The sequence below is a fragment of the Pseudovibrio sp. Ad26 genome (genome assembly GCF_001623285.1).
Taxonomy (GTDB): Bacteria; Pseudomonadota; Alphaproteobacteria; order Rhizobiales; family Stappiaceae; genus Pseudovibrio; species Pseudovibrio ascidiaceicola.
Window position 1 is genome coordinate 56,088 of the sequence record NZ_LMCE01000157.1, and the last position, 57,671, is coordinate 113,758.

A 57,671-nucleotide genomic window follows, 5' to 3' on the forward strand; every position below is an offset into this window, starting at 1 on the left:
TATGTCAGACGCACTCACCCCCCGCAATCCGACAGATTCCGAATACCGTACGCTGTTAGGAACAGGAAACTACTCGGGAACACCTGTCAAAACAATAGGGACAAATGAAACAGGTTCACTTCTAAAGAGACTTCTGCGTCAACTGAGGGTCCAGAGCCACACCGCCCTCTCAAACTACGCAAAAACTCGCGCATCTCTTGCCTATTTCATAAGCAAACTGTCTAATGTCTGGCCCATACGCTGATCTCGCTCTATACTAGGAAGAATTGCGGCGATTAAGGAATGTAGGCTCTGTGACAGTTTTGGAAGATCATCAGATTAAGGCAATAGCAAACTACAGCAGTGCGCTAGACGCCGCAGATCAGGTACCCGCATTTGAGGTGCTCTCCCCAGATGAACATTCTGTCCCTTTCATTTTTAACAGCCCCCACTCCGGGCGCGCGTACCTTTCGTCGTTCCTTCAAGCCTCTCGGTTGGACACAACTCAGATCAGACAAAGTGAAGATGCATTTGTTGATCTTCTCATCAAGGATGTCGAGCAACTAGGTGCACCGGTTTTAAAAGCCAACTTTCCGCGTGCTTACCTAGATGTGAATAGAGAGGCCTACGAGCTAGATCCAAAGATGTTCCACGGCAAACTCCCTAAGCACATCAATTCGCGCTCTCTGCGCGTTGCAGGGGGTCTTGGAACCATCGCCCGCATTGTGGGTGAGCGGAGAGAAATTTACCACACACGCATCCCGGCAGAAGAAGCGCTGGATCGCATCGAGCAAGTCTACAAGCCCTACCACAACACACTGCGTGGCCTGTTGAGCAACGTACAGGACAAATTTGGTCTCGCAGTCCTTGTTGACTGCCATTCAATGCCGTCTGCCAACTCAAACAAGAACCACGACCCTAAAGCAGATTTCGTCATTGGGGATAGGTTCGGTACCAGTTGCTCTGCCTGGCTTTCATCCTGTGCAGTCGGGCTATTACAAAACATGGGCTACAACGTAGCTCTCAACCGCCCCTATGCTGGCGGCTACATCACAGAAAACTACGGCAAGCCAGAACGCGGCGTGCACGCGCTTCAAGTTGAAATCAACCGCGCACTCTACATGGACGAGCACACCCACCAGCCACACTCTGGGTTCCATGACCTGCGCAAAGATTTGATGGAGTTCATCACTGCCTTGGTCGAGATGGTTACAGAAAGCTTCACCAGAGAAACTTTGGCTGCAGAATAACCTGCAGCCCTAATTTATACTGCATTAAAAACCAAGCCAGTAGTCGTAAAGTCTCTCAATATCAGAAGAACACATAAGAGGCATGGCACCTTTCAGGACTTCCTCTGTCCAATCCCACCATTTCATCTCCAATAGCATCTGAACCTGCTCTTCAGAAAAGCGGGAACGCACAACTGTAGCTGGATTACCGACCACGACGGCATAGGCCGGTACATTCTCCGTCACGACCGCACGGCTGCCAATCAATGCACCATTACCAATCTGCACACCCGGCATAATCATCGCTTCGGAGCCAATCCAGACGTCATTGCCAACACATGTAGAGCCTGCTGGCTTAAAACCGTCCTGTGCTCCTTCAAAAGCAGGCTCATCAAAATAGTGAAATGGAAACGTTGTGGCACAGTCATCAAAGCTGTGGCCGTGATAATAACCAGAATAGTAGGAATGCTTTCCAACAATGATGTTGGGATTAGTCACCTGCCCCTGAAGCGGGATCCCCTTAAACGGACTCTCAAAGAAATTCGGCACTTTATTCTCCCCCTGCCTGCCCCTCCCTACGGCGGAGAACATTAACAACCAGACAAAAAAAAGGCCGCGCTCATCTGGAGGCGGCCCTTAGTCTAGGGAGGAAACGCCCTTCGCGAAGGGCGGCGCAGACACTGAATGTCGCGCTGCAACAAGACTCGCATCGCATCGCAAACACGTCAAGCATTCAGCACGGTAATAGAGCTGTTCCTATACGAATTGGCCAGTTTGTATCCTTGAGACAACACCCTGATTTTTCAGGGATCATAGCCGTTGGTATGAGTTTCACGCGATAGTTTAGCAGTAAGTCGTAGACACCAACGCGTGGCTTCAACAAGAGCATTCGCAAACTAAAACCGGCCCTCAGAGCCATAGGCATTTGCACTTTTCCAAATCCTGACTATGGTGCGCATGCAATTGACTGCTCCTACCGGATAAATTGATATGACCTCTTCCAGTCCTGATTACGCCTTTCTTCACAAACTTGCTGACGCGGCAGATGCTAAAACCATGCAGCACTTCCGCAGCGGCTACGAAGTAGACAACAAACTGGAAGCAGGCTTTGATCCAGTCACCATTGCAGATCGTTCTGCAGAAGAAGCAATCCGCGCGGTTCTGGAAGCCGAGCGTCCAGATCACGGCATCATCGGCGAGGAATACGGCCAGGTCCGCGAAGATGCGGAGAATGTTTGGGTTCTTGATCCAGTCGACGGCACACGCTCATTCATTTGCGGCACACCGTTGTGGGGCACACTGATTGGCCTCAGAACCAACGGCAAAGCCTCTCAAGGCATTATGAGCCAGCCGTATAACAGCGAGCGCTTTTGGGGTGATTGCAACGAAGCTTTCATGACTGGTCCACTCGGCAAACGCACCCTGAAAACCCGCAGCTGCGCATCCTTGTCAGAGGCAATCATCACTACAACCGAGCCAGCCCTGTTCAATGAAGCCGAGCGTCCTGTATGGGACACGATCTGCGCAGAAGCTCGCCTCACCCGCTACAGCACAGATTGTTACGGCTACGCTATGGTGGCAGCAGCAGGCTTTGATGCAGTCATTGAGACCGGCATGAACACCTACGACATCCTTGCCCTCATCCCAATCATCGAAGGCGCTGGTGGTTTCGTCACCAACTGGACCGGAGGCAATGCAGCAGACGGCGGACAGGTGCTTGCCACAGGCGACAAGCGCCTCCACGATGAGCTACTCACCAAACTGGCAAAAGCAGCTGTTTAGTCCACGCTACCCGGAATAAACGCATCAAATGCAGCCCAGAATTGCTCACGATAAGGATCTCGCTCCATCAGAATCTCATGGCGAGATCCTCGAATTTCCAGAAAGCTCATACCTGGGCAAGAGCGGCAGACTTCCTCAGCATCGTCTGTCGAGACGATCTGATCCCTTCCCGCGCCGATGACTAAAGATGGTACGCCGAATTCAATCTGGAATTCAGGTTCTCTGAAGCGCTCTGTCGCCAATCCCATCGCACGGAACCAGCTCACAGTCGGAGAACCCAGCCCCAATTGAGGCGCTTCTTCGAGAATAGCATTCATGCGCTTGAAGCGATCCGGATCAGACGTGAGCGTATTGCCGTCATAGTCGACAAGGATTTTGTCATTGCCGCCGGGAACAAAAGCGTTCCCCATGCCAACCCAGACAAGCGTCTTGGCAAGCGCACCTGCCATCTTGACCATACGCCCCTTCATCGCAAGGCCGACGAGGGGAGCTGTTAGCACCGCGCGATCAATCTTGGTCTTCAGCCGCCGGTTAGCATGCATAACCACAGCACCACCAGTTGAGTGCGCCAGCAGGAAGTGCGGCCCAGGACAATCAGAAAGCGAGACATTGTCCAAAACAGCGTGCAAATCCAGAGCGAACTCATCGAAGCTCTCAACGTGGCCACGTCGCTCGTTCTTCAACAAACGCTCAGAACCACCCTGCCCACGCAGATCAAAAGCCACCACATAGAACCCACGCGCCCGCAGTTCCTCAACAACCTCAAAGTATTTCTCAATAAACTCGGTACGGCCTTGGACAACAGTCACAGTCCCCTTGAGCGGAGACCCGGTCGGAGCCCAACGAGCCCAACGGATTTTCACATTGTCTTCTGTCTGGGTAAAACCAGACTCCGTTCCCGCAGGAACCCGATTGAAATCCGTATTGACCAGTACCATCAGCGCGTAACCTCTAGTTCTCTCACTCTCAATTTGATAGCCTTTCCAAGCAACAGGCCGCAACCGCAATTTCTGGAAGTTTTTTCCATCTCAGTACGCGGTAACAAGGATATTTACATGCAAGATACAGACCCAACATCTGTTTCCCACGAGATTACCAGCCTCGCTCAGCTCGAAGAACTCTATGGAAGTCCGAAACAAATCTCTATCGATAAAGAAGTCGGCTATATTTCTCCGCACTACAAAACCTTTATCGAAGCCTCCCCTTTCTTCACGCTCACAACTGTATCTGAAGAAGGAACCGACTGCTCTCCACGTGGGGACCCTGCAGGCTTTGTAAAGGTCATTGATGAAAAAACCATCGAGTTTCCAGACCGACGCGGCAACAACCGCATCGATAGTTTGCGTAACATCGTCCAGGATCCACGCGTCTCTTTGCTGTTTATGATCCCCGGTGTCGGCGAAACCATCCGCATCAACGGAAAAGCCAAGATCTCTGTAGATCCGGCTCGGCTAGAAGCTCATAAGATAGAAGGCAAGCTGCCAAAATCCATCATGGTCGTCACGGTCGAAACCATCTACTACCAGTGCCAGAAAGCGATCTATCGCTCAGGCCTTTGGACAGAGGAAGCAAAGGTAGACCGTAAGACAATTCCGACTGCCGGACAAATGGCACAGGCACTGTCAAAAGTTGAGTTTGACGGTGATGCCTATGACAAAGCTTATCCGGGGCGCATCAAAGAAACAGCATATTAGAGCCCAAACGCCGAAAGACCTGCCTTGATCGCAAAGAGGCAGGTCAGACGGATAAACAGATTAAGATCTTGGGAATGCCCTTTAGTACCCCAGGTAACGATATTTGATGATCCAGCCGCTATAGGCATCAACAACCAAACGAGCTCGATGTTGGCCCTGCCAGCTGGCCTTCACAACGTAAACATCGCCCTTGCGCTTCACTTTCTTGAAATTCCGGTAGCCCCAGGCACGCAAACGCCGTTTGATCTGCTTCTTGTTCAGTGCATGGTGTTGTCCGTGTCCCCAATGACGGTTCTTCTTATAGTGAGCCTGCGTGACCTGAACGCTTACGTTTGGTCCATCATAGGTGAATTTAGCGCCTGCATTTGCCGGAGCCGCCGCACCAGAAACTCCAAGAGCAACAACAGCTGCAGCGGCCAGTCCGGTTACTTTTTTCTTCAAAGCATTCATCTGTTCTCTCCTTGTCGGCAATAGGGTTTGCCTGAATACAAGGAGAACGTAACAAGGCGCGGATGTACGAGATCAGAAGCGCCTGTTCAGGTTCTGTTAATCTGAAAATGCGGGCATCATTCCAGCAAAAACACCTATTTTGAAAAAAACTCTTGAAACTTATTCGCCCCGTCCCCATCTCAAAATCACAGGCGCCACAGAGTGGGTCTGACACCGCTTAGAACCTTCGCCACGAATGGGAAGGCACTGTAAGCAAAAGGAAATTTCATCGTCCGCGCGCTTTGCGGCGAATGGTGAACGTTGCTCAGATGACCAGTTGGTCACACAAAAGAGGACACATAAAATGCGTCATTTCGATCTTACCCCCCTCTACCGTTCCACTGTTGGTTTCGACCGTCTTTTCTCCATGCTGGATTCAGGAACGGAACAACAGGGATCAGCTTATCCCCCTTATAACATTGAGCGCACAGGAGAGAGCGCATACCGCATCTCCATGGCAGTCGCCGGTTTTAAGGAAGATGAACTGACGATTGAAGCTAAAGAACATGTCTTGACTGTTTCCGGCGAGAAAAAGCCTGAAAGCGACGAAAAAGAAGTTCTCTACCGGGGTATCGCCTCCCGCGCTTTTGAACGCCGCTTCCAGATCGCCGAGTATGTGAAAGTGATTGGCGCAAGTCTGGAGCACGGATTGCTCCACATTGACCTCATCAGAGAAATTCCTGAGGCAAAAAAACCGCGCAAAATCAACATCACCGCTGGAGACAAAAAAGAACACAAACAAATTGAAGGCGAAACAGTAGCTCACTAAAGCAGCCCCAAGCCCTCGCGAGGACCTTCCTCCCAAACTCCCACCCTCGCGAGTGGCCACCCTTGTAACATTCTAGATTTTCTGATGTCTCTCCAAGATTGATTGGCGCGCCCCTGCCAATCAATCTCACTCAAATCAACAGGTTCCTCCTCCGCAATCCTCCTATGAAGATTTGTCTGGCTGCCTCTCCCCCCAGTAAGGGCCAGACACAATCAACGCCCCGCTTGCCCCAGCGGGGCGTTCTTTTATGCGCGCTTCAGCAAGCACAAAGATACTCTCTCTGCATCTGTTTCTATTTTCTGGAATTTCTGCGTTCCCTACGACCACTCAGCCACTTAAGAATTATCGAGTGGTAAGTTACACGCAAAATAAGAAGGGTAGGCTAGTTCACTTAAGGCCTTGCCTTGAACCCACTGGACTGACACCGCAAGGGTTGGCCTCTAACACCCTTGCTAACCCCTTGCAGGTGCCCCGCTGGTCTGCGGATTTATATCCCTCCGCAGACCAGCATTCTATGCTGCATTTCTCGACACTGCAATCATAAGATGTAATCGCGAATTGAGCAGTCTGACGCAATTACCCGCGCAGATGCTCCAAAAACTCGTCAACCATCTCTGGAGTGGTCGCAAAGCAGGTCACCAAACGTAGGAACACTTCATCTTCTGAGACGAAATCCGCTGGAATATCATAAAACTTCGCACCGGCAGCTTCCAGACGTGCCGCCTGTGCTTTGGTGAACACAGGGAACAGTTCATTGGCCTGTGGTTCGATCGGCAATCGCACGCCTTCAATATCACGCATACCATTGGCAAGACGCATGCACATCGCGTTAGCGTGACGCGCTGAAGCCAGCCAGTCATCGTCCTTCAGGTAACCTTCAAATTGCGCAGAAATAAAGCGCGCCTTTGAGAAGACCTGAGCAGCCCGCTTGCGCAAATATTCAAAGCCCTCAGATTCTTCAGGGTTGAAGAACACAACAGCTTCTGCACACCAACAACCGTTCTTGGTACCGCCAAAGGACAGAACATCCACGCCGGCTTTCCAAGTCATCTCCGCAGGAGAGACATCCAAAGACACCAACGCATTCGCAAAACGGGCGCCATCCATATGCAACGGCACGTTCCGGGAATGGGCCACATCTGCAAGTGCCTGAATTTCATCAAGTTGGTAGATGGTCCCAAACTCTGTCACCTGAGAGATGGATACCGCAGCAGGACGGCCATGCATCGGATTATTATCCGGCACCTTGTCCATCGCGGAACGCAGCGCATCAGGCGTAAGTTTGCCATGCTCGCCACCAATACCAATCAGCTTGTTACCAGCTGTAAAGAACTCTGGAGCGTGACACTCATCAACATTGATGTGTGCATCTTCATGACAAAACACTGCCCCACCCGGCTTCGCATAAGTTGCAAGCGCCAGAGAATTGGCTGCTGTTCCTGTAGAAACCAGAAACACGGCAACTTCTTTTTCAAAGAGATCATTGAACTGTTGCTCAATAGAGCGGCTCAATGGATCAACCCCATAAGCGGTGGCAAAGCCGCTTGTATGGTTCGCAAGTGCAGTCATAACTGCACTCGTCGCACCTGCCCAGTTGTCACTCGCAAAAATCATAGGGTTTGAATAACAACAAACCGAGGGAACTCAAGCCATTTTTGACCCGTAGGGCGGTGCTCTCCGCCATAAGCTCTCTAGGTCAACAACACTTGTACAGAGTCTTTGCGCAGTTGATCCTTCTGAGCATCAGTTTTCAGTGTCAAAACAAGCGGACAATGATCAGAAACCTCAGGCTTTTGAAGCACCTGAAAATCCATAACCTTGTCAATCTGATCGATCAGCATGTAATCGGCAAATTTTCCCGGTTTTTTGTAGTGGGAGTTCCGCGTGGTTTCGACCCCATAATGATTGACCAACTCAACAAGACCATCTTTTTCCAACAAACGAATGGTCTCACTGCCAGGTTCTACATTAAAATCTCCACACACCACTCTTAGATCACCGGGCTCAGAAACCGCCTGCGAAATATTGAGCAACCGCTCCGCTTGTTCAAAGCGTTCTGGCGTGTCTTTCTTACCATTTAAGTCACGCAGGCCATGCATATGGGTGATGCTCACGGCACGATCTGTTGCATAGTCATAAACACGAATTCCATGCGCACTGCGAGAGCGTGGATGGTCTCCATAACCTTCCGCAGCATAACCTTTGTGCACAAATCCTTGCACCTGACCAACAATGGGAAAGGAACGATGCACAAACGTGGCCAGACCCCATTGAGATGAGATAGACTGCTCTTCATCCCAGAGCACACCCTGAGCAGCAGGACAAAAGACGGCAACATGTTCAGGCAGTGCCGCACACACATCACGGAAGAAATTTGCCCGCTGAGGTAAGACGTGATCGCCATCCCTATAAGTCAGCCAGTCCTTATCGCTTTCCGGTGTATGAACTACCTCTTGCAGACAAAGGACATCAGGCACAGCCTGAGATAAATACGGCAGCAAGTCAGAGTAGAGCGTCCCTCCCCAACCATTCAGGCACATGATCTGCAACACGATCTCCCATAGTTCTGAATGCGCATGCTCCAGTCATATACGCAAACGAAAAAGAGCGTATCACTTCAACAGTGATACGCTCTAATATCTATACGCAAACCCGCAGGTTTGTCAGGCTCTCGGTGTAGCCTTATGCGTGGCTCTTTGTGTCTGAAACACCAGTTTCGTGGTGAATGCCAAACCATTTGCCCAGCACCCAGTCCAACGAGAACACGCCAGGACCACGGATCACAAGCACAGTTGCCAGGAAGATCCACAGTGCGCGCTGATCAAAGATCAAAGCAGATGGATGACGATCAAACAGTGCACCAATTGTTGGCATATCAACGCCATGACCAACCACGTCCACAATGGACATAACAATCACGAAGCCAATGAAACCAATGCTTGCAGCACGAGTAAACAAGCCGACAACAATCAGTACCGGAATGATAACTTCACCCCAAGTTCCCAAAAGCACAATCAGGCCATATGGGAAAAACGGGATCTGAGAGATATCGTATCCAGCCGCCTCGGTAATATGCGGCAAGATCTGCGCATATGCACCGGTTGAAGGAAACAAGAACCCGAGCGCACCATCACCAAACTTGGTCAGCGCCGAATTCCAGAAGTACATAAACAGGACGCCTGCGAAAAGAAAGCGCGCAGACAAGCCGAGAAACCAGCCTTCAGTTACGCGCTCCAGCCAGCCAAACACGCCCTGGTATAAATTTACAAGCATTCTCATCGGATTCCTCCTCTGGTGCTTTCCACCACTCGGGGGCCTTACCGCCCGGCCCCTCGCAATCAATATTAAGCTTTGACGTCCACGCTCGCGAACACGCGTGCGCTCAGCAGGCAGCCCAATGCCTGCGACAGATCAAAGAATTTGTAAGAGGATGAAACCGCTTCTGCAGCTTCTCCCAATGTCTTGCCAAAGAACAGTAAATCAGCGAATGCCGCTACGTCCTGAGCCAATCCGGTCAGTGTCACGTCCATATCTGGTCGGCAAATCAAAATCACTTGATCAGCCTCTGGAGTGATGCCTTCCACATCTTCCGAGCGGTTCTGTTTCCAGATCTCGCTAAGCGGAAAACGGGAGTAAATCAGTCTATGTGCAGGGATAGGGGTAAACACCGCATCCCCCAGTTTTGCTGGATCAATCCTGGATAACACATCCGGCGCAACAGGCGTCGCATTTGGCCCGTGGTAAACACGCAGCCATGCCCATTCCAGCGCAGCAACATCTTTCAGATAGGGATAGTCTGCAAGTGGAGGAAACGCGCCAATGAACTCAGAGAACTTGCCCCCAAACTCACTCAGTACCGGCTGCTCTGGCGGATGCTTACGAACGAACTCCGCAGCAAGTGCCCGGAAGTAATCACGCCCGACCAAATCATGTACTGCTGGAAAGTTGGCAGCCATCGCATCAATCAAGCTCGCCATTACGTTATTGCGGTAAACGCCATAACGCTTCTCAGAGGGATGGCCATCACGCCCTACAACCCCATCGGGCACAGGGACAGCTGGATTCATCAGCCCATCCGAAAACATGTCAAAACCTTGCATGTTCGACTGCAAATCCTGCAAAGGAACGCCAAAACCTTTCAACGCAATCTTTTCCTTAGTGCTATCAGGCGCTTGGGACATGATCACCCCGCTTCTCAGCGGCTTGAGCCTGCGTCTCAATGTGAGATTGTATCACCACATCCGCCTGTTCAGCTTCATAAGCGAGAATTTCCCAGGTCGGAATATTCGCATCCCACTCAATAAGAGTTGGTTGAGGACCAGTCCGGTCAATTGTCCGCGCATAAAGCGCCCACACAGGATCAGCAACTTTACGATCATGTGCATCGATTAGAAGAGGATAGCCCAGCTCGTCTGTTTCTGGTGCATGCCCGCCAAGGTGAATTTCCTGAACGTGCTCAACCGGGAATCGGTCCACATAATCTTCAGGAGAGCCACCAGAGTTCGTCGCAGAAACAAAGACATTGTTCACATCCAGCAGCAATCCGCAGCCAGTTCGTTTTACAATCTCGCGAAGAAACTCAGTTTCTTCATAGGTACTCTCCTTGAAGATCACATAAGCACTTGGGTTTTCAAGCAACATCTGACGACCAAGGAAGGTCTGCACTTCATCAATATGGTCAACGACCTGCTGCAATGTCACCTCAGTGTAAGGCAGAGGCAGAAGATCATTGAAATACTCGGTGTCGTGCGTTGACCAGGCCAGGTGCTCACTGAAAAGGCCCGGATCATAACGATCAGCGACATCTTTCACGCGAGAAAGGTGCTCTTTATTCAGCGGATCAGCTCCACCAATAGACAACCCGACACCATGAAGAGAGATAGGATAATCACGACGGATCGCTTCAAGGTAACCGTGTGGAGGACCACCGGCCCCCATATAGTTTTCCGCGTGAATTTCGAAGAAGCCCATATCAGGTTTGTCATTGAGAATACGATGATAATGATCAGCTTTTAAGCCCACGCCACCTCGTGCAGGTAGTTTTGCATTGACTCTTTGCGCGCACATATCAGTACCTCGTTCTATATTATGACTTCTTCTTAAAGAAACACCGGAGGGGAAAAACCCGCCCCGGTGCAACGCAGTATATTGTAAAGTAAAGCGATTAGTGAGGCAGATCGCGGGAAAGTTCAGTCAAAGAACCTTTACGGTCACCTGGGACTTCAATGGATTCACATGTACCGGTTGGTACGAGGGTCCAAGCATTGCCCTGATAGTCAACAGTGGAAGTACCTGCACAAGTGGTGCCAGCGCCCGCTTTACAGTCGTTTTCACCAGCAAGGGAAACGCCGTAACATTTTTCTTTAGAAGCAGCTTCAGCAACAGTAATGTTTGCACCAGCGACAGCAGCAGTAACAGCGGTTGCAAGTACAGCAGCGGACAACGTTTTTTTGGACATTTCAAAACTCCTCAAATTGAAATTCGGCGATGTGTTCAACAGGTTTGGTTCGCCTCTGAAGACAGTTCTGACAAAAAACTCGATCAATGGGAAATCAAACACATGTTATTTTCACGCGATTAAATCAATAAAATGAGATCATCGTCCTCACAGGTTCGTGAATAGTTGAAATATTATTGCATCTAACTTGAGTTTTAGATGCCAATGCGACAATCGGCCTAATAAAATTAAAAGAATAGAAATAAAGACTTTCTGAAACGCTCTTGCTCTACCCTCTGAAATCTGGCATGTTCGCGACGCGGAAAAGGACAGGAGTGCTGTCCTTATTATCCCGCATGCGTTGATGACAATCTGGAAGACAGCTTCCAAGCGATCCACCTAAGAGATCCACACAACGCAAAAGAGAAGGATGTAGGCGCGTTCCCAACGCCGCGGCATTCTCCCCCAAATGTGTGCCATGCGGACATATCGCAATGCACTCGCCAAAGGGGTAAGATAGATCGGAGGAAACTCCGAATGGGCGGCCCTATGTATAAAGAGGCCGTGCTTCATTCGACAGATCCGGGGCAAGCCGTGCCGGGGCTTCGAACGAGCCGCGAGGAAGACCTCCCCGCGACCCGAACGAGGAAGTGACCTTAACCGGTCACATTGAGATGAGCGAAAGTGAGGCCAAAAATGGCAGAAAAAGGAGGAAACACGATGCATATGAGTGGGGGGGAACCTATGAAAACCCGAGCTACCACCACAGGCACCGTTACGGAAAAACTCCGCACTGCTGCCACTGAGGGGCTTTACAATCCAGCCAAAGAGCACGATGCCTGTGGCGTCGGCTTTATAGCTAACCTCAAAGGCGCACAATCTCACCACGTGGTACAAAGCGGCCTTCAGATCGTTGAAAACCTGACACACCGCGGCGCAGTTGGCGCTGACCCATTGATGGGCGACGGTGCAGGTATGTTGACCCAGGTCCCACACGAGTTTTTCAAAGAAGAATGCTCGAAGATCGGATTCGATCTTCCAGAAGCTGGCGAATACGGCGTTGCGTTCTTCTTTCTTCCACAAGATAAAAAGCTCCGCGAGCAATGCGAAAGCATCGTCGCGGAATGTGTTTCTGATGAAGGTCTTGAAGTATTAGGCTGGCGCGATGTTCCGGTCGACAATTCTTCTTTGTCCAAAGCACCGGATATTGCAGCAACTGAACCTTTATCCCGCCAATTGTTTGTAACACTACCAGACAATACTGATGGTGATATTCTGGAGCGCCGCCTCTTTATCCTGCGCAAAGTAATCTCCAACGTCGTACGCGAGAAATCCGAGGGCGTAGAAAAAGGCTTCTACGTCGTTTCCTTCTCCAGCCGCACCATCGTCTACAAAGGCATGTTCCTCGCGTACCAGCTTGGCGCTTACTATGACGATCTGCGTGATGAGCGCTTTATCTCTGCGCTGGCGTTGGTTCACCAGCGCTTCTCAACCAACACTTTCCCGTCATGGGATCTGGCTCACCCATACCGCATGGTTGCGCACAACGGTGAAATCAACACCTTGCGCGGCAACGTAAACTGGATGGCAGCCCGTCAGGCATCTGTGTCCTCTCCTGCATTTGGTGACGACATCAACAAACTATGGCCGATCTCTTACGAAGGTCAGTCTGACACAGCATGCTTCGATAACGCCTTGGAATTCCTCACTACTGGCGGCTATTCCCTTGCGCATGCAGCTATGATGCTGATCCCGGAAGCGTGGGCCGGCAACCCGCTGATGGACGAAAACCGTCGCTCTTTCTACCAATACCATGCCTCTATCATGGAACCATGGGATGGACCTGCAGCGGTAGCCTTCACAGATGGTCGTCAGATTGGCGCAACGCTTGATCGTAATGGTCTGCGCCCTGCCCGTTACATCGTCACTGATGATGACTTCGTGGTTATGTCTTCTGAAGTTGGTGTTCTCGACATTCCAGAAGAGAAGATCATTCAGAAATGGCGTCTCCAGCCGGGTAAAATGCTTCTGATCGATTTGGAAGAAGGTCGTATTGTTTCTGACGAAGAAATCAAGCGCCAACTCTCCACGGCAAACCCTTATAAAGACTGGCTGCATCGCACGCAGATGGTTCTTGAAGACCTTCCATCCGTACGTGAACGCGCGCCGGTTGCAGGTGAAACCCTTCTCGATCGTCAGCAAGCCTTTGGTTACACGCAGGAAGACATCAAGCTTCTCATGCAGCCAATGGCAACCGTTGGTCAGGAAGCACTGGGGTCTATGGGTACTGACACACCTGTGTCCGTCCTCTCAGACAAATCCAAGCTTCTGTACACCTACTTCAAGCAGAACTTTGCACAGGTAACCAACCCACCGATCGATCCGATCCGTGAAGAATTGGTGATGAGCCTCGTGTCCTTCATTGGACCACGTCCGAACCTGTTTGATCTGAAAGGTCTTTCTACCTCCAAGCGTCTGGAAGTACGTCAGCCGATCCTCACCAATGCTGATCTGGAAAAGATCCGCGCTATTGGTGACATCGAAGACAATCAGTTCCAAACAAAAACCCTCGACATCACCTACTCTGCTGAGAAGGGGACCGAGGGCATGGAAGATGCTCTGGAGCGCTTGTGTGCTCGCGCTGAAAAGGCTGTTCATGGTGGTTACAACATCATCATCCTGTCTGACCGCGTAATCTCACGTGCCCGTATTGCAATTCCTGCACTATTGGCGACAGCTGCTGTTCATAACTATCTGATCCGCAAAGGTCTTCGTACCTCAGTGGGTCTTGTAGTTGAAACGGGAGAAGCACGCGAAGTTCATCACTTCTGCGTTCTGGCCGGTTATGGTGCAGAGGCAATCAACCCCTATCTCGCATTCGAAACAATCCGTTCAATGCACTCTGAAGGGTCTTTCCCTGAGGAAGTGGATGAGCATGAAGTTGTCTCTCGCTACATCAAAGCCATCAACAAAGGCATGCTCAAAGTCATGTCCAAGATGGGCATCTCCACCTATCAGTCTTACTGCGGTGCGCAGATCTTTGATGCGGTTGGCCTGAATTCAGAATTTGTAGAAAAATTCTTCTTCGGTACAGCAACAACCATCGAAGGCATCGGCCTGAAAGAAGTTGCTGAAGAGACTGTTGTTCGTCACCACGATGCATTTGAGGACATTCCTGTTCTGCGTCGCTCGCTGGACGTTGGTGGTGAGTATGCGTACCGGACCCGTGGCGAAAATCACATGTGGACCCCGGACAGCATCGCCACACTTCAGCATGCAGTACGCAACAACCTGCCTGAAAAGTATCTGGAGTTCGCCAAGGAAGTGAACGAAGCCTCTGGCCGTTACACAATCCGTGGCATGTTCCGCATCAAATCAGCAGAAGAGTTGGGACGCCGTCCAGTCAACATTGATGAAGTTGAGTCCGCAGAAGACATCGTCAAGCGCTTCTCAACGGGTGCAATGTCTTTCGGCTCAATCTCTCGCGAAGCTCATACATCACTTGCGATTGCCATGAACAAGATTGGCGGTAAATCCAATACCGGTGAAGGTGGCGAAGAAGCCGAGCGCTTCAACCCACTGCCGGACGGATCTCCTAACCCAATGCGTTCTGCGATCAAGCAAGTTGCATCAGGCCGCTTTGGCGTGACAACCGAATATCTGGTCAACTCTGACATGATCCAGATTAAGGTCGCTCAAGGTGCAAAGCCGGGTGAAGGCGGACAGCTGCCGGGCCATAAAGTGGATGCAGTGATCGCAAAGACACGTCACTCCACACAAGGCGTAGGCTTGATTTCACCTCCTCCGCACCACGACATCTACTCAATCGAAGATCTGGCACAGCTGATCTACGATCTGAAGAACGTGAATCCAGAGGCAGATATCTCCGTCAAGCTGGTGTCTGAAGTTGGTGTTGGAACAGTTGCAGCAGGTGTTGCCAAAGCGCGTGCAGACCACATCACGGTCTCTGGCTTTGACGGTGGCACAGGTGCATCTCCGCTCACCTCTTTGAAGCACGCTGGCTCTCCATGGGAGATGGGTCTTGCTGAAACCCAGCAAACACTCGTTCTCAATGGTTTGCGCTCTCGTATCGCTTTGCAGGTGGATGGGGGTCTTCGTACAGGTCGTGACGTGCTCGTTGGCGCACTTCTCGGTGCTGATGAATACGGCTTCTCAACCGCTCCACTGATCGCAGCTGGTTGCTTGATGATGCGTAAGTGTCACCTCAACACCTGCCCGGTTGGTATTGCGACCCAGGACCCGGTTCTGCGGAAGCGCTTTAAAGGTACACCAGAACACGTCATCAACTATTTCTTCTATGTAGCGGAAGAACTTCGCTGTTTGATGGCAGAACTCGGCGTCAGAAAACTGGACGACATTATTGGTCGCTCCGACATGCTCGACAAAGAAACTGCAATCAACCACTGGAAGTCTGAAGGCCTTGATTTCTCAAGGATCTTCTATCGTCCAGATGCGACCCAGGAAGAAAGTCGCTGGTCACAGCTTCAAGAGCATCCAATCAACGATGTTCTGGACCGTGAGCTCATTCGCAATGCAATGCCAGCGCTGGAAAGCAAAGAAAAAATTGAGTTCCCAGCGAAGATCAAGTCTGTTGATCGGTCTGTTGGCGCAATGCTTTCTGGTCAGATTGCTAAACGCTACGGCGCAAAAGGTCTCAAAGACGACACCATCCATATCTCGATGACAGGTACGGCTGGTCAGGCGTTTGGTGCCTTTGTTGCCAAGGGCGTGACGATCGATCTTGAAGGCGATGCAAACGACTATGTAGGCAAAGGCCTCTCAGGTGGTCGCATTATCGTACGCCCACCAGAAAACACCCGCATTGTGCCGGAAAATTCCATCATTGTTGGAAATACCGTTCTTTACGGAGCAACCAGCGGTGAAGTGTACTTCCGCGGTGTCGGCGGTGAGCGTTTCGCGGTTCGTAACTCCGGAGCAACTGCAGTTGTTGAAGGTGTTGGTGACCACGGATGTGAATACATGACCGGCGGTGTTGTTGTCGTAATCGGTCAAACTGGCCGTAACTTCGCAGCAGGTATGTCCGGTGGTGTTGCTTACGTGTTGGACGAGGATGGTACCTTCGGCTCCCGTTGTAACCTTGCAATGGTAGACATTCAGCCCGTGCAAGAAGAAGATGACCTGCTCGAAAAGCTGCATCACCATGGTGGCGACATCGAGTACAAAGGACGTGTGGATCTGTCAGCTGACATGACACGCCACGACGACGAACGTCTGCGTCTCATTCTTGAAAACCACGTGAAGTATACTGGTTCCACCAAAGCTCAGAATATTCTGAATGACTGGGAGAACTGGCGTCCGAAGTTTGTGAAAGTTATGCCGGTTGAATACCGTCGCGCGCTTCAGGAAATGAAAGCAGCGCGTCTGGGCCTCGCGGCTGCGGAATAAGAGGGGAAGACATGGGTAAGGTAACTGGCTTTTTGGAGATCGACCGGCAGGAACAAAACTACCAGCCGGCATCAGATCGCATCCGCCATTTTCGCGAATTCACTGTCCCGCTCTCGCAGCCGGAAGTGGAGCGTCAGGCAGCTCGTTGTATGGATTGTGGCATTCCGTTTTGCCACGGTCCTGCCGGTTGTCCAGTAAATAACCAAATACCAGATTGGAATGATCTGGTATTTGCAGGGGACTGGGAAGAAGCTGCTCGTAATCTGCATTCAACCAACAACTTCCCAGAATTCACGGGCCGTATTTGCCCTGCTCCTTGCGAGGAAGCATGCACACTGAATCTGGAAGACATTCCGGTCGCGATTAAGACTGTTGAACAAGCAATCGCTGATCGCGCCTTTAAGGAAGGTTGGATCAAGCCGGAACCAGCAGCCACCAAGACAGGTAAAACTGTTGCGGTTATTGGGTCTGGCCCTGCAGGCATGGCGGCTGCTCAACAGTTGGCTCGCGCTGGTCACACAGTTCATGTTTATGAGCGTGAATCAAGTGCTGGCGGCTTGCTGCGCTATGGTATTCCTGACTTTAAGATGGAAAAACACTACATTGACCGCCGCGTAGAGCAGCTGGAAGGAGAAGGTGTAACCTTCCACTACGGTTGCGAGATCGGCAAAGATGTAGAGTTTGAAGAGATCCACACACGTCACGACGCAACACTGCTTTGCACTGGTGCAGAACGTCCGCGTGATCCGGGCATTCCGGGTATGGACCTCAAAGGTGCGATGTATGCGATGCCTTTCCTCGTACAGCAGAACCGCCGTGTTGGTGGTGAAGATGTATCGGGCGAAGAGCCATACTGGGCTGGCGGCAAACACATCGTTGTTGTCGGTGGTGGTGACACCGCATCTGACTGCGTTGGGACCTCCTTCCGTCAGGGTGCTCTGTCTGTAACCCAGATGGACATCCGTCCAATGCCGCCACTGAAGGAAGATAAGAACCAGTTCTGGCCATACTGGCCAACGAAGTTCCGTACCTCAACCTCTCAGGCTGAAGGCGCAGAACGTGAGTTTTCCGCGGCAACGCTCGAAATCGTAGGTGATGAGGACGGTCACGTAACAGGCGTAAAATGTGCTCGTGTGGATGAAAAACGTGTTCCGATTGAAGGAACTGAGTTCATTCTCAAAGCAGACCTTGTTCTTGCAGCCATTGGCTTCTCAGGCCCGAACATGGAAACTTACGTCAAAGAAGCTGGTGACGATCTGGAGCTGGACCCACGTACAAACGTGAAAGCCAACACCGAAGACTACAAGACCTCCATCAAAAAGGTCTTTGCAGCAGGTGACGTGCGCAAAGGCCAGTCCCTTGTGGTCTGGGCTATCCGCGAAGGTCGTCAGGCCGCTCGTTCAATCGACGAATTCCTGACAGGATCTTCCAATCTGCCAAGATAATCTTAGCCGACAATGAAGTACAAAAACCCCGGAAAGCCCCGCTTTCCGGGGTTTTTTGATGTTACTCCATTCTTTCTCACTCATACATTCTGAGTTGAACTTGCAAGCACTAAAAGCACCGCATGGCCTCCCATGCAGTGGTGAAACGAGATTTCCCGAAGGTCGGGATGAGCAAGGCAGCAGGCAACACCTGCGCTACTTGTTAGAAATGAGTCTTTGGCATTGGCTACGTGCCTTGCCCGGGCATTTTGATATGGACAACATCGCCTCTTATCCTAAAAGACACGATAGCCGGTTTCCCGGAAAGACAACGGCTTTGCTCGGATAAGTTTCCGCATCCAAACAGGTCCATTGCCTCTGACATGTACCGCTCTGACCAGCAAATGCCACTGCGTGATGCCCTTCAGGCTTGGGTCCTTCCTCTCAGACCATGCAGTCACGCCTGAAAATCGGTTCCACCGGACCACCAAAAGATGCGTTACCTCTTTTGAAAGCCCCACCCAGCCCACGACACGCTGATGGACGGTCCGCCAGCTGCCCGTCACGTGGGCATGAAGTTAGTATGGGGGCACATTTGCGTAAGGGGGATAAGTTTTTTGGAAAATGCCCTTTATCAATCACCCAACATTTCCAGGACAAAATTTAAACTCCCACAAATCCGGGACGAGTTCATAGATGGCAATGCCGCTCAGACAGGTCGACACTGGACCGCAATTCTGAAAGCAAGCAATCAAGGCCCTCAACGACAGAAACGCCCAGACATCGGATTTCCTCCGTTGGCTTCAATAAATCTGGCACCATGACCGTGACCATGCCTGCGTCGGTAGCCGCACGGATACCGGTATGGGAATCCTCCAAAGCAAGGCATTGTGAAGGACGGCCGCCCACTGCGGCAGCAGCCTTTAAGAAAGTCTCAGGATGCGGCTTGCCGAATTCGACATCCGTTCGGGTTACGACAGCATCAATTCGATCAATGATCCCCGCTTTGTCCAGATGATCTAGAGCCAGCGCTCGAGGGGTGGAGGTGGCTACGGCTCTCGGAATGTTAAACTCCTTCAACCAATCAAGTATTTCGCTTGCACCCGGGCGCAATGGAATATTCTTCGCGCACAAGACGCGAAACCGATCCCGACATTTTTCATGGTATTTATCGATCGCAAATTCATCACCAAAGTGCGCCTTCAGCTTCGCGTCCCCTATTTCTTTGGGAGAGCCGATCAAGCTGAGATGAAGAATATCATGCATGTTATGACCAAGGTCCTCACATGCACCGAAGATGGCCGACCGATAAAGCCTTTCAGTGTCTAGCAGCAACCCATCCATATCAAATATTACAGCATCCAATGGTACAGGAAACATCCACGGCTCCTTCGTCGTGTAGGCATTTTCGGTTAGAACTTCATTTCACAATGGAGCGGTAATCTACCTCGTGCAATTACCAACGGAAGCCGCCGCAAAATGTTCGAGAATTCACAGGCATGGAAGTTTCCCTTGTTACATCATCGGTTATGGCGGAAATGCGGTCCGAGCGACACACCGAGACTTTGAACTCTCGAACATGTCTCAGGCCATTTCAATTCCGTCTTTCTCCATGTCTTCCAGAGCTTGAACGTCACGAAGGCACACTTTGGCGTAACGGACTACAGCCAGCGTAATTACTGCAATCGATGAGAGAGCATTCGATGCTTGTCAGGGCGTTGTGTTTAAACGAAAAAGAAGGTCTCCAAACAGGAAGACCTGAGTGTAGCGCACCTCAACTGTTGGATGAAAATAAAGTGTCACTCTGAAGACTGGTGCGTTTTTGGAGACTTCGTCCGGCAAACATTACCGTGCTCGTGTTAGCCTGCGCGATTACCGGCAAGCCCCCTCTCCTTTTTTGAGTGATACTTTATTTTCATCTCACATCTGGCGCTTCGGCATAGAACTCAGAACCTTTGATTAGATCAGAAGATTCAAAAAGTGGCTTGATTTCCATAACAATTCACGACGCAATCTCTAATTGTCACTGTTTGACCGCTTCTCCCTTAGGAGTTGAAAGCTGCTTAGGCAGCTTTCACGTTCTCAAGGAAACTGGCAACTTCAGCCCGCAAGTTCTCGGAGAGATGGCCCAATTTTCCAGCAGCCTGATGCAGATCATTCGAAGCATCTTTTGTTCCCTGAAACTCACTGTCCAGATCCAGCATGTCTGTCGCGACCTGTGACACATTCAAGTGCGCGCTATTCAGGTCTCGGGAAATATCTTCAGTTGCCTGCTTCTGATCACCAACAGCTTCATTAATGCCAGTCGACAAGGAGTTGATCTGCTCAATCGTCTCACCGATTGAACGGATTGCTATCACAGCTTGCTCAGCAACCTTCTGCACCGACTCAACCTGCGTAGAAATCTCCTCAGTCGCTTTGGAGGTTTGACCAGCAAGGTTCTTCACCTCACTTGCGACCACAGCAAAGCCACGCCCAGCTTCCCCTGCACGCGCCGCTTCAATTGTCGCATTCAGCGCCAATAGGTTGGTCTGGTCAGCAATTTGATCAATCAGTTCGATCACCTCACCAATCGCCTTCCCACTTTCCACCAAACGCCCGACAATCTCATTGGTCTTATGCGCATGCACCGCAGCATCCTGCGCAAAGCGGGCAGCCTGCGTAGTGTTATCGCCAATCATCCCCGAAGAACGCGACACACCTTCTGCCGCTTCAGCCAATGCTTTCACGGAGGTTTGCGTGGTTTGCGCCACATCACTGGAAGATGTCATGGCACTGTGGGCGCCTTGCACACTTGCATCCAACTCTCTGGAGCGTGTCTCCACGGCCTGACTGATCTCCAGCAAATCATGCACCACATGACCAACAGAAGCCTCAAACTCCTGTGCAACGCTTGCTAAGGCATGCTTGCGTGCATCTGCAAGTTCCAGCTCCTGCTGAATCTTGGCTTTTGCATCAGCTTCAGCTTTATCTTTCAGCACAACACGGAACTGGGCAATAGAACGAGCAATTGCACCAATCTCATCCCCACGCTCTATGCACTTGATCTCAGTGTCCAACGCGCCTTCAGCCAGCGCGTCCAGACCACGTTGTAACGCAGCCATGTTGTTTCTCATGCCCCTTGCAATGACAACAGCCACAACAAAGAACAGAGCCCCCACAGGTGCACAGACCATCACAATGTACATAAGATTGTCGACAAGCAGCGTCTCCAGCGCACTTTGCCCATGATCAGACATAAGCTGCGACCTTAACGCCTCATCTCCCAGAGCAGACGTCAACACATCGTATATTGTAACAAAGGAAAATAGCGTACCGAGTGACATGATTGACATGGCCAGAAATACGACCAAGACAAACTTGCCCACCATCGATAGCTTAAAAACATGCGGTTGGGTAACCATCAATAGCCCCACTTCACCCATAAGTTTAATGTGAGTAATGTTACCCATGTATGTAAACAGAATACTACCATGAGGCTATGAATTGCATACATTTTCGAAAAAACAGCGATAAAATTTAATTTTCTGCAGACATTTCTGAATCTCAGCCAATATTCAAGGCATAACTGGCAAAGAATACTTCAAATATTAAAATCCGGTCCAACGCGTATCGTCAGCACGACCAGAAACCTCTGGCAATGCTTCTCCAGAGACAGTCAGTTTGAACAGATCACTCCCCGCTGCAGCTTTCCCGCCTTTATCGTCAGGTCCGATAAGCTTGGTTTCGGGAGAAGTTAAGCGTCCAGTCAGAACAATAAAGTTCGGATCATCTTTCACACCTTCAAAAATGAAGGCCGTCGCACTACCAAATATGCGCGCGATTTCTCGCTCCACAAAGTAAGCAACTTTCCGGTATCCAGCCCAAGTAAAGTAGACCCCGTCCGTCGCCCTCAATCGGCGGCGCTTACCGGTAATATCTGGTCCATGAGGCGTATACTCTCCCTCCTCACTTTGGAAGGCAGCCCAAATATCAACGAAGATCCCTCCAGCTGGTTCAACTTGCTCTTTGAACAAATCATTAAGATAGCTGAAGTTAGCACTCGTCAGATACTCGTCAGCCGGAGCAAGCCCCACCCAAATTAAAGGCAATTGCTCATTCCGGACGGCTGCAACCAGGGACGCTGTCCTGAAGCGGTATTCTTTCTTCCACTCTTCCCCTTGAAACTGCAGTTCTTCAGCGTAGCTGGCAAGCTGCCCATCAATAACGCCTTGTCCAACAACCTTGATGATCTGGTTATCGCGCGCGCCCAGAGAAACCACCACAAGACCTACGTCTTCACTCTTCAGCACAGCTGTCACATCTTCCGGCCAGTCCGGCTTTTTATCTGCAACAAGACCAATTCGGGGATAGACAAGCTTCTTGACCTTAATCGAAGGCGTTTCAGCATACACGGCCTTCAAACCATCAGCTAATCCCATCGCCAGATCATCACCAATGACCAGAAGGACCTTAGCGTCCTTACTCTTTTCTTTTTCAACGATCTTGGGAGTATTCACTGCGGCAACGCCAGCACTACGTTTTTTGCGCGTTGTGCTTCTGCGTCGCTTCTTTCTGGTAGGATTCGCCTGCTCAATTCTTTTATTCCCCCCACCAAACAACCAGCCAAAGAATGACTTGTTACCTTTTTTAGGGGCGCCTGTGCTGTTGGTTCGCACTTGAGCTACAACCTCAACGGGAATAACAGAAACACTGACAAAGCAAAGGCTTATCAGTGCCACAAACACAAAAGACAAAAAGGATCGTTGCATAATCGCGAGTCTCCAGCAGGAACCAACCACCAGCATTGGTTTCCTGCCATTAGGAAACCCGATTATGTTCTACCTTGCAACCTATTAAGAAGCTTTATTGAATCGTGACCATCTGGAACCAGTCCCGATGCTTTTTGATAAGCCTGAATAGCCTGACGGGTTCTTTGGCCAATCTTTCCATCTACAGCTCCAGGTTTATAACCCTTATCGGAAAGCCCCTTCTGCAACGCTTTTTTCTCGCTAAATGTCAAAGGGCGATCGCCGCGCGGCCATTCCACAGCAAACCCAGAAAGCCCGAGTAAACGATCAGAAAGGTGCCCAACCCCAAGCGCGTAAGCACTTGAGTTGTTGTAACGTTTGATCACGTAGAAGTTTTTGAGCAACAGGAACGCAGGGCCATTAGCTCCCGCAGGTGTATAAAGTCGCGCCATGTCAGCTCCACGTGGGAACTTCGAGCCATTTGCTCGCTTCACACCAAGTTTGCCCCAATTAGCAACAGACTGCTGCTTACGTTGGTTGCTCAAGCGGTAATTAAAGTTTTTTGGCAGAGTAACTTCATAGCCCCAGGTCTGCCCGGACTGCCAACCCATCTTATTGAGATAGGCTGCCGTTGAAGCCAATGCATCAGGAATGCTATTCCAGATATCCCTTTTACCATCGCCTGTAATATCAACTGCATAAGCTTGGTAAGTTGTTGGAATGAACTGGGTATGCCCCATGGCTCCCGCCCAAGACCCCCGCATCTGCGCAGGCGAAACATCACCATTTTGAAGGATCTTAAGAGCAGCAATCAGCTGTTTGCGCGCATACTTCCCGCGACGGCCACCATTATAGGCCAGTGTAGCTAGAGCACGGGGCGTTGAACGAACAATCGATGTATTGTCGAGAATACGCCCATATGAACTTTCCATTCCCCAAATCGCCAGCACCACATGGCGGTTTACGCCATATTTAGCCTCAATCCTATCAAGCCAGCCAGACCATTCATCCACCATACGGCGCCCATGGAGCACGCGGTCTTCTGAGACTGCACTATCCAGATACTGCCAGATAGCGCGCGTAAACTCAGGCTGGTTCTCTGCACTCTTCTTAATTCGCGGGTCAGGAGTCATCCCCTTGAAAACACGATCATAGAGTTGAGCATTAACGCCTTGAGCTACAGCAGTCCGCTTATAGCTTGCAATCCATTTTTGAAAATCACTCCCCTGAGCAAAGGCGTAGGAGTTACTGAAAAATAGAAACCCAGCGCACAAGACAGCTGGCAAAGAAGAAAATCGCATACTGCTTTCTCCGGTCACCCGAATGGGAGTTTGTTAGGCGCACTTTGCGCAGTCTTTTTGCTTAGCCCTCGGAGGCATTACTGCCATGACTGTCAACCATGGTAAAAAAAAGGCCGTTTTTAATCAAAACCCCTTTTTAAGCTTGTCAATTCTTACTAGTTGCGTCTTTGAAAAATTAACGCACTCTGAAACACTTCAAGATTTCAACGTCTTATCCGAAGACCAGCTTCAATGAGGCTGCTTGTGTAGTTGCTATTTGGCGTAGAGCTCTCAAACGCTCGGAACGTGTAGCGAGAAAGCAGTGCTGCGTCCTTGGAGAAAGCCCACACCAAACCGAAGGACCCAGATCCTTCCTGCTCAACAATATCTACCCCTTGATACGTCCTGTAGGTGTAGCCAAACTGAACATCACCAACCAAGTCCTGAGTAAACTGGTGCGCATACCGAACATCACCAGCATAAAGGATAGAACCGGAAGCACCGCTGATGTTCGTTCCGCTAAAGCTGGTTGCTCCACCAATAGTCACCGTATCCCGGCGTGTAGGAGACCAAACAAAAGCTCCATCAAAAATCAGTCCCTGCAAAGCATCAAGGCGATTGTCATCCAGATACTCAGCCCGATAACCGATACCCAATTGCCCCCGAAGCTTCGGTCCACGATCAATACGAACACCAGATTTTACAAAGTAACCACGTGATGTTCTGTCGAAGCAAGATGGATTACCGCTACAATCTTGATCATATTTCCGGACAAGAAACCCACCTTCCAAGTAGGGCTCAAACGCAGCTCCAGTATCAAATGATGTACGCAGAGTGACATCAAACACAGTATTATCGCGAGGCTGTGAACTGCTCATTTGTCCGCCGTAAACTGTGCGGTCCACACCAATGCCACCACGCAGCTGAACCAGAGAAACTTGTCTGCTGAGCGAGAACCGACCACCAATTTCCTGCACGGAGTTGGTACGCCCAGTTGATGACTCATTTTCAGCAGAGGAACGCTCCTCTCGCGAGAACGAATAAACACCATCAATATTGGCAGTTGTCAGATCGCCCAAGTCTAGGCGTACATTCCCACGACCGGTGACAACCGGTTGGTTATTGTCAGGTTCATCGAAGAAAGCACGAAGGCTACCTCGAAGCTCCAGCCCGAGTTCATGCCGCTCCCAATTAGAAACCACACCAACTGCCGCATCAACTTCATAAAACCCATCCGGTGTACCGCCATTTGCTTGCTCAGCATTGTCGGTCCAACCAAGTCCGGCATCAAACGATGGTGTCAGTCGCAATGATCCCAGTTGAATGCCAACAGGTCGGTCCTGAATGGTCTCACCATCAAAGATACCTTCATCAGCATTCCCGCCTCCACCAATCGGTCGTGAAAGACGTGAGGCAGCTGCGACTCTCTCCGAAAACTTGGCCGTCCTACTACTGCGACTAGCACCAGTGAGTTGCTGGCTAACAGTAGAAACGGAAGGCTGAGTTGCGGTGCGTGATCGCCCTTCTTCAATCAATTGTTCAAAGGGCGCTGCATCCGTTTCAGAGGGATTTTCGAAGTCCGCATTCGGTTCATTCTCAAAAGCGAGGCTATCCCTGAACTCCAGATCAATGGTTTGCGCGACTGCAGAACACCAAGGAAATGCGCCCAGCATCAAAACACAGGTCAAAATTAACCTGCTTTGAATGCTCTTCAAAACGTCAGGGCGCAACCACATAAAATATTCCAGCAATCCACCTTCAAATGAAGGAAATTCAACAAGCTCCACACTCGCCGAACATGGTTAACGTTTCCTTGCAAAGAGACGCTCTACCCTTGATTGTTTTCTCAATTTAGATTTGGTAGAGGGGAAACCAAGTCTTGCCCCAGAGTGTTCACAATGCACTCTTATCTAGTGCAGGAATCTTGCTGCAAAAGCGTCATTGTGCTCCTGAGAGCAAAGCCAAGAAGTAGTGCCAAATGCATATGCCATCATTTCTAACGCATGAAGACCGTCCTCTGCGCCCGGCTGATGAGTGGATACACTCCGCTGCAAAGACGATTGAAACTGAGATCGCTGCGCTCAACGCGTTACAGGCAAGTCTTTCCAACGGCTTGGCAGAACCTTTCACGAAAGCGGTAGAGACAATCGCTCATTCAAAAGGCCGCGTAATCGTCTCTGGTATTGGTAAGAGCGGGATCATTGGTACCAAACTGGCTGCGACGCTAGCATCCACCGGGACACCCGCTTTCTTCGTACACGCAAGCGAAGCAAGCCACGGTGACCTTGGCATGATCACCGAAGATGATGTGGTCATTGCACTGTCTTGGTCTGGCGAAACCCAGGAACTTGCAAGTCTGCTCGGCTTCACACGCCGCTTTAAAGTTCCGTTGATTGCTCTTACCCGCAACGCAGCTAGCGCACTTGGTCAAGCCTCTGATATCTGCCTGACATTACCTAAAGTACCAGAAGCCTGTCCTCATGGATTGGCTCCGACATCCAGCACGTTGATTCAGCTGGCCCTCGGAGATGCGCTCGCCATTGCTCTTTTGGAAGCAAAAGGCTTTACGGCTCAAGACTTTAAGGTATATCATCCGGGTGGCAAATTAGGTGCAAGCCTGATGCATGTAAAAGATGTCATGCACACGGGTGATCATTTGCCAGTTGCTCAAAACGGTATGCTCATGAAAGAAGCTCTCGTCTTGATGACCCAAAAAGGGTTTGGCGTTCTTGGCATCACCAATAATGACGGAGTACTCATTGGTGTCATCACGGATGGTGACTTACGCCGTCATATCAGCCCGAACTTTCTCGATATGAAAGTTGAGGATGTCATGACACATAATCCAAAAACAATCGAAGAAACGCTTTTGGCTCCGTCAGCACTGGAAGTGATGAACTCACTCAAGATCAGCTCACTCTTTATCGTCAGTAATGACAAGCCGGTTGGGATCATACGCACACTCGATCTTCTGAAAATCGGCGCGGCCTGATTCGTTCTTAGAACAAGCTCTTCAATGCCCGAGAGGTCTTCATCCTCGGGCATTTTGTTTCTCAAGGCCATCGTTGGTTCACATCTTCCAACAGCCCCATCCTATTTTTCCCATTTATTAGGATTTGGTTAGCCTTAATACCCCAAATTAACACTAGTTAAATTGCCTCATCAAAGGCGCACATTCGGGTAAGCTAAATGGATCTAGCCACGATAATCGGCGTTATCGCTGCTTGCGTAACTGTGCTGATAGCTATCTTTCTGGGTGGAAGCTTCAGTCAGTTCGTTGACCTTCCTTCCATATTGATCGTGGTTGGTGGCGGTCTCGCAGCCACACTCGTGAGATTCCCTCTAAATGGGTTGCTCAGTGCTTTTGGTATGGGAGCAAAACTCGCTTTCACCCATAAGAAGATCGAACCTCGCGAGCTTGTCGAGAACATCGCCCATCTTGCAGAAACGGCTCGCAAGGAAGGCCCACTCGGTCTGGAGAATGTCGAGATTGAGGAACCGACCCTCGCCAAAGGCATGCAATATGTGGCTGATGGTTACGACTACAATCTCATTCGCGACTCCATGGAGAAAGAGCGAGACCTCTACCTGACCCGCTTGAATGAAGGCGCTCGCGTATACCGCGCGCTTGGCGACTCAGCTCCTGCCTTTGGCATGATCGGGACACTTGTCGGTCTGGTACAGATGCTAGCGACTATGGATGATCCATCCACAATCGGCCCCTCCATGGCAATTGCGCTTCTGACAACGCTGTACGGCTCACTCATCGCAAACGTTGTGTGCATCCCGGTTGCCGATAAACTGGACTCCAAATTTGAGCAGGAAGAACTTAATCAAACCCTCGTCATCGACGGCGTTTTGCAGATTCGTGAAAGCAAAAGCCCATCGCTGATCCGCGAAATGTTGCTCGCTTACATCCCAGAAAAAGGCCGCAGCGATATGATCGAAGCGGCAGCTTAGTCTTTCGGGCAAGGGAGAAACACAATGGCAGGTAGAAAAAAATCAGCTCCCGCAGGCGCACCCGCATGGATGCTTACGTTTGCTGACTTGATGTCTCTTCTTGTGTGTTTCTTTGTTTTGATTATCTCGTTTTCCGTACAGGACAAGCAAAAACTTCAAGTCGTTGCAGGCTCCATCAAAGACGCATTCGGCATCAAACAGGTGACCAAACGCGCTGGTGTTCTTGAAATCGAAGGTGTGCCACTACGCGATTTCATGAAAGACATCACCTACGAGAAGCAAATTACAGACGCTGATTTTGCAACTGAGAGCCATCCAGAAAAGCGTAAACAAGGCCCGGAAGCAAACACCCACACCACCAAGAAGGCAGATATCGAGAAGCCGAGGCAGTTTGCAACCGCAGTCGTTTCGCTCCGGCAGGCATTTCAGGAAATGCCTGAGATCACGGAGATCTCCAACAACATCATTCTTGAAGAAACAGATGAAGGCCTTAACATCCTGATCGTGGATCAGGAAGGCCGTTCAATGTATCCGGAAGGGTCAAAGTACCCTTATGAGATAACAAGGCAGCTCCTCGCTAAAATGGCGCCTGTTCTGGCAAAAATGCCAAACCGTGTCCGCATTACCGGACACACGACGACAGGACAGCTCATCACAGCTCCAAGCGAAACTGGATGGGAACTATCAGCAGATCGCGCAAACACAGCGCGGCAGATCCTATCCGAGTATGGTCTGCCTTCGAACAATATTCATTCTGTAGTGGGAAAAGCTGATTCTGAACCTCTCTTCCCGAATGACCCATATCTTGCAGCAAACCGCCGCATTTCAATTCTGCTGATGGCAGAAGAACCGCCGCTGCCACCAGATTTCAATCCATACCAATAGGCCCCTAAGCCTCTTCACCTTCTGAAGCTGCTTCCACGATGAGCGTTGTGCCTTCTTGGCCAACGACTTTCACATGGGCTCCTGCTGGCAAATCAGGGCCATTTACACGCCATATAGAATCGCCGATCTCAAGCGTGCCTTTGCCATGAGCGAGTGCCTGCTTCAATACAAACACACGCCCTTGATATCGGCTCCCTCTTTTATTGAGATGCGGATCACCTTCTTTGTCATCGTCTTTAACAGTCAAACGACGACCAATAAGGAGGAAGCTGACGGACAAGACACCCCACAGCACAAGCTGCCAGCGCCAGTCCATATCAAAATATGCAACCAGAGCGCCAACAACGAGAGCAGCTGCCCCAAACCAGATCAGGAATGAGCCAGGAACAGCTAACTCAAGCCCAATAAGAACAAGCCCGGAGGCAAACCAAACCCAAGGTTCGACACTGTTTTGGAACAGCTCAATCAGCATATCGATCAGCCCTCTGAACTACCGGTGTTTGGAATACGGCTGGAACGACGGTGTTCGTTGTCCCTCAGTACTTCTTTGCTTATTTCAGCAATACCAGCAAGGCTTCCGATCATCCCAGTTGCTTCCATAGGCAGGATGAGAGTTTTCTGGTTTGGAGACTTCGCAAGTTCACCGAACGCTTCAACGTATTTGTTAGCAACAAAGTAGTTGATCGCGCCCATGTCACCTTTTGCAATTGCCTCAGAAACCATCATGGTAGCCTTAGCTTCAGCTTGTGCCAGACGCTCACGCGCTTCAGCATCACGCATAGCAGCTTGCTGGCGGCCTTCCGCTTCCAGAATGAGTGACTGCTTCACACCTTCTGCCTTAGCAATTTCAGCCTGCCGGGCACCCTCAGCTTCCAGGATCGAAGCACGCTTCTCACGCTCAGCTTTCATCTGACGACCCATCGCATTAACCAGATCGTTCGGAGGGTTGATGTCCTTGATCTCAATACGGGTGATCTTCACGCCCCATGGTTCACAGGCCGCATCAACGACACGCAGCAAACGAGCATTGATCTCATCACGATTGGAGAGCAGTTCATCAAGATCCATGGAACCCATAACACTACGAATGTTGGTCATGGTCAGATTTAGAATCGCATTCTGCAGGCCCAGCACTTCATAAGCTGCCTGAGAAGCGCTCAATACCTGATAGAAGGTCACACCATCAGCAGTAATCGTTGCATTGTCTTTGGTGATCACTTCCTGCGCAGGAACATCAAGCACCTGCTCCATCATATTCAACTTGTGACCAATCTGGTCAATAAAGGGGATGATGATGTTCAGGCCCGGGTGCAGTGTTTTCCGGTATTTTCCAAAACGTTCAACCGTGTAGTTGTAGCCTTGAGGAACCATCTTCGCGCCAGCAAATACAACAAAAATGATCACAGCCACTAAAATGAGGACAGTAATCGAACTACCTGTCAAAATATCCATATCTATTAGTCCTTTGGAGGAATTTGCCTAAACTATCGTAGCTTTGTCCCATTAAAACCAGAGAAAACTGCACGAATAAATGCCAAAGAGCACCGCTTCCCAAAAGAAACCAGTGCTCTTCTTTACATAGTAAATTAAAACTTAATTTCTAGATCCAGCCCTGAAGCTCACGACGAACCACATTCTCTAGCACGGCCATACCTTCAGGAGCGTCATTGAGACATGGAATATGCGTAAACTGCTCCCCTCCATGTTCCTCAAAGATCTCCGCTGCTTCACCAGCGATTTCTTCCAAGGTTTCAAGGCAGTCAGCAACGAAACCTGGGTTCAAAACAGCAATCCGTTTGACACCTTCTTTTGCCAGTTTCTCAACTGTCTTGTCCGTGTAAGGCTGTAACCATTCTTCCGGACCAAAACGAGATTGGAAGGTGATCTGAAGCTTCGTCTCATCCCACCCCAGCTTCTCACGCAACAAGCGAGTCGTTTTCTGACAGTGGCAGTGATACGGATCGCCCTTATCAAAGTAGCTCTGCGGAATGCCGTGGAAAGACGCGAGAACCATCTCTGGCTCTTCATCCAGCTCACTGAGCTTGTTCTTGATCGAAGCAGCAAGCGAGTCGATGTAAGTATCGTCATCATGATAAGGCGGCACAATACGAATGGTCGGCTGCCAGCGCATCTTCAAAAGTGTACGAAAGACCTCATCGTTTACGGTCGCCGTCGTCGAAGCTGAGTATTGCGGATACAACGGGAAGACGAGAATACGGTCGCAACCCTTTTCCTTCAGCGCATCAAGACGGCTCGCAATGGATGGATTGCCATAACGCATAGCCCAATCGACAACAACATTGTCACCCAGACCCGAAAGCATCTCAGAAAGCTTGTCAGATTGGCTCCGTGTAATGGTGCGTAACGGACTTTCATCCAGCTCGTTGTTCCAGATCTCTTTGTAGGCCTCACCGGACTTTTGCGGGCGCTTGCTCAAGACAATTCCATGCAAAATGGGCAACCAGAGAAAACGCGACCACTCAATGACGCGGCGATCTGAGAGAAACTCTGCCAGATAACGACGCATGGACCAGTAATCTGTCCCGTCTGGTGTCCCAAGATTTACAAGAAGCACACCCACTTTCCCAAAGGAGACCGGAGGGTGGTTTTCTTGCTTTGTTGCGTTACCGCTTATGCTCTGGTTCATGAGACCCCTATGCGCATCAGATCCAATCCAACTGCTAAATAGAGTTTCCCAATGCTCGCGCCAAGGTCAAACCCTATGATTTTCTGATTATTACCGTGAAACTACCCAAAATAGAAAAATGCCAGCCCACATACGCAGACTGGCATTCTCAAAATCGATCAAATCAAAAGCTGCTATGCAGTCACTTCACGTTCATCAGAAATCACTTTGCCATCGTTTGGCAAGGTATTGGGGGCAACCAGCTCCACATCACCATTGAGGCCAGTGTGCTCTTTCAGAGATTTTTTCAAAGCCGCAATGAATTCATCACTTGCAGCTTCAGTCTCGACCTTCAGGATCATATGGTCCTGCTCCCCCTGACGCACGACTGAGAGACGCGCACGCCCGGCCTCATCACCAGCGTTTTTGCGCAGACGCTCAATCTGTGCCGGGTCAACAAACATGCCCTTCACTTTGGTACGTTGATCTGCACGTCCCATCCACCCTTTCAGGCGCATGTTCGTACGACCACAAGGCGAGATGCCCGGTAGCACTGCAGATAAATCACCCGTTGCGAAACGAATAAGCGGATAGGTTGGCGAGAATGTCGTCACGACCAACTCACCAACCTCACCCGGCTCAACAGGCTCTCCTGTTCCCGGACGAACGATTTCAATGATGAAATCTTCGTTGGCAATCAGGCCTTCCATGGCTTCACTTTCATAAGCCACGATACCTAGATCAGCCGTCGCATAGGCTTGCAGAACCTTCACACCGCGATTTGCGTATTCCTCACGCAAGCTCGGATAAAGGGCACCACCAGAAACAAGACCATGCTTGATGGAGCTTACATCCGCCCCCAACTCGGCAGCACGGTCTAGAATAACCTTCAGATAGTCCGGAGTACCGGCATAAGCCGTTGGGCGCAGGCTCGAGATCGCAGAAACCTGCATATCCGTATTACCGATACCAGCAGGAAACACCACACAACCATATGCACGTGCACCCTGATCCAGAATGAACCCACCCGGTGTCATATGGTAGGACAGCGCATTGTGAACGATATCGCCCGGACGAATTCCAGTCGCATGGAACGCACGCGCTGATTTCCATGGATCAGCTTCAGATCCCTGCGGTTCCCAGATTGGTCCCGGAGACATAAAGATGCGTTTGTATGTAGAAAAATCGCCAGCAGCAAACCCACCAAGTGGGGGCTCTTCAGCCTGAGCAGCAAGAAGGTCCGACTTTCGGAGAACAGGGAGCTTAGCCAAAGCTTCACGGCTCGTGACTTCAGCTGGATCAACATCTGCCAGATGTTTCGCCCAACCAGATGCCTCACTCTTTGCCATGGCAATCTGCCCTGGCAACCGAGCCATCAAATCGGCTTCACGTTCCTCTGGAGACCGGATCTCCAACTCGTCAAAATATTGGTGTCCCATAGAAGCCCTCCCATGGCCTCAAACATTTTCCCAGCAGGAGAAGAAAGCCTCCCGCGAATTCATTGGACAGGTACTCTAGTTAAACCCGACAGGATCAACACGGCCCTGACAATCAGATTGCACTGGCTTCGCGGCCAACAGTAACTCACTCATCGGGGTATCCGGCTCAATTCGGCCCTTTAGATTGATAAAGAGCTCGGTAATTAAGCCACCCTTGCAACGCACCTGAACGCGGTTCCCTGCGCCCGCACCAAACGTTTCATCAAACGCCGCACGCACCTGCGCTGTGGTCAGAACCTCACCGATATTGGCAGCAAACAGATCACGGACAGCTGAGCTATTCAATTGCTCCATGAGCTCGAGAGATTCAGCGTAATACTCTTCTGGACTATCGCTGTAACAAGTGCCGTGTTTGACCCATTCATAACGATCCAGATAGGACTGCGCCCCTGGCATGACTTTGTTCAGTTCTGCTCTCGTCTGATCGCTTAAGCGGATTGAGTTCAACCGATGACGATTTTCACGGTCCGTCAGGTTTTTCTGGGCTTCAGTAACCCCACACCAGAAATTTCCCCGCGGCTGCGGCCACAGCCCGTGAAGAGCAAAATGGTCCGCGTCATAACGCTCACTGGTCTGGTTGATGCATTCCGGCAGATTTTGGTGTGTCTGACAAAAAGCAGGCTGCCAGCTCGCCGCAAGCAGGAACTCAGCATCACCTGATGGCCCCTGTACAGCTGGGCGAATAACTTTCGATCCTGAAGAATCGTCAGAGCCGTTGTCAGCACCTTGTCCGCTACCATCAGCTTCAACCAGATGCAGACCACAGGAAACATCCACCCAACGCTCAGCTGGATTTACGCCATTCATGCGAATGAAGTAATGAGATGCCTGCGATTTGTTCTTCCCAAGCAGTTCATAGGCACGCATGCGCTCCACATAAACACTTCCAGGATTTGTCTGCTTACGAATAGATTGAAATGCTGGACAGGCTTCCTCAGCAAGAAAGAAGCCCTCCAATTTCACTTGAGAAGCAGCAGGCAAAACAGAGGCCACGCTCAAAAGCGCAGCCCCGACAATCACTTTAGAAAGAAAATGCATGTGGTCCTCCAAAATACCTTTTGCAGCAATAAGCAGCATGCAGATTATTCAAAACCAGATACATTGACTTCCTGTGACAGTTCACCCCCATGATTTTAGGGACAAGTTCTCAATTAATGCAGATTACGCCAACCACCGCTTGCGGCGTTTGTAGTGTTTGCCATCACGGAAGGATTTTCGCCCTTCTCCGCCGACACCTAGATAGAACTCTTTCACGTCTTCGTTTTCGCGCAAAGAATCAGCATCACCATCCAGCACGATACGGCCAGCTTCCATGATGTACCCATAAGTCGCGTATTTAAGCGCAACGTTGGTATTCTGCTCAGCAAGAAGGAAGGACACACCTTCATTCTTGTTCAGCTTCTTCACAATCTCAAAGATTTCTTCCTGCAACTGTGGAGCAAGACCCATGCTTGGCTCATCCAGCAAAATCATGTCTGGACGGCTCATCAAGGCACGACCCACTGCACACATCTGCTGCTCACCACCAGAAGTATAACCCGCTTGAGATCCCCGACGCTCACGCAAACGCGGGAAGTAGTCATACACCATTTCCAGATCACGCTTGATCTCGGCATTACCATCTTTGCGGGTGTAAGCGCCCGTCATCAGGTTGTCTTCAATGGAAAGGTGACCAAAACAGCGACGGCCTTCCATGACCTGAATGCATCCGCGCTGAACCAGTTCGTTCGGAGAAAGCGCCTGAACTTGCTTTCCTTGAAAAACAATATTGCCCTTCGTCACTTCTCCACGTTCTGCTTGCAGCAGGTTGGAGATCGCTTTCAGGGTCGTTGTCTTGCCGGCACCGTTCGCACCCAGCAGAGCAACAATACCACCCTTAGGCACGGTCAAAGAAACACCTTTGAGAACCAGAACCACGTGGTCGTAAATGACTTCGATGTTGTTGATAGACAAAATGTCTTCGGCAACCTGCAGGTTAGCGGCTGGTGCCTTGGATTTTGATGTCTGTTCTGCAATTGCGTTCATGAGATCAGCCTTAACCTGCGAACATTCCGATTGTTTGAATTAGATAGATTGGTCGGGCACCACCGCGCCCGACCAAAAACAACAAGGCTTAGTTACAAGCAAGGTCGCCTCGACCTGGCCAAGGAGCATTGTTTTTCGCGTAGTCAGCAGCTTTTTCCAGCTCAAGCGGCTTGATCAGTTCACGGTTTGGAGTCAGTAGGTCACTTGCCTGTACAAACTCTTCGCCGTTCCACTCAAGCATCCATGCACCAGAGTGACCAGTGTGGTTGTCACAAGCCATCTTCAGTGGGGGTGTCATGCCCTTCATACCCAGCTCTTCAAGGCGAGCTGCAGTGATGTCCAGATTTTCAAGGCCCCAGCGCAGCTGTTCAGCATTGATGTTCTTCTCACCAAAATGATCTTGAGCAGTTTTCGCTGCTTCAGCAAGGATCATGGAGATGATAACACCACGCTGATAGAAGACTGTATCCATGTCAGCTTCAGATTTGATTTCTGAGTTGCCTTTGGAAACTATATGCTTACGGATGTCTTCAAGAACTGGATAGTTACCTGGAACGTTAAAGCTGACAGACTTGTAGCCCTTTGCTTTTACACCAACGTTCTGCAGGTCAGCATCAGAGCCAGACCACCAGATGCCAATGAAGTTTTCCATTGGGTAACGGGTCTTAACCGCTTCGGTGATCGCACCGGCGTTCATAGCACCCCAACCCCACATAACGACGTTGTCTGGACGCTCACGACGGATCTGCAGCCACTGTGCAGACTGGTTCTGCATTTCTTTCAGACCCACAGGGATCGGAACCAGCTTGAAGTCATGCATTTCAGCAAGCTTTTCCAGAAGCGGAATTGGCTCTTTTCCGAACGGGTGGTCAAGGTGAAGAAGAACGATCTTCTTACCCTTCAGCGAAGACATGTCACCACCAGCAATGTAGTCGAGGATCATGTACGCGCCATCCCAGTAGGACACTGGTGGGTTAAACGCCCACGCAAACGTATCACCGTCTGACATTGGCGAGAAACCGTAGCCAGGTGCCAGAATAGGAATACGGTCCACGTTGGTGCGAGGCATAACCTGCAAAGTGATACCGGTTGACCATGGCTGCGTTACGAGAGCTGCTCCCTTAGTCTTCTCGTAGCACTCAACGCCTTTGTTGGTGTTGTAACCGGTTTCACACTCGATATAATCGATTGGCACGCCGCCAATACCACCATCACGCTCGTTCAGCATGAGCATGTAGTCACGCTGGCCGTTCATGATTGGCGTACCTGTACCCGCAAATGGGCCAGTACGGTATGTCAGGTTTGGAAAGTTAAGGCCGTCTGCTGCCATTGCAGCAGTGCTCATGGCAACTGCAAGGGCACCAGCTGCAACAGCCTTACCTAAATTCGTAAAGTGTTTCATATTTTCCTCCGCGTTTGCGGCTCCCGCCGCGGACCATTTCCTCTATTCCCCAGCTGCTCCCGCAGTTCTTTATTAGTGAGGGAATGGCCAAATGATGAGCTTTTCACGAATAAGCGCCCAGAACCGCGCAAGACCGTGAGGCTCGACAATCAAGAACATGATAATGAGAGAACCAACCACCATAACGTTGACGTGTTCCATGGTGGCAGAACCAATGCTCAGACCAAGCATTTCTGGCAGCAGGTTCAGCACAACCGGCAGTGCCACAATCAGGATCGCTCCGAGGAAGTTCCCCATCACACTGCCAAGGCCACCAATGATCGCGATAAAGACGATCTGGAAACTCATTGGAATATCAAAGAGATTTGGCTCAGCAGCACCTTTCCAAAAAAACACCATCAGCGCGCCGGCAATACCCACGATATAGGAGCTGACAGCAAAGGCAGACAGCTTTGCACGCATCAAGTTGATGCCCACCAGTTCCGCAGCAATATCCATGTCACGAACAGCCTTCCACGTACGGCCATATCGGCCACGTGTCAGGTTGATCATCGCAAAGGTCACGACAGAAACAATGCCAAGAACAAAGTAGTACTGAACCATAGGCGACGCATTCGGGCCTGTTACAACAAGACCGAAGATGTCCATGGTGCGCACTTCAATCGCGCCGGATGCATTGTAGTTGTAAAGCCACGCCCACTTCTCAAAGAGCCACACTAGGAAGAACTGCGAAGCAAGCGTCGCAATCGCAAGGTAGAAACCTTTAATGCGCAGCGACGGCAAACCAAACGCGACCCCAACTGCAGCAGAGAAGAAGCCAGAAAGGAACAACGCAACAATGATGTTCATTTCTGGGAAGATCGTAGTGATCTTGTAGCAAGCATAAGCGCCAACGCCCATGAAACCCGCAGTACCCAGCGAAAGCTGCCCGGCATAACCGGTCAGAATATTCAGGCCAAGCGATGCCAGAGAATAAATCAGCACTGGCACAAGCAGAGCCTTGTAGGTGAACTCCGATGCGAACATCGGAAAGACCACATACATAGCGGCAAGGATCACAACCAGCAGGACCATATCCTGCTTGATTGGGAAGAGCGCCTGATCACTTTCATAGGTCGTTTTGAACTGACCAGAAGTTCTGTAAAACACGTCAGGCCTCCCTTACACGCGCTCGATGATTTTCTCACCGAACAGCCCTTGCGGACGGAACAGCAGAACAATCAAAGCAAAGATGAAGGCGAACCAAGTTTCGGTGTTGCCACCAAACAGAGGCTGACCCCAGTAAATTTCGAAGACTTTTTCCAGAAGGCCGATGGCAATACCGCCGATAATCGCGCCTGATACAGATTCCAGACCACCAAGCATCAGCACTGGCAAGGCCTTGTACGCAATCACTTCCAGAGCAAACGATACACCAGCACGAGCACCCCAGACGACACCGGTAGCAAGAGCAATCACACCTGCAATAAACCAAACCAGAACCCAGATAGTGCTGAGGGAGATACCAACAGACAACGCTGCAGTATGATCATCACCGAGCGCACGGATCGCCCGACCCATCGCAGATTTGTTCAGGAACACCAGCAGGCTGATAACCAGCACGATCGCCATAACAACCGCGAACACGTCTTTTTCTTCCAGAAGAAGGAAGCCGCCGAACGGTTCAAACTCAATAGCACCCGTTGGAATACCAAGCGCTTCGGTGATCATCACCTTGTTCTCACCACCGAACACAAACTCACCAAAACCGATGAGGAACATGGTGATACCAATGGTTGCCATGAACAGAATGATGTCTGGCTGACCTACAAGCGGACGAAGCACAACGCGCTCAACGCTCATTGCCAACGCATACATAATGCCAAGAGTAAGCGGCATCGCGATTGCAGCAGCAACAAACTCGTTGCCAACAAACGGAACCAGGAAGGTATGCAGGCCAACCAAAGACAGCGCAGCAAACACAACCATGATGCCTTGCGCAAAGTTGAAGATACGCGAGGACTTAAAGATGAGAACGAAACCAAGTGCAATCAGCGCGTAAAGAACACCAGAGACAAGACCTTCCCACAACACCTGCAGAAAGAAGTCCGGCATTCCGTACATCTGAACAAATGGATCAATTAGTACATTATAAAGTGTTTCCATGGGGTGCTCCCTAGTGTGACACGCCCAGATAGGCATCAATAACTTCTGGGTTGCTCTGTACTTCTTCTGGCACGCCATCTGCGATTTTGCGGCCATAGTCCAAAACAACGACACGGTCGGAAAGGTCCATCACAACACCCATGTCATGCTCGATCAGAGCAATCGTAGTGCCGAGCTGATCATTTACATCCAGAATGAAGCGGCTCATGTCCTCTTTCTCTTCCAGGTTCATCCCTGCCATCGGCTCATCGAGCAGCAGCAGTTCTGGCTCCATCGCCAAAGCACGAGCAAGCTCAACACGCTTCTGCAAGCCGTAAGGAAGCGTCCCTACGGGAGTACGACGGATATGCTGGATTTCGAGGAAATCAATGATCTCCTCGACCTTCTTACGGTGCTCGATTTCTTCCTGCTGAGCAGGGCCCCAATAGAGCATTTGCCAGAATATGTTCTGCTTCATGCGTGTTGCACGACCAGCCATGATGTTATCCAACGTGGACATACCCTTAAACAAAGCAACGTTCTGGAAAGTTCGAGCGATACCCTGACTAACCGCAAGATGCGGTTTCATGGATTTTCGGCGTTCACCGTTGAAGGTGATCACACCTTCCTGAGGCTGATAGAAACCATTGATCACGTTGAGCATGGACGTCTTGCCAGCACCATTGGGACCAATGATCGCGCGAATTTCCCCCTTCTTGATGTTGAAGGAGATATTCGTAATTGCTTTGACGCCGCCAAAGGAGAGAGAAACGTTCTCAAGATCCAGCAGAACCTCGCGCTCCTCGGCCCTTTTTTTGACCTCTTCGAGCGTTGGATCCATTACAGTCATTCTGCCGCCTCCCCAATCGCGGTCATTGCTTTAGCACTATGGGTGTCCAAGTCCCGGATCTCGACGGTGGCTTCAATGGAGCCTTGACGGCCATCTTCGAAGGTCACCTCGGTCACCACATGCTTGGAGGTCTCACCCGTATAGAATGCTTCAATCAGAGGCGCATAACGGTCAGCAACGAAGTTACGACGTACTTTCTGAGTACGTGTCAGCTCGCCATCATCCGGATCCAACTCTTTATGCAGAACAAGGAAGCGTTTGATCTGAGCACCAGCCATCATTGGCTCTTCAGAAAGATCCTTGTTCACCTGATCCACATGGCTTTGGATTGTCTTATAAACGTCAGGATGCGCGGCCAGTTCCTGATAGGAAGCATATGCAATATTGTTCCGCTCAGCCCAGTTACCAACCGCAACGAGATCAATATTCACAAAGGCACAAACGTAGTCGCGCTCATTCCCAAAGGTCACAGCTTCTTTGATGTTCGGGAAGAACTTCAGCTTGTTCTCAATGTACTTCGGCGCAAACATTGAGCCGTCAGTCAGCTTGCCCACGTCCTTCGCACGGTCAATGATCTTAAGGTGCCCATTTTCAAGGAACATGCCAGCATCACCAGTATGAACCCAGCCATCCTCAGTCTTGGTATCCTTCGTTGCCTCATCGTTCTTGTAATAACCAAGGAACGCGCCCGGTGAGCGATACATAACCTCACCACTCTCCGCGATCTTCACTTCAACATCTGGCATAGGAACACCAACCGTATCAGCATAAATCTGCCCATCCGGCTGCGAGGTGATGAACACGGAAGATTCCGTCTGGCCATAAAGCTGCTTCAGATTCAGGCCGATTGAGCGGTAGAACTTGAAGATCTCAGGACCAATCGCTTCACCTGCGGTGTAAGCCACACGAACACGAGAAAAACCCATCTCGTTCTTCAGCGGCCCGTACACGCAGAATTCACCGACAGCATACTTGATGCGCTCAAACAGAGAGACTTTCTCTCCATTCAAAATGCGCTCACCAACCTGGTTTGCGTAATTGAGGAAGTAGTCAAACAGCTTCTTCTTCATCTTGCCCGCATCTTCCATGCGAACTGTGATGTGCGTCAGCATACCCTCAAACACCCGCGGCGGTGCAAACATGTAAGTTGGGGCAATTTCCTTACGGTCAATCGAAACTGTTTCCGGACCTTCAGGACAGTTCACACAGTACCCGGCTGTAAGACACTGTGCGTAGGAGAACACATGGTCACCCACCCATGCCATCGGCAGGTACGCAACTGTGTCTGCATTCTCATCGAGATTATCAAACTTGTTCGCGTTCTGAACAGCAACAACCAAGTTATTGAAGGTCAACATCACCCCTTTCGGACGACCAGTCGTACCGGAGGTGTAAAGGATCACAGCAATGTCTTCACTCTTGCCAGCACTGACGGCATCAAACCAGTCATCAGCAAGCTTCTCATCGTTGTCGAGCAGAGTCTGCCCGGCTTCCTGAACGCTCAGGTAACGATGAAGGCTTGTGTGGTCGTAATCACGAAGGCCTTTAGGGTCTTCGTAAATGACGTGCTCGAGCAGCGGCAGCTTCTCAGACATCTCAAGCAGCTTATCAACCTGCTCCTGATCTTCAACAACCGCAAAGCGCACTTCTGCGTGGCCAAGAACGTAGGCGATCTCTTCTGCCACTGAGTCAGAATAGACTGGGATCGGAATACCACCCAACGCCTGCACTGCGGCAAAAACCCAATAAAGATGCGGACGGTTTGCACCAATCACCGCAACCTTGTCGCCCTCTTTGCACCCAAGGCTCTTGAGCCCCAGAGAAAGCTTGCACACTTCTCCAAGGACCTCACGCCAGGTCCAGCTCTGCCAGATCCCGAGGTCCTTTTCGCGATACGCGGGACGATCCCCCCATTCCCGCGCATTCCGAATAAGCAACTGCGGAAATGTGTCCATACCCGCTGACGGAGGCACCTGCATCTTTGAATCACCTCTCACCAAAGGTCACCTTGTGCCTTTGGTCTGCCTGTTTACTCTGAGGAAATACGAAAGACTAATAGCCCCGCCTCGCAAGTCCTCCACCTGCGAGCTCCTCCCTGGACTTATTCTTAGCAAGATACGAAAGCTTTTTTAATGGGTTTTATTCATTGCGCGTTGCAACCTTGAACACTTGTGCAATGCAAAACTGTGATATTTCAACGAGTTACATTCAAAAAAGTCTATACTAAGGTATACATGCATTATATTTGTCACGCATAAGCGAAATACTATAGGTAAATCAATGCCCAATACTTTTGATTAGGTTTCAATTCCTTTTTGTAGATCATTGGACTAAGTCAAAAAAGAATCACTACTTTGGGCTAGTGGCACTGCAACAAAAAAGGGGCGCGAATACTCGCGCCCCTTACATATACTAAGCGATTACTACTTTTAGCCGTAGATCACTTTCGGCAACCATGTTGCCATTTCCGGCAGGTACCACAGGATGATCAGCATCAGAACCTGAATGAGAACAAACGGGATGATACCGAAGTAAATGTCTGAGGTTTTCACTGACGGCGGCGCCACACCCCGCAGGTAGAACAACGCAAAGCCAAACGGAGGCGTCAGGAACGATGTCTGTAAGTTTACAGCCATCATCACACCCAGCCATGCAGGGCTCATCGGTTCACCATTAGGCATCTCAAGCTGCAGCAGAATTGGCGCAACAAGTGGAACAACCACGAACACGATTTCCAGGAAGTCCAGAAAGAAGCCCAGCACGAACATTACAGCCATAACCGCAATGATAGCACCCAGCGCACCACCCGGCAGACCGGTCAGCGCTTCCTTCACCAGTTCTTCGCCACCCAGATCACGAAAGATCAGGGAGAAGAACGTTGCGCCGATCAGGATCACAAACACCATACAGGTGATCTGTGTGGTCGACTGCATCACTGGCATAAGCACTTTCTTCGCCATCACACGGTAAAGCGAAACGAGCAACCCATAAGCGAGCACTGCACAGGAAAGCCCTGCAACCCAGATACCAATCATATCACCAGTCGGGATCACGGTACGTGCCACACGCAGGTCCATGAAGGATGTCAGAACCAACATCACAACAAGAGACAGCACAGCCAGATACACCGGCCAAGGCTTGTCTTCTTCCATGCGGTATCCAGCAAGCAACAACGCACCAACAGCCCCAACAGCAGCAGCTTCAGTTGGTGTCGCAATACCTACGAGAATTGAACCAAGCACCGCGATAATAAGCGCAATTGGCGGCACAAGAGCGTGAAGAACCTGACTGAGGGTTGGTCCCGCAGATCCGTCATCACGCATTGGAGGCGCTTTGTGCGGCTGTGTGAACGCAACAAACAGCTGGTACACAATGTAAAGGCCAACAAGTGCAAGACCAGGAATAAGCGCCCCTGCAAACAAATCTCCTACAGAGAACGGATCTGGAGCAAAATTACCCATCTCACGCTGAGCGATCTGGTATCCGTTGGAAAGCTGGTCAGCAAGGAACACAAGCACGATGGAAGGCGGAATAATCTGCCCCAGCGTACCCGAGGCCGCAATCGAACCGCAGGCAAGACGCGGGCTGTAACCGTTACGCAGCATGGTCGGCAGAGACAAAAGCCCCATGGTCACCACGGTGGCGCCCACAATACCGGTTGAAGCGGCAAGTAGAGCACCCACAATCGTGACAGAAAGCCCCAGACCGCCCGGCATACGCCCAAACAACCGGCCCATAGTTTCCAGCAGCTCTTCCGCAACCTTGGAACGCTCCAGCATCACACCCATGAAGATGAAGAGTGGAACCGCGATCAGGGTTTCGTTAGACATGGTGCCGAAAATTCGGCTCGGGATCGCACCAAGGGTCACGCTACCGCCAAAGAACGACGCGATCAGAGCGAAAATCAGTGCAACACCCGCAAGAGTAAATGCAACAGGGAAGCCCGCCAACAAACAAATACAGGCAACCGCAAACATCAAAATATCAAGAGTATGAAGAAGTCCATCCATCTCCGATTACTCCTGGATCTGACGAAATGAGTCGAGTGCCTTCTTGTCACCGCGAAGGGCAAGAACACTTCGAAGAATAATGGCGACACCCTGTAAGGAAACCAGAACGGCAAAGGCAATAATCGCGCTCTTCAGAAGATACCGTCCTTGAATGCCGGAGGCTTCCTGAGACCCTTCCCAGATTGCCCAGGAACTGAGCACATAGCCCCAGGACCAATAGACAATCACTGCACACATCGGAAGAAGGAAGAACACCGAACCAAGCAGATCAACCATCGCTTTGATACGTGGGCGAGCATCCCGGTAAAAGATATCGACCCGCACGTGCCCATCTACGCTTAGCGTATAAGCAGCAGCCGACATAAACAGGAAACCGTGCATGTAGGTGATGGATTCTTGCATCCAGATGGAACCGATACCGAAAACGTATCTCATCACCACCACTGTAAATTGGACAAGCACAATGCCCAAAGTCAGCCAGGCGCAGCTCTTGCCGATGCCACGATTGACTGAGGTAATCAGGTTCATTAGGGCGCGCATGCCCGCCTCTTCGTCTTGGTCTAAACCAAGCCTCTAGGATTATTATTGGGCCCCAAAGGCCAAGATAGAGCTCTTGAAAGAAAAGCTCCCCGCAAGGATTGCGGAGAGCTTGTGCAGCAATAAGTAAAATTAACCCAGGATACGATCGCGAGCTGTCAGGTAGTTACGCTCAGCAAGGCTGGACCATGCAGAGGTTTCCTTACGAGACTTAATGTAGCTTTCGTAGATGCGCTTGGAGATGTCATCTGTCTCAGCCACTTCAGCAACAACTTCTTCAGCTTTACGGCCAATTGCATCAAACACGTCGTCAGAGAAGTCACGAACCTGAACGTTGTGCTTGGTCAGGAGAGTTTCCAGAGCAGCACCGTTGTTGTGGTTGTACTCAGCGAACATGTAGTTGTTCTCTGCCATACATGCAGAACGGATCAGCTCTTGCTGACCAGGTGTGAAGCTTTCCCAAACATCTTTGTTCATGCCGAAGGACAGGCCAGCACCTGGCTCATGGAAGCCTTTAGTGTAGTAGTACTTAGCAACTTTGTAGAAACCGAATGCCATGTCGTTCCATGCACCAACCCACTCAGTCGCATCGATCGCGCCAGACTGCAGTGCAGGGAAGATTTCAGAGCCAGGCAGCGCAACAGCGGATGCACCCAGACGGCGAAGAACTTCACCACCCAGACCAGGCATACGCATTTTCAGGCCTTTGAGGTCTTCAAGAGAGTTAATCTCTTTGTTGAACCAGCCGCCTGCCTGCAGACCGGTGTTACCAGCCAGGAAGGATTTAACGTTGAACTGACCAGCAAGCTCATCCCAAAGCTGTTGACCGCCACCGAAATGCATCCATGCTTCCAGCTCAGCAGCTGTCATGCCCATTGGAACGGCAGTGAAGAAGCCAAATGCTTTGTGCTTGCCGAGCCAGTAGTAGTCAGCAGCGTGGTACATGTCAGCTGTACCATTGGAAACAGCGTCGAAGCTCTCAAATGCAGGAACAAGTTCACCGGCAGCAAACAGCTTTACAGTCAGCTGACCTTCACTGGCAGCAGTGATACGGTCAGCGATGCGCTGTGCGCCAGTACCGAGGCCCGGGAAGTTCTTAGGCCAGGTGGTGACCATTTTCAGTTCGCGCTTACCAGCTGCGAGTGCTGGAGCTGCAAGAGTAGCTGCGCCAGCGGTTGCACCTGCCAAACCAGCATTTTTCAGAAAACTACGGCGGTCCATAAAAACTCCTCCCAAGAGCTTCTTAAATCAAATCTCTTTATGCCTCCGCAGAATTGAACCTCTTCCATTGAGATCTCTGCGACAACATGACCAACTTCTTATAACCCTAAAACTACGTGAAAATACAAGGAAATCTGCACCCTATTGGACAAATTAATTATTCTTGGATCAACTGAGCGTACCTCATCTATGCGTTTTCAACCGAAACCAGCCGCAACGTAACTATCGAAACATTTTTAGGAATCTCCGCCCTTGAGGGCTAACAATCAACCTCCAAAATCGGAATTCATAGCCTTTTATTTCAATGTTAATAAGTCAGCCTACATGACCTAACTGGCTTGAGCATTGCTCCATTAATTTTCTGGGTGAATTAGGCCACGCAGGTGGTAGATGCTTTAAAATACAATAATTTAGAGGAAACTAATCTACAGTTTCAGCTGAAACTGAGCAGAAGTGCGCAGACACGATGCCACCCGATAAATCCGAGGCCTTAGACCTCAATCAGGTCGGCATTGCAAAGCGAAGACAGCTAACATTTAAAGATGCATTCCGATGCACAAACAACTATCCACACGAAGGTGTGGTTTTCTACAGGTTCGCGCATTAACGATAGCGCGAATTTCTTCGAAAACACCCATACGAAATTGCTTGAAAGCAAATTTCTCAGGCATTTCGAGAGCGATTCTTCCAAAAATTGCCGTAATCTAGAACAGACCTGCCGTTGCGCCACCATTCAGCCCAGCAATCAGCATCAACGTTCCCATCAGCAAAATAGTCAGAGCGCCAACCACCTCAAAACCGCGCAGAATAACCGTACCAGCCTGACTGTCGGCACCCCAGATCCGCAAGGCAACCTCACGCGAGAGCACTGCGAGACTCGCCAGAATAGAAACGGTAATACCTGTCCCCAATGCCATCACGAGCGTGGAGGCCACACCAGCCCAAATCATGCCCTGAGAAAACGCAAACGCAAGCACGATCAAAGCACCGGTGCATGGGCGAAGCCCCACTGCCAGAATGATCGACCAGATGCTTGTGAGTGTCATGGCTGAGTTCTGAACCATCTTCGGATCAGGCGCATGTGCATGCCCGCAACTGGAACAAACTTCACCATGCCCTGCGTGCTCATGGTCATGGTGGTGATGGTCGTGATCGTGGTCATGAGAATGCCCGCAGCTGGAAGCAGGTTTCTTGCCAAACCATGGTTTCAGAACACGTTGCCAAACAAGGTAGAGACCAAGCACGAAGACCAGCACATAAGAGCCAAGCTCAAACCAGCGCGCCGTCGCATTAATCGCAGTACTGGTCAGGTGCAAGAGAACCCCTGCTCCACCAACCAACACAATCGCTGTCACCGCCTGCGCGAACGCAGAGGCAAAGGACAGCGCGATCCCTTTCTTCAAGGTCTGCTCATCCGCAATGACATAAGATGAAATCACCGCCTTACCATGCCCCGGCCCTGCAGCATGAAACACACCATAGGCAAAGCTGATCAGCATCAGAAGCCAGCCAGCAGAAGGGTTGTTGCGGAAGTTTCTCAGCGCACTTGTCAGTTTTAGATAAAACTCATTCTGCAAACGGGTAATCGTCGCCATACCCTGCTGAAAGATATTCATATCCGGGCCGCGCAGGTCAGCATCAACAGCACCCACATTCTCACGCTCTGAGACGGATGACAACGCCATTGCATCACCACCTTGCGCAAGCACTGCCACCGCATCTTCTGCAGTTGCAGGAGCGCTCTCAACCGGCTGAGGCGTGATCTCAGAGATAAACTTGGTATTGCCTGTAGTCGCAGCTGCTGTCACAGCGCCATCGCAAGACACAATCACCTGATTGACAAGCACAGAGGTGTAACTTTGCAGAGCTTCAGGCACATTACGCTGGTCAGCCCCAATAGTTGCCAACTGAGCAGCAATTTGCCCATCCAGCTCGGGAGGATGAACCAGTTCAACGGAGCATTTGCCTGGAGCATTGCTCAGTGAAACAGCCGTATCCCCCTTAGGCCACTTAAAATCGATGTAATAAGTTGGATCATATACATCGAGCGTAATCGGCTTATCAGCTTTGATTTTCTTTTTAAGCGGCAAGGAAAAGCTCAGCTCCACCAAGGACACCGGGCTCGTGTCTGGTTGGCTCCGTCCAGCAGCAATCTCTTCCGCAATTGCCTGCTTGTCTTCTGCACTGATCAACCAATAATCATCAAAAGCCACTTTGATCATCTTCATCGAAGGTTCAAACGGCTGAGAAAAATCTATCTCTGTTTGACTGTCATCACCAAACGTGAAGTAACCATACTCGCTGAGACCTTGAATATTGATCTCGGCAAGCTCAGCCAGCTCATCTTTCTCGAAAAACCCATTCTGATTGACGTCCAACCCCTGCACTGCATAGGCCGTATACAGATCATCAAACAGCCACTTGTGCCGGATGTGAGTCAGATACCCGTCATCATCAAACACCAGCTCAGCGCGCACCTGCACAAACATGTGCGGATGTGCTGCAACCTGTTGAGAAGGCAATAGAAATACCAACAGCATGCAGAATGCGGTCAAAAACCGTAGGAGCTTATGAGACATGGTGCCTTAACAATATGTGAGAACCCAGTACGACAAGTGTAATAAAATAACGGCAAATTCAAGACCCATTTATTGAAGGTCGTGAGATACGTTTTTCCCGTAATTTAGAACCATTCGGATAATTCTTCCGAATTTGATGCCCATCACCTACGAAATAAACCGGATATTGCTTTAAGAATAAACCAATATCCCCACAACGCTTCTTGTTCAATTTCGTTTGGGAGGGCTGAATGAACGTGCCATTGCATAATAAAATAACGATCGATACCTACATGACCCCATTGGATCATCCAGAATTCGCTGGCCACGAGCAAATCGTATTTGCAACAGACAACGAAACGGGCTTGAAAGCGATCATCGCGGTTCACAATACCAACCGCGGTCCCGGTCTCGGTGGATGCCGCATGTGGAACTATGCAAGCGCGAATGAAGCTCTGACTGATGTTCTCCGCCTCTCGAAAGGCATGACCTATAAAAACGCGTTGGCTGACCTTGCTTTGGGAGGAGGAAAGTCAGTTATCATCGCAAACCCGCGCACGGATAAAACCCCTGAACTTCTCAGAGCGTTCGGCAGACACATCAACCGCCTGTCCGGCAGCTACATCACAGCAGAAGACGTGGGCATCAGCTCTGATGATATGGAAATCATTGGCAGCGAAACTCAGTTCGCTCGCGGGACTGACGCAACTGGTTTTGGCGATCCTTCGCCGTACACCGCATTGGGAACCTTCGTTGGCATCAAGGCTGCTGCTAAGCACAAGTTCGGTTCAGAAGATCTCTCAGGCATGACTGTATCACTCAAAGGTCTGGGCCATGTGGGATATGATGTAGCCCGTCAGCTGCATGAAGCAGGCGCTAACCTGATTGTCTCCGACATCTATGATCCGGCAGTAACACGCGCCATAGAAGAGCTCGGCGCATCCAGCGTATCTCCAGACGACGCACATCTCGTCAAAGCAGACATCTTTGCTCCGTGCGCGCTTGGCGGTGGCCTGAATGCTGCGACCATCCCAGAGCTGAAAGTAGCTGTGGTTGCAGGAGCTGCAAACAATCAGCTGGAAACACAGGAAGACGGCGCAGCTCTCATGAAACGCAGCATCCTCTACGCTCCAGATTATGCCATCAACGCAGGCGGCGTAATCTCTGTCGCTTTGGGCCAGCCTGGTGCATCAGACTCAATCGTGCGCCAGAAAACCCTCGCCATCGGCGGTACGCTTGCTCAGATCTTTGATCGAGCCGATGCAGAAAAGCGTCCAACCAACATCATCGCAGATGAGTTGGCTGAAGAGCGTTTCCAGCACCATCACAATCCGGCTTAAAACAGAGGGTCGCTCTAATCCTCTTTGGGTACAGGCCCATCAAGCATTTTGGGGCAGTCACCATGCTGCTCCAATTGCTTGTGCCAGTTGACCATGTAGTCAACAAAGGCGCGCACCTTCGCTGACAGATGCCTGCGATGCGGATAAACCGCGTACATCGCAGGCCCAGGCACTTCGTAGTCTTCCAATGCTGGTATCAGCGTGCCTGCCATCAACTCTTCCAGCACATAAAAGATCGGCAAACGCACAACGCCAAGGCCTGCCAGCGCCGCTGCAACCGCAGTCTTTGCACTGTTCACATGCATCGGTCCTTTAACGGGAACAGAAAATCGCTCCCCATTTGCCAGAAACATCCAGTTGGTCTTGTGCTTGTAGTTGGTATCAATAATGCACGGCATATTCGCCAGATCACTTGCCTTCTCAGGCATCCCATGCGCTTCCCAATACGCAGGAGAGGCACAAACCACGACACGAACGTCACGGATCTTCCGCGCAATCAGGCTGGAATCCTCAAGCTCGGCCACACGGATAGCAACATCATATCCTTCCTCGACAATATCGACGAAGCGATCTTCCATCTCAATATCCAGCTCAACACGCGGATGTTCTTGCAAAAACGAGGCAAGCACTCTGCCCAGCGTCGCTTCAGAGAACGAACGCGGAGCACTAAGCCGCAGCCGACCTCGCACTTCCCGGTGGTCCTGCTGAACAGCATCCTTCAGGTCATCAAACCGCTGCAACAGCTCACCAGCTTCACGAAAATAGGCTTCACCAACCTGTGTCAGAGAAATTTGACGGGTCGTCCTGTTCAACAAACGCACGCCCAGCTCATCTTCCAGCTCGCTCACATACTTGGAAATAAGCGCCTTCGAGCGCCCCATGTCACGTGCTGCAGCCGAAAACCCGCCGCTTTCTACCACCTGCAAAAAACATCTAATTCGTGTGATGGAATCCATCGATCAAACCTCTTACAGCGTATCTCCGGAAAGTGGACACCGGTTTCTGAATAAAGATACGCACAAACAAAGGCTAAAGCAGCTCATCTAGACTTGCTTGGATTGCAAACTGCTTTAGGTGGTCGTCGTCACTGTGTGCCAACCTGCTGCTGTCCCCGATGCTTTCTGCGGCGCCTTACACGTCCACCAAGCCCGGCCAGACGCAACATAAATAAACCGATCGCAAAACCAATCCCAGCCAAGACACCGCCTTCAACCGTCACAGGCACAGCAGGCTCAAAATCTTCCCAGGTTGCCTTTGAGATCTTGGTGTCCGGTTCTCTCAGAAAGATCCAGACCCGCTCAAAGGCCGCAGCACTCGTCATAGCCAACTGCTGCTCTTTCAAAGATCCTAGCCGGTCCAGTGATCGCTCAATGCTCATCCCGCGCAGCTGTACAAACTGGTCCGCACTTTGCGCCATATGCTCTAATGCGGCCGAAACGCTCTTGTTGGTCGCCGTCGCATCCGCAACAAAGTCGGCTTTCACTTCTTCCAGCGCATCAATGGCTCCACCAATGCGCTGGCGATATTGCTGAGCAAACTCAGGAAGCTGAGAGGTCACAGTGCCGCTTACAAGTGCAACGCCAAGCGTCAGAACCCTTGCAAACATCATAGTAAACCTCCCATACCCTAACTAATCCACCAGCGTGATCACTCCAGCAGCGCCCTCTTCCGTACCAAAGGCGAGCCGGTTCCCCGTCTTATCCCATGCAAGGGCAGAAACAGGGCCAGCACCAGGACGACGCAGCAGAACTTCGGCATTATCGTGGAAACGCACAGCCATCACCATGCCATCCTGATAGCCAATCGCCACCATCTCTTCAGTCGGATGACAGCAAACGGTCGTAACCATGCTGTCACCACGTACGCCAAGTTCCAACGGTGCCTGCCCCATAGGCCCACTCTTGCCCATAAACGGCCAGAGGATCGCAGCCTGAGCGCCAGAGGTCGCTAGATACTTGCCCTTGGCAGACCAACTCACAGACTTCACCTTGCCCGGATAACCGGTCATGCGCATGTCCTGACTATCCGCCAGACGCCACCCATGCAGAGCGTTCTCCTGCATCGTGGTCACAAGGTACTTCCCCTCAGGAGAATACGTGACAAGACTATGCGCGCCCTTCCAGCTCAGCTCTTGGGGATCACCAGCGGCATTCACCCAAAACAAAGTCACGCCATCATAACGAGAAGCAGCAAGACGCATGCCTTTCGGCGCAAAAGCCAGACCAGCAAAAGCACGCGGCAGCTGAAACTCTTTGATCTCGCTACTTTTCAAGCGAACCCAAGCCGTACGACCAGATGCATAGGCCACACTGTCCTGCGGGCCAGCAGCAATAATGTCGATCCATTTGCGCGGCTGCTCGGCAAGTTCTTCAACACGGCCATCACTGTGGACCTTGCAGATCCGGCCATCGCCACCGCCAGTAATCAAAGATTTGCCATCCAGAGATGGCGTTGCACAAAGCAAACCGTTTTTGTGAACCGGCGTTTGTGTTTCCGACCCACCAGCAAAAAAGACAGAACCTTCACCACTGGCAAAGGCAGCAACATCACCAAGAAAGCTTGCAGAAACAACAAAGCCATCAGTATCAAGAGGAGCAGTTACAGGCACCAGAACTTACTCCGCAACACAAGCTTCAAACGCAGTTTTCAGCGCAGCGCCATCCAGCTCACGACCGATGAAGACGATGCGGCTTTCACGCTTCTCATCATCCCGCCAATCTCGCTGATGGTTGCCCTCCACGATCATATGAATGCCCTGCACCACATAGCGCTGCGGATCATCCTTGAACGACAGGATTCCCTTCATGCGCAGAATGTTCGGCCCCTGAAGCTGTGTCACCTGATTGATCCAGTCAAAGAAGACTTTCGGATCCAGATCGCCGACAGTAAAGGAGAAAGACTTCACAGAATGCGTGTCTTCATGGTCGTGATCACAGTCAGGCCCGCATTCATGGTCAGCCTGGCCATGATCATGTCCATGATGGTGATGATCGTGATCATGGTCGCAATCCGGACCACACTCATGATCGTGCGCGAGTTCAGCTTTTTTCAGGAACTCTGGATCCAGATCGAGAATACGATCCAGTTCAAAGGCCCCACGATCCAGAACATCCGAAATCGCAATTTGACAACGCTCTGTATGATGGATCTTCGCATATGGGTTGATCTTACGGATCGCCGCTTCAACACCAGCCAGTTCTTCTGCTGAAACAAGATCGGTCTTGTTCAACAAAATCACATCAGAAAACGCAATCTGATCTTCAGCTTCTTTGGTATCCTTCAAACGCTGCTGAACATGGCGGGCATCAACAACCGCAACAACAGCATCCAACTTGGCGGCTTCACGTACGTCATCATCCATGAAGAAAGTCTGCGCAACAGGAGCCGGATCTGCAACACCAGTGGTCTCCACGATGATCGCATCAAACGCACCCTTGCGCTTCATCAGGTTCTCAACAGTACGGATCAAATCACCACGAACAGTACAGCAAATACAGCCGTTGTTCATTTCATAAACTTCCTCGTCAGACTCAACGAGAAGGTCATTGTCGATACCGATTTCGCCGAACTCATTGACGATCACAGCATAACGCGTGCCATGGTTTTCGCTCAAAATACGGTTCAACAAGGTGGTTTTACCTGCGCCCAGATATCCGGTCAGCACGGTAACAGGAATACGGCTATCAGCAGCCTCGGACATTTACGTCTCCTTGGATGGGTGCGCGCTTGCTTAGTGCCGGCGCATAAATCTCGTGCCCTCAATATAGACAGTTGCTCTGCCAGCAAAAGACCCTAGCTGCTGATTAGCTGTTATCGCCCCTTCTGTCCCCCAGGAATTGGCGAGTAACTCTCAACCAGCATCACAATCCAAGTTTGCGCCGAAGCTCCAGAACAAGCAGAAAACCGATACAAAAGATGATGAAGAACACCACAAAGCTAATGGCAACCGGCATACTGCTGTTCAGCAAGGGAGAAAAGAAAAACATATAAATCAAAATCATCATCGCCATTGTCACAACAATGCGCGCCGGGCTTCTCGTTACAAACTGAAAAACACCTATAGACCTGATCTTCTCAGGTACACGAAGACCACTCATAAAAATCTCCAATCAAAATACATAATGATCCTAGGCGCGTTATTTGACAGAAGCAAGAAGCCAACACCGATGGCTTAAACGGGACCACCCCACCTCCAGCACTCAACCCACTCAACTAATTTCCGTTTGCATTCAATCGTTTCCATCCCCTACCATCCAGCCAATTGTTTTGGGGGACTGGGAGGCCAACCATAATGCTGAAAACCTTAGAGGCGTTTGACCGCATCGGGGACGAGAACGCATTCGCCGTTTTGGCACGTGCAACTGAGCTTGCTCAGCAGGGCCGCGATATCATCAATCTCGGCATCGGCCAGCCAGACTTCAAAACGCCGGAACACATCGTAGAAGCAGCCATCAAAGCCTTGCGCGATGGCCACCACGGCTACACCGGTGCAACGGGTATTCTCCCACTCCGCGAAACCATCGCAGCAAGCCTACATGCTGAAACTGGAGCGAATGTCTCACCAGACAACGTGATGGTCGTTCCCGGTGGCAAGGTCACCATGTTCATGGCAATCCTGATGTTTGGTGAGCCCGGCAAGGAAATCCTCTACCCAGACCCCGGCTTCCCGATCTATCGCTCCATGATCGAGTTCACCGGCGCAACACCAATCCCGGTGCCAATCCGTGAAGAAAACGACTTTGCTTTCTCAGCCGAAGAAACCCTTAATCTGATCAATAAGCGCACAGCACTGCTTATTCTCAACTCCCCTGCCAACCCAACTGGCGGCGTGACACCGCGCTCTGAGATAGAGAAGCTGGTGAAGGGATTAGAAAACCATCCAAACCTGCCAGTGCTATCTGACGAGATTTATTCCCGAATGACCTATGACGGGCTCAAGCACACATCCTTGATGGAGTTCGAGCAGCTCAAAGACCAACTCATCCTGCTCAATGGCTGGTCCAAGACTTGGGCTATGACTGGCTGGCGCATGGGATATTCCGTCTGGCCAGCTTCTCTCATTGATAAAGCCCGCAAGCTTGCCGTGAACTGTTGGTCATGCGTCAACACACCCAGCCAATACGCAGGCATTGCCGCCATCGAAGGCCCGCAGGATGCAGTTGATCAGATGATGTTGGCTTTTGACCGCCGACGTAAGCTCGTAGTGGAGGGATTAAAAGCCCTGCCCGGCATCTCCTGCAATACACCCAAAGGCGCCTTCTACGCATTCCCGAATATCAAAGAAACAGGATGGCAAGCCAAACCCTTAGCTTCAGCACTCTTGGAGGAAGCCGGTGTTGCGCTCATCGGCGGACCTGATTTTGGTGTCTTGGGAGAAGGATATCTGCGTTTCTCCTACGCCAACTCAGAGGAGAACATCAGCCGTGCATTGAGCCGTGTGGGTGATTTCCTAAGCACCCACACCAAGTAGGAAAGCTCTAACGCTGCGCTGTCACCACAATGGCCTTTTCGATCAAATTGGAAAGGTCTGAGGCCTTACTGTCCTGATTCACAGGCTGCATGATGAGAAATAGAGAGGAAGGCCCAATTGAGGTCAATCCATCAAGCTCATCAATATCAAACTGAAGCACGACTTTCCCGTCTGCATCCATCAGCGACAAGCCATCATCATAGCTCCACTGCCATGCTGTGGCTTTGGAGATAGGCGCATAAAGCCCCTGACAGTTCTTTGTCTCAAACGCATTGCCATATCCGCTCGCAGCAGGCTCAGACCCGAGCTGCGCAGAGCAGGTTTTAGACGACAACACATCAGAAATTGACCAGTGACCAGAAATTACACTGGCTTGACCGGATAGGACGCCAAAGCTAGCTAACGCCAGGGTTGCGCCGGCAGCTACTACTGTTTTTCTCAAAATCCCATGCATACGAATAGCCTCCAGGATCTGTTTTATGTACAGATTCTGGGCGCAATCAGTTAACTCAAGGTTAACAGGAAATTAAATGAGAGATAACAGATCTAAAAACATAACTTATTCATGGATTTAACTCAAAAACAAATACACGCATTACTTGTTGAATACAGATACAATCTAAAATAAATCTAATTACATACTAGTTATTATTTACATTGAGTGCAAAACACATCTGCTTTAGGTGATTTGCTTCACAAATCACCGATCCCTTCGTCTTCTAAAGTCGGCGGCCCTTCCCGCAATCAAAACAACAACAAACAAGGAAGACGAAATGGCTCATACCTACATCATGAATGTAGCCTGCAATGATAGAGCGATCCGTGAGCAGGAATACGCAACATCGCGCGATCTAATGATCACGACAGGTTTGGACTCCTGCATCGGAGTCGCAGTCCGAGTAGACAGCTCTTTCACGCTGGCCCATCTGGTCTTTTGGGGGCAGTACGTCCCACCACTTCCATCTTCTGCATTCCCTGTTTTCAGAGAGGAAAATGCTCAGACGGTTTTCAATTATCTGGATATTCTACGTATCAAAGAAGGAAAAGATCAGTTTAGCGAAGTGCTCATTTTCGGAAACATTGACGATTGGAAAATGAACCAATCCTCAGACACGATCGCAGGATATGCAAAGCTGGTAGAACTCTTACAAAGCAAAGTTGATCCAGCAAAATTTACAGAAACTGATACGGGCAAAGGTACTTATGCAGTTCAGATCAACAGTGATGGCAACCTCATCCAATCGAAAATCTGAATCTATCAAGTTTATCTTGGAGCGCTCAATGATGAGCGTTCCATCCTGTTAAACAAACGAGTCGTGTGAGGTGCCTAGCCGACGAGAAGAACCATACATGTCATGGCGAGTGTAAAAAAACCAAACATCTTCAAGTCTTTATGATCTTCGATGCTTCCACGAGAACTGACCATGACGAAACTCCAAACGCAATACAAGACGCCGCTTAGATAAGCGCGGCATAGTAAACATAGAGTTTCAATGCGGCAGTTTCACGATCACCTAACTGCCACTTGGCTTCAAATGGCAGTTACTCACGGGTCGCGCACAGCCCGTCCACTGACACCAGCCGCTCACCCGGAGGCGGCGCACTCTCACGAATACGAAGCTTAGGCTCGATTAACGTCAGTTCGTTACTGAGCTTTTCGCCATTCATCTGCGAAAGCATGAGTTCTGCAGCATTCACACCGATGGTTCCGGCCCCATTGTCCACAGTGGTCAAGGCTGGAGTCCGATTTTCAGTGCCCTCGGTGTCATCATAACCAACAATTGCCAGGTCAGGCCCCGGCTCAACGCCAAGTCGGCGAACAGCACTCATCACGCCCAGCGCCACAAGATCGTTGAAGCACACCACAGCTGTTGGTCGAGGATCCGTCTGCACAATCTGCTTGGCAATGGATCGACCATCATCCTGTGTCATCAACTCAGGAATATCCAGCTGCTCATCCGCATTGATCCCCGCATCCTCGAGTGCAGACCGCCAACCACGGTTCCGGTCGCGCCCGGCAGAACTGCCACGCCGGCCACCAACCATGGCGATTTGAGTATGCCCTTGCTCAATCAGATGTTTTGTAATGCGGTAAGACCCAAGAAAGTCATCCCCACGCACACAAGGTGCATCTGCTCCAGCCACATCGCGACAAACCAGCGTAACCGGCACCCCTTGCCGCACAATGGAGTTGATGTCCTTGTCAGTCGTGCCAACCGAAGCGCACAGAATGAGCCCATCAACTCGGTGCTGCAGCAGCGTATCCGTGAAGTGTTTTTGCCGCTCTACAATATCGCGGTGATTACAAATCAGAATGGTCTTATTGTGCAGCGCCAGTGTTTCTTCCAGGCCGCGAAAGACCTCTGCAAAATATGGATTGAGAATATCGTGAACCGCCACCCCAATCATATTGGATTGAGATGTCCGCAAAGATGCAGCTGACCGATTATAGATATAACCCACTTCCTCAGCATAGGCTTTCACCCGTGCTTTCGTGGCTTTGGCGATCAAAGGGGAATCTCTCAAAGCCAAAGAAACCGTAGCCGTCGAAACGCCCAGTTTCTCGGCAAGATCGCCTAATCTCAATGGTTTACCTGTGCCGCTCAATGCCGATGTCCTCGCATATCCAGCCGGATCCAGTTTGTATTCTTAAGCACTTATGCACAGCAACATTAGCAAATAGCAATACTCCTCACAGCCAACAAAGAGAATTCATTATGAATTCTCAAGTTTTAGCACCTTGCTAAATTCATCAAACATGCTGATATATTTCATTTAAATACATAACCAGATATCAGGTTTCGAGAAAATGCATTCAGACTTCAAGTTATTAGCCCAATACAATACCTGGATGAATGCACGGCTTTACGAGTGCGCAGACCAGCTGAGCGATGCGCAGCTTAAAGAAGACCGCGGCGCATTCT

49 protein-coding genes (1 of these 49 only partly in view) are annotated in these 57,671 nt (G+C 50.5%); 13 read left to right on the plus strand and 36 right to left on the minus strand.

Annotated elements, in window-relative coordinates; genetic code table 11:
• Window positions 1-293: 293 nt before the first annotated feature.
• A complete protein-coding gene (locus PsAD26_RS26925; RefSeq protein ID WP_342029952.1) occupies window positions 294-1,229 on the plus strand; it encodes an N-formylglutamate amidohydrolase in 936 nt (311 codons plus the stop codon).
• Between the two features lie 24 nt (window positions 1,230-1,253).
• Here PsAD26_RS26925 and PsAD26_RS26930 read toward each other — a convergent pair whose 3' ends face one another.
• Window positions 1,254-1,757 (minus strand): CatB-related O-acetyltransferase, encoded by a 504-nt coding sequence (locus tag PsAD26_RS26930; RefSeq protein WP_063312864.1) that lies wholly within the window; start codon window positions 1,755-1,757, stop codon window positions 1,254-1,256.
• A 441-nt stretch (window positions 1,758-2,198) separates the two neighbouring features.
• Here PsAD26_RS26930 and hisN point away from each other — a divergent pair, with 441 nt between their 5' ends.
• Window positions 2,199-2,990 carry a histidinol-phosphatase gene (hisN, locus tag PsAD26_RS26935; RefSeq protein WP_063312865.1) on the plus strand — a complete coding sequence of 264 codons (792 nt, stop codon included), beginning with the start codon at window positions 2,199-2,201 and terminating at the stop codon, window positions 2,988-2,990.
• Here hisN and PsAD26_RS26940 read toward each other — a convergent pair.
• Window positions 2,987-3,928, minus strand: coding sequence for an alpha/beta hydrolase (locus PsAD26_RS26940; protein ID WP_063312866.1), 942 nt, complete (start codon window positions 3,926-3,928; stop codon window positions 2,987-2,989). The two genes, hisN and PsAD26_RS26940, sit on opposite strands and share 4 nt — an antisense overlap.
• 117 nt (window positions 3,929-4,045) lie before the next feature.
• On the opposite strand from PsAD26_RS26940, the gene PsAD26_RS26945 reads away from it, so the two are divergent.
• Window positions 4,046-4,684 carry a pyridoxamine 5'-phosphate oxidase family protein gene (locus tag PsAD26_RS26945; RefSeq protein ID WP_063312867.1) on the plus strand — a complete coding sequence of 213 codons (639 nt, stop codon included), beginning with the start codon at window positions 4,046-4,048 and terminating at the stop codon, window positions 4,682-4,684.
• 81 nt (window positions 4,685-4,765) lie between these two features.
• Here PsAD26_RS26945 and PsAD26_RS26950 read toward each other — a convergent pair whose 3' ends face one another.
• A complete protein-coding gene (locus PsAD26_RS26950; RefSeq protein ID WP_063312868.1) occupies window positions 4,766-5,134 on the minus strand; it encodes a hypothetical protein in 369 nt (122 codons plus the stop codon).
• Between the two features lie 343 nt (window positions 5,135-5,477).
• Between PsAD26_RS26950 and PsAD26_RS26955 the strand changes: the two genes are divergently transcribed.
• Window positions 5,478-5,942 (plus strand): Hsp20 family protein, encoded by a 465-nt coding sequence (locus PsAD26_RS26955; protein ID WP_057461817.1) that lies wholly within the window; start codon window positions 5,478-5,480, stop codon window positions 5,940-5,942.
• Between the two features lie 576 nt (window positions 5,943-6,518).
• On the opposite strand, the gene PsAD26_RS26965 is transcribed toward PsAD26_RS26955, so the two are convergent.
• The 6 genes from PsAD26_RS26965 to PsAD26_RS26990 all read right to left on the minus strand — a co-directional run bounded on the left by PsAD26_RS26965 (window position 6,519) and on the right by PsAD26_RS26990 (window position 11,400).
• Complete coding sequence (locus PsAD26_RS26965; protein WP_063312870.1) at window positions 6,519-7,556, minus strand: low specificity L-threonine aldolase; 1,038 nt, start codon at window positions 7,554-7,556, stop codon at window positions 6,519-6,521.
• A gap of 77 nt (window positions 7,557-7,633) precedes the next feature.
• The gene (locus PsAD26_RS26970) at window positions 7,634-8,491 is read right to left on the minus strand and encodes an endonuclease/exonuclease/phosphatase family protein (RefSeq protein WP_063312992.1); all 858 of its coding nucleotides are present in this window, start codon (window positions 8,489-8,491) and stop codon (window positions 7,634-7,636) included.
• Between the two features lie 133 nt (window positions 8,492-8,624).
• Window positions 8,625-9,215, minus strand: coding sequence for a DoxX family protein (locus PsAD26_RS26975; protein ID WP_057461819.1), 591 nt, complete (start codon window positions 9,213-9,215; stop codon window positions 8,625-8,627).
• A 71-nt stretch (window positions 9,216-9,286) separates the two neighbouring features.
• Window positions 9,287-10,123 carry a DNA-binding domain-containing protein gene (locus PsAD26_RS26980; protein ID WP_057461820.1) on the minus strand — a complete coding sequence of 279 codons (837 nt, stop codon included), beginning with the start codon at window positions 10,121-10,123 and terminating at the stop codon, window positions 9,287-9,289.
• Window positions 10,107-11,009: a DUF692 domain-containing protein gene (locus PsAD26_RS26985; protein ID WP_063290279.1), complete on the minus strand. Its 903-nt coding sequence runs from the start codon at window positions 11,007-11,009 to the stop codon at window positions 10,107-10,109. The genes PsAD26_RS26980 and PsAD26_RS26985 overlap by 17 nt, the downstream gene beginning before the upstream one ends.
• Window positions 11,010-11,106: 97 nt before the next feature.
• Window positions 11,107-11,400, minus strand: a complete 294-nt coding sequence (locus tag PsAD26_RS26990) for a DUF2282 domain-containing protein (RefSeq protein WP_057461822.1) — start codon at window positions 11,398-11,400, stop codon at window positions 11,107-11,109.
• Window positions 11,401-12,123: 723 nt separating this feature from the next.
• Between PsAD26_RS26990 and gltB the strand changes: the two genes are divergently transcribed.
• A complete protein-coding gene (gene gltB, locus PsAD26_RS26995; protein ID WP_084403855.1) occupies window positions 12,124-16,806 on the plus strand; it encodes a glutamate synthase large subunit in 4,683 nt (1,560 codons plus the stop codon).
• An 11-nt stretch (window positions 16,807-16,817) separates the two neighbouring features.
• The gene (locus PsAD26_RS27000; RefSeq protein ID WP_063302808.1) at window positions 16,818-18,251 is read left to right on the plus strand and encodes a glutamate synthase subunit beta; all 1,434 of its coding nucleotides are present in this window, start codon (window positions 16,818-16,820) and stop codon (window positions 18,249-18,251) included.
• 669 nt (window positions 18,252-18,920) lie between these two features.
• Here the strand turns inward: PsAD26_RS27000 and PsAD26_RS27005 are convergent.
• The 5 genes from PsAD26_RS27005 to PsAD26_RS27025 all read right to left on the minus strand — a co-directional run bounded on the left by PsAD26_RS27005 (window position 18,921) and on the right by PsAD26_RS27025 (window position 25,976).
• Window positions 18,921-19,610 (minus strand): HAD family phosphatase, encoded by a 690-nt coding sequence (locus tag PsAD26_RS27005; RefSeq protein ID WP_063312871.1) that lies wholly within the window; start codon window positions 19,608-19,610, stop codon window positions 18,921-18,923.
• Between the two features lie 683 nt (window positions 19,611-20,293).
• Window positions 20,294-21,634, minus strand: coding sequence for a methyl-accepting chemotaxis protein (locus PsAD26_RS27010; RefSeq protein WP_208985893.1), 1,341 nt, complete (start codon window positions 21,632-21,634; stop codon window positions 20,294-20,296).
• A gap of 186 nt (window positions 21,635-21,820) precedes the next feature.
• Window positions 21,821-22,981 (minus strand): DUF459 domain-containing protein, encoded by a 1,161-nt coding sequence (locus PsAD26_RS27015; protein WP_208985894.1) that lies wholly within the window; start codon window positions 22,979-22,981, stop codon window positions 21,821-21,823.
• Window positions 22,982-23,043: 62 nt separating this feature from the next.
• Entirely contained in the window at window positions 23,044-24,261 is a 1,218-nt protein-coding gene (locus PsAD26_RS27020) for a lytic murein transglycosylase (protein ID WP_063312874.1), read from the minus strand.
• 203 nt (window positions 24,262-24,464) lie between these two features.
• Window positions 24,465-25,976 carry an outer membrane beta-barrel protein gene (locus PsAD26_RS27025; RefSeq protein WP_208985895.1) on the minus strand — a complete coding sequence of 504 codons (1,512 nt, stop codon included), beginning with the start codon at window positions 25,974-25,976 and terminating at the stop codon, window positions 24,465-24,467.
• A 242-nt stretch (window positions 25,977-26,218) separates the two neighbouring features.
• Between PsAD26_RS27025 and PsAD26_RS27030 the strand changes: the two genes are divergently transcribed.
• From PsAD26_RS27030 to PsAD26_RS27040, 3 genes are all read left to right on the plus strand, one after another.
• Window positions 26,219-27,232, plus strand: a complete 1,014-nt coding sequence (locus PsAD26_RS27030) for a KpsF/GutQ family sugar-phosphate isomerase (protein WP_063312876.1) — start codon at window positions 26,219-26,221, stop codon at window positions 27,230-27,232.
• A 197-nt stretch (window positions 27,233-27,429) separates the two neighbouring features.
• Window positions 27,430-28,200 carry a MotA/TolQ/ExbB proton channel family protein gene (locus PsAD26_RS27035; RefSeq protein WP_008551696.1) on the plus strand — a complete coding sequence of 257 codons (771 nt, stop codon included), beginning with the start codon at window positions 27,430-27,432 and terminating at the stop codon, window positions 28,198-28,200.
• Window positions 28,201-28,224: 24 nt separating this feature from the next.
• Window positions 28,225-29,085, plus strand: coding sequence for a flagellar motor protein MotB (locus PsAD26_RS27040; protein WP_057461830.1), 861 nt, complete (start codon window positions 28,225-28,227; stop codon window positions 29,083-29,085).
• 4 nt (window positions 29,086-29,089) lie between these two features.
• On the opposite strand, the gene PsAD26_RS27045 is transcribed toward PsAD26_RS27040, so the two are convergent.
• The 15 genes from PsAD26_RS27045 to PsAD26_RS27115 all read right to left on the minus strand — a co-directional run bounded on the left by PsAD26_RS27045 (window position 29,090) and on the right by PsAD26_RS27115 (window position 47,958).
• Window positions 29,090-29,557, minus strand: a complete 468-nt coding sequence (locus PsAD26_RS27045; RefSeq protein WP_063312877.1) for an NfeD family protein — start codon at window positions 29,555-29,557, stop codon at window positions 29,090-29,092.
• A gap of 5 nt (window positions 29,558-29,562) precedes the next feature.
• Complete coding sequence (locus PsAD26_RS27050; protein WP_057461832.1) at window positions 29,563-30,537, minus strand: SPFH domain-containing protein; 975 nt, start codon at window positions 30,535-30,537, stop codon at window positions 29,563-29,565.
• Window positions 30,538-30,685: 148 nt separating this feature from the next.
• Entirely contained in the window at window positions 30,686-31,732 is a 1,047-nt protein-coding gene (hemH, locus tag PsAD26_RS27055) for a ferrochelatase (RefSeq protein WP_063312878.1), read from the minus strand.
• 173 nt (window positions 31,733-31,905) lie between these two features.
• A complete protein-coding gene (locus PsAD26_RS27060) occupies window positions 31,906-33,150 on the minus strand; it encodes an AMP-binding protein (protein WP_063312879.1) in 1,245 nt (414 codons plus the stop codon).
• A 75-nt stretch (window positions 33,151-33,225) separates the two neighbouring features.
• Window positions 33,226-34,248: a ribonuclease T2 gene (locus PsAD26_RS27065; protein ID WP_208985896.1), complete on the minus strand. Its 1,023-nt coding sequence runs from the start codon at window positions 34,246-34,248 to the stop codon at window positions 33,226-33,228.
• Window positions 34,249-34,371: 123 nt separating this feature from the next.
• Window positions 34,372-35,235, minus strand: a complete 864-nt coding sequence (locus PsAD26_RS27070) for an ABC transporter ATP-binding protein (RefSeq protein WP_063300987.1) — start codon at window positions 35,233-35,235, stop codon at window positions 34,372-34,374.
• 88 nt (window positions 35,236-35,323) lie between these two features.
• Complete coding sequence (locus PsAD26_RS27075; RefSeq protein ID WP_063312881.1) at window positions 35,324-36,637, minus strand: ABC transporter substrate-binding protein; 1,314 nt, start codon at window positions 36,635-36,637, stop codon at window positions 35,324-35,326.
• A 72-nt stretch (window positions 36,638-36,709) separates the two neighbouring features.
• On the minus strand, window positions 36,710-37,786 hold the full coding sequence (locus PsAD26_RS27080; RefSeq protein WP_063291081.1) for a branched-chain amino acid ABC transporter permease: 1,077 nt from the start codon (window positions 37,784-37,786) through the stop codon (window positions 36,710-36,712).
• Window positions 37,787-37,798: 12 nt separating this feature from the next.
• Window positions 37,799-38,782, minus strand: coding sequence for a branched-chain amino acid ABC transporter permease (locus PsAD26_RS27085; protein ID WP_057461839.1), 984 nt, complete (start codon window positions 38,780-38,782; stop codon window positions 37,799-37,801).
• A 10-nt stretch (window positions 38,783-38,792) separates the two neighbouring features.
• Entirely contained in the window at window positions 38,793-39,602 is an 810-nt protein-coding gene (locus tag PsAD26_RS27090) for an ABC transporter ATP-binding protein (protein WP_063301125.1), read from the minus strand.
• Window positions 39,603-39,607: 5 nt separating this feature from the next.
• A complete protein-coding gene (locus PsAD26_RS27095) occupies window positions 39,608-41,590 on the minus strand; it encodes an AMP-binding protein (RefSeq protein ID WP_063312882.1) in 1,983 nt (660 codons plus the stop codon).
• 450 nt (window positions 41,591-42,040) lie between these two features.
• The gene (locus PsAD26_RS27100) at window positions 42,041-43,621 is read right to left on the minus strand and encodes a TRAP transporter large permease subunit (protein WP_057461841.1); all 1,581 of its coding nucleotides are present in this window, start codon (window positions 43,619-43,621) and stop codon (window positions 42,041-42,043) included.
• A gap of 6 nt (window positions 43,622-43,627) precedes the next feature.
• Window positions 43,628-44,161: a TRAP transporter small permease subunit gene (locus PsAD26_RS27105; protein ID WP_063312883.1), complete on the minus strand. Its 534-nt coding sequence runs from the start codon at window positions 44,159-44,161 to the stop codon at window positions 43,628-43,630.
• A 129-nt stretch (window positions 44,162-44,290) separates the two neighbouring features.
• Window positions 44,291-45,379, minus strand: a complete 1,089-nt coding sequence (locus PsAD26_RS27110; protein WP_063312884.1) for a TRAP transporter substrate-binding protein — start codon at window positions 45,377-45,379, stop codon at window positions 44,291-44,293.
• 704 nt (window positions 45,380-46,083) lie between these two features.
• Window positions 46,084-47,958: a DUF1007 family protein gene (locus PsAD26_RS27115; RefSeq protein ID WP_063312885.1), complete on the minus strand. Its 1,875-nt coding sequence runs from the start codon at window positions 47,956-47,958 to the stop codon at window positions 46,084-46,086.
• Between the two features lie 230 nt (window positions 47,959-48,188).
• Here PsAD26_RS27115 and PsAD26_RS27120 point away from each other — a divergent pair, with 230 nt between their 5' ends.
• Window positions 48,189-49,277: a Glu/Leu/Phe/Val dehydrogenase dimerization domain-containing protein gene (locus tag PsAD26_RS27120; RefSeq protein ID WP_063312886.1), complete on the plus strand. Its 1,089-nt coding sequence runs from the start codon at window positions 48,189-48,191 to the stop codon at window positions 49,275-49,277.
• A gap of 14 nt (window positions 49,278-49,291) precedes the next feature.
• Here the strand turns inward: PsAD26_RS27120 and PsAD26_RS27125 are convergent, their stop codons facing one another.
• The 5 genes from PsAD26_RS27125 to PsAD26_RS27145 form a co-directional block, all read right to left on the minus strand.
• Window positions 49,292-50,233: a LysR family transcriptional regulator gene (locus PsAD26_RS27125; protein WP_063312887.1), complete on the minus strand. Its 942-nt coding sequence runs from the start codon at window positions 50,231-50,233 to the stop codon at window positions 49,292-49,294.
• Between the two features lie 128 nt (window positions 50,234-50,361).
• Entirely contained in the window at window positions 50,362-50,886 is a 525-nt protein-coding gene (locus PsAD26_RS27130) for a DUF2937 family protein (protein ID WP_063312888.1), read from the minus strand.
• A gap of 21 nt (window positions 50,887-50,907) precedes the next feature.
• Window positions 50,908-51,885, minus strand: a complete 978-nt coding sequence (locus tag PsAD26_RS27135; protein WP_063312889.1) for a WD40 repeat domain-containing protein — start codon at window positions 51,883-51,885, stop codon at window positions 50,908-50,910.
• 6 nt (window positions 51,886-51,891) lie between these two features.
• A complete protein-coding gene (locus PsAD26_RS27140; RefSeq protein ID WP_063312890.1) occupies window positions 51,892-52,977 on the minus strand; it encodes a GTP-binding protein in 1,086 nt (361 codons plus the stop codon).
• A 160-nt stretch (window positions 52,978-53,137) separates the two neighbouring features.
• Window positions 53,138-53,374, minus strand: coding sequence for a hypothetical protein (locus PsAD26_RS27145; protein ID WP_063312891.1), 237 nt, complete (start codon window positions 53,372-53,374; stop codon window positions 53,138-53,140).
• A gap of 194 nt (window positions 53,375-53,568) precedes the next feature.
• Here PsAD26_RS27145 and PsAD26_RS27150 point away from each other — a divergent pair, with 194 nt between their 5' ends.
• Window positions 53,569-54,747 carry a pyridoxal phosphate-dependent aminotransferase gene (locus tag PsAD26_RS27150; RefSeq protein WP_063312892.1) on the plus strand — a complete coding sequence of 393 codons (1,179 nt, stop codon included), beginning with the start codon at window positions 53,569-53,571 and terminating at the stop codon, window positions 54,745-54,747.
• Between the two features lie 7 nt (window positions 54,748-54,754).
• Here PsAD26_RS27150 and PsAD26_RS27155 read toward each other — a convergent pair whose 3' ends face one another.
• The gene (locus PsAD26_RS27155) at window positions 54,755-55,201 is read right to left on the minus strand and encodes an AprI/Inh family metalloprotease inhibitor (RefSeq protein ID WP_063312893.1); all 447 of its coding nucleotides are present in this window, start codon (window positions 55,199-55,201) and stop codon (window positions 54,755-54,757) included.
• A gap of 319 nt (window positions 55,202-55,520) precedes the next feature.
• Here PsAD26_RS27155 and PsAD26_RS27160 point away from each other — a divergent pair, with 319 nt between their 5' ends.
• Window positions 55,521-56,000 (plus strand): hypothetical protein, encoded by a 480-nt coding sequence (locus PsAD26_RS27160; RefSeq protein ID WP_063312894.1) that lies wholly within the window; start codon window positions 55,521-55,523, stop codon window positions 55,998-56,000.
• A gap of 289 nt (window positions 56,001-56,289) precedes the next feature.
• Here the strand turns inward: PsAD26_RS27160 and PsAD26_RS27165 are convergent, their stop codons facing one another.
• Window positions 56,290-57,354 (minus strand): LacI family DNA-binding transcriptional regulator, encoded by a 1,065-nt coding sequence (locus PsAD26_RS27165; RefSeq protein ID WP_057461854.1) that lies wholly within the window; start codon window positions 57,352-57,354, stop codon window positions 56,290-56,292.
• A 202-nt stretch (window positions 57,355-57,556) separates the two neighbouring features.
• Between PsAD26_RS27165 and PsAD26_RS27170 the strand changes: the two genes are divergently transcribed.
• On the plus strand, window positions 57,557-57,671 hold the beginning of the coding sequence (locus tag PsAD26_RS27170) for a DinB family protein (RefSeq protein WP_063312895.1). It continues 413 nt past the right edge of the window; the window shows 115 of its 528 coding nt (coding positions 1-115); its start codon is at window positions 57,557-57,559; the stop codon falls past the right edge of the window.

Coding starts and splice junctions, on each gene's coding strand:
- hisN (WP_063312865.1), top strand. CDS start 2,199: ATGACCTCTTCCAGTCCTGATTACGCCTTTCTTCACAAACTTGCTGAC.
- PsAD26_RS26940 (WP_063312866.1), bottom strand. CDS start 3,928: ATGGTACTGGTCAATACGGATTTCAATCGGGTTCCTGCGGGAACGGAG.
- PsAD26_RS26945 (WP_063312867.1), top strand. CDS start 4,046: ATGCAAGATACAGACCCAACATCTGTTTCCCACGAGATTACCAGCCTC.
- PsAD26_RS26950 (WP_063312868.1), bottom strand. CDS start 5,134: ATGAATGCTTTGAAGAAAAAAGTAACCGGACTGGCCGCTGCAGCTGTT.
- PsAD26_RS26955 (WP_057461817.1), top strand. CDS start 5,478: ATGCGTCATTTCGATCTTACCCCCCTCTACCGTTCCACTGTTGGTTTC.
- PsAD26_RS26965 (WP_063312870.1), bottom strand. CDS start 7,556: ATGATTTTTGCGAGTGACAACTGGGCAGGTGCGACGAGTGCAGTTATG.
- PsAD26_RS26975 (WP_057461819.1), bottom strand. CDS start 9,215: ATGCTTGTAAATTTATACCAGGGCGTGTTTGGCTGGCTGGAGCGCGTA.
- PsAD26_RS26980 (WP_057461820.1), bottom strand. CDS start 10,123: ATGTCCCAAGCGCCTGATAGCACTAAGGAAAAGATTGCGTTGAAAGGT.
- PsAD26_RS26985 (WP_063290279.1), bottom strand. CDS start 11,009: ATGTGCGCGCAAAGAGTCAATGCAAAACTACCTGCACGAGGTGGCGTG.
- PsAD26_RS26990 (WP_057461822.1), bottom strand. CDS start 11,400: ATGTCCAAAAAAACGTTGTCCGCTGCTGTACTTGCAACCGCTGTTACT.
- gltB (WP_084403855.1), top strand. CDS start 12,124: ATGAAAACCCGAGCTACCACCACAGGCACCGTTACGGAAAAACTCCGC.
- PsAD26_RS27000 (WP_063302808.1), top strand. CDS start 16,818: ATGGGTAAGGTAACTGGCTTTTTGGAGATCGACCGGCAGGAACAAAAC.
- PsAD26_RS27005 (WP_063312871.1), bottom strand. CDS start 19,610: ATGTTTCCTGTACCATTGGATGCTGTAATATTTGATATGGATGGGTTG.
- PsAD26_RS27010 (WP_208985893.1), bottom strand. CDS start 21,634: ATGGTTACCCAACCGCATGTTTTTAAGCTATCGATGGTGGGCAAGTTT.
- PsAD26_RS27015 (WP_208985894.1), bottom strand. CDS start 22,981: ATGCAACGATCCTTTTTGTCTTTTGTGTTTGTGGCACTGATAAGCCTT.
- PsAD26_RS27020 (WP_063312874.1), bottom strand. CDS start 24,261: ATGCGATTTTCTTCTTTGCCAGCTGTCTTGTGCGCTGGGTTTCTATTT.
- PsAD26_RS27025 (WP_208985895.1), bottom strand. CDS start 25,976: ATGTGGTTGCGCCCTGACGTTTTGAAGAGCATTCAAAGCAGGTTAATT.
- PsAD26_RS27030 (WP_063312876.1), top strand. CDS start 26,219: ATGCATATGCCATCATTTCTAACGCATGAAGACCGTCCTCTGCGCCCG.
- PsAD26_RS27035 (WP_008551696.1), top strand. CDS start 27,430: ATGGATCTAGCCACGATAATCGGCGTTATCGCTGCTTGCGTAACTGTG.
- PsAD26_RS27040 (WP_057461830.1), top strand. CDS start 28,225: ATGGCAGGTAGAAAAAAATCAGCTCCCGCAGGCGCACCCGCATGGATG.
- PsAD26_RS27045 (WP_063312877.1), bottom strand. CDS start 29,557: ATGCTGATTGAGCTGTTCCAAAACAGTGTCGAACCTTGGGTTTGGTTT.
- PsAD26_RS27050 (WP_057461832.1), bottom strand. CDS start 30,537: ATGGATATTTTGACAGGTAGTTCGATTACTGTCCTCATTTTAGTGGCT.
- hemH (WP_063312878.1), bottom strand. CDS start 31,732: ATGAACCAGAGCATAAGCGGTAACGCAACAAAGCAAGAAAACCACCCT.
- PsAD26_RS27060 (WP_063312879.1), bottom strand. CDS start 33,150: ATGGGACACCAATATTTTGACGAGTTGGAGATCCGGTCTCCAGAGGAA.
- PsAD26_RS27065 (WP_208985896.1), bottom strand. CDS start 34,248: ATGCATTTTCTTTCTAAAGTGATTGTCGGGGCTGCGCTTTTGAGCGTG.
- PsAD26_RS27070 (WP_063300987.1), bottom strand. CDS start 35,235: ATGAACGCAATTGCAGAACAGACATCAAAATCCAAGGCACCAGCCGCT.
- PsAD26_RS27075 (WP_063312881.1), bottom strand. CDS start 36,637: ATGAAACACTTTACGAATTTAGGTAAGGCTGTTGCAGCTGGTGCCCTT.
- PsAD26_RS27085 (WP_057461839.1), bottom strand. CDS start 38,782: ATGGAAACACTTTATAATGTACTAATTGATCCATTTGTTCAGATGTAC.
- PsAD26_RS27090 (WP_063301125.1), bottom strand. CDS start 39,602: ATGGATCCAACGCTCGAAGAGGTCAAAAAAAGGGCCGAGGAGCGCGAG.
- PsAD26_RS27095 (WP_063312882.1), bottom strand. CDS start 41,590: ATGCAGGTGCCTCCGTCAGCGGGTATGGACACATTTCCGCAGTTGCTT.
- PsAD26_RS27100 (WP_057461841.1), bottom strand. CDS start 43,621: ATGGATGGACTTCTTCATACTCTTGATATTTTGATGTTTGCGGTTGCC.
- PsAD26_RS27105 (WP_063312883.1), bottom strand. CDS start 44,161: ATGCGCGCCCTAATGAACCTGATTACCTCAGTCAATCGTGGCATCGGC.
- PsAD26_RS27110 (WP_063312884.1), bottom strand. CDS start 45,379: ATGGACCGCCGTAGTTTTCTGAAAAATGCTGGTTTGGCAGGTGCAACC.
- PsAD26_RS27115 (WP_063312885.1), bottom strand. CDS start 47,958: ATGTCTCATAAGCTCCTACGGTTTTTGACCGCATTCTGCATGCTGTTG.
- PsAD26_RS27120 (WP_063312886.1), top strand. CDS start 48,189: ATGAACGTGCCATTGCATAATAAAATAACGATCGATACCTACATGACC.
- PsAD26_RS27125 (WP_063312887.1), bottom strand. CDS start 50,233: ATGGATTCCATCACACGAATTAGATGTTTTTTGCAGGTGGTAGAAAGC.
- PsAD26_RS27130 (WP_063312888.1), bottom strand. CDS start 50,886: ATGATGTTTGCAAGGGTTCTGACGCTTGGCGTTGCACTTGTAAGCGGC.
- PsAD26_RS27140 (WP_063312890.1), bottom strand. CDS start 52,977: ATGTCCGAGGCTGCTGATAGCCGTATTCCTGTTACCGTGCTGACCGGA.
- PsAD26_RS27145 (WP_063312891.1), bottom strand. CDS start 53,374: ATGAGTGGTCTTCGTGTACCTGAGAAGATCAGGTCTATAGGTGTTTTT.
- PsAD26_RS27150 (WP_063312892.1), top strand. CDS start 53,569: ATGCTGAAAACCTTAGAGGCGTTTGACCGCATCGGGGACGAGAACGCA.
- PsAD26_RS27155 (WP_063312893.1), bottom strand. CDS start 55,201: ATGCATGGGATTTTGAGAAAAACAGTAGTAGCTGCCGGCGCAACCCTG.
- PsAD26_RS27160 (WP_063312894.1), top strand. CDS start 55,521: ATGGCTCATACCTACATCATGAATGTAGCCTGCAATGATAGAGCGATC.